Source organism: Pseudomonas sp. A-RE-19, assembly GCF_019956555.1.
Lineage (GTDB): Bacteria > Pseudomonadota > Gammaproteobacteria > Pseudomonadales > Pseudomonadaceae > Aquipseudomonas.
Map to the genome: position 1 here is coordinate 1 of NZ_JAHBDQ010000066.1, position 57,456 is coordinate 57,456.

General features: G+C 60.1%; 50 protein-coding genes and 1 pseudogene (1 of these 51 only partly in view). 27 read left to right on the forward strand and 24 right to left on the reverse strand.

What is annotated here, in order from left to right:
- The first annotated feature begins 136 nt into the window (after positions 1-136).
- From KGB14_RS24390 to KGB14_RS24400, 3 genes are all read left to right on the forward strand, one after another.
- Positions 137-1,129: an AraC family transcriptional regulator gene (locus tag KGB14_RS24390; RefSeq protein ID WP_223489210.1), complete on the forward strand. Its 993-nt coding sequence runs from the start codon at positions 137-139 to the stop codon at positions 1,127-1,129.
- Positions 1,130-1,382: 253 nt separating this feature from the next.
- On the forward strand, positions 1,383-2,414 hold the full coding sequence (locus KGB14_RS24395; RefSeq protein WP_223489212.1) for a histone deacetylase family protein: 1,032 nt from the start codon (positions 1,383-1,385) through the stop codon (positions 2,412-2,414).
- Positions 2,415-2,426: 12 nt separating this feature from the next.
- Complete coding sequence (locus KGB14_RS24400) at positions 2,427-3,527, forward strand: polyamine ABC transporter substrate-binding protein (RefSeq protein WP_223489214.1); 1,101 nt, start codon at positions 2,427-2,429, stop codon at positions 3,525-3,527.
- 15 nt (positions 3,528-3,542) lie between these two features.
- Here the strand turns inward: KGB14_RS24400 and KGB14_RS24405 are convergent, their stop codons facing one another.
- On the reverse strand, positions 3,543-5,096 hold the full coding sequence (locus KGB14_RS24405) for a PLP-dependent aminotransferase family protein (protein ID WP_223489216.1): 1,554 nt from the start codon (positions 5,094-5,096) through the stop codon (positions 3,543-3,545).
- 90 nt (positions 5,097-5,186) lie between these two features.
- Between KGB14_RS24405 and KGB14_RS24410 the strand changes: the two genes are divergently transcribed.
- From KGB14_RS24410 to KGB14_RS24420, 3 genes are read left to right on the forward strand one after another with little or no spacing between them, the layout of a single operon-like run.
- On the forward strand, positions 5,187-5,810 hold the full coding sequence (locus KGB14_RS24410; RefSeq protein ID WP_223489218.1) for an FMN-binding negative transcriptional regulator: 624 nt from the start codon (positions 5,187-5,189) through the stop codon (positions 5,808-5,810).
- 9 nt (positions 5,811-5,819) lie between these two features.
- Positions 5,820-6,266 carry a GNAT family N-acetyltransferase gene (locus KGB14_RS24415; protein ID WP_223489220.1) on the forward strand — a complete coding sequence of 149 codons (447 nt, stop codon included), beginning with the start codon at positions 5,820-5,822 and terminating at the stop codon, positions 6,264-6,266.
- 17 nt (positions 6,267-6,283) lie between these two features.
- Complete coding sequence (locus tag KGB14_RS24420) at positions 6,284-6,955, forward strand: GNAT family N-acetyltransferase (protein ID WP_223489222.1); 672 nt, start codon at positions 6,284-6,286, stop codon at positions 6,953-6,955.
- A gap of 121 nt (positions 6,956-7,076) precedes the next feature.
- Here KGB14_RS24420 and KGB14_RS24425 read toward each other — a convergent pair whose 3' ends face one another.
- Entirely contained in the window at positions 7,077-7,973 is an 897-nt protein-coding gene (locus KGB14_RS24425) for a homocysteine S-methyltransferase family protein (protein ID WP_223489224.1), read from the reverse strand.
- Between the two features lie 112 nt (positions 7,974-8,085).
- Between KGB14_RS24425 and KGB14_RS24430 the strand changes: the two genes are divergently transcribed.
- From KGB14_RS24430 to KGB14_RS24440, 3 genes are all read left to right on the forward strand, one after another.
- Positions 8,086-8,907 (forward strand): ABC transporter substrate-binding protein, encoded by an 822-nt coding sequence (locus KGB14_RS24430; RefSeq protein WP_223489226.1) that lies wholly within the window; start codon positions 8,086-8,088, stop codon positions 8,905-8,907.
- Positions 8,904-9,746, forward strand: coding sequence for an amino acid ABC transporter permease (locus KGB14_RS24435; RefSeq protein ID WP_223489228.1), 843 nt, complete (start codon positions 8,904-8,906; stop codon positions 9,744-9,746). The genes KGB14_RS24430 and KGB14_RS24435 overlap by 4 nt, the downstream gene beginning before the upstream one ends.
- A 312-nt stretch (positions 9,747-10,058) precedes the next feature.
- Positions 10,059-12,242 carry an autotransporter domain-containing protein gene (locus KGB14_RS24440; RefSeq protein ID WP_223489235.1) on the forward strand — a complete coding sequence of 728 codons (2,184 nt, stop codon included), beginning with the start codon at positions 10,059-10,061 and terminating at the stop codon, positions 12,240-12,242.
- A 195-nt stretch (positions 12,243-12,437) separates the two neighbouring features.
- On the opposite strand, the gene oadA is transcribed toward KGB14_RS24440, so the two are convergent.
- Both oadA and KGB14_RS24450 read right to left on the reverse strand, forming a co-directional pair.
- Entirely contained in the window at positions 12,438-14,246 is a 1,809-nt protein-coding gene (oadA, locus tag KGB14_RS24445) for a sodium-extruding oxaloacetate decarboxylase subunit alpha (RefSeq protein ID WP_223489237.1), read from the reverse strand.
- A gap of 11 nt (positions 14,247-14,257) precedes the next feature.
- Positions 14,258-15,673, reverse strand: coding sequence for an acetyl-CoA carboxylase biotin carboxylase subunit (locus KGB14_RS24450; RefSeq protein WP_007896523.1), 1,416 nt, complete (start codon positions 15,671-15,673; stop codon positions 14,258-14,260).
- 189 nt (positions 15,674-15,862) lie between these two features.
- Here KGB14_RS24450 and KGB14_RS24455 point away from each other — a divergent pair, with 189 nt between their 5' ends.
- Complete coding sequence (locus tag KGB14_RS24455) at positions 15,863-16,825, forward strand: LysR family transcriptional regulator (protein ID WP_223489239.1); 963 nt, start codon at positions 15,863-15,865, stop codon at positions 16,823-16,825.
- Here KGB14_RS24455 and KGB14_RS24460 read toward each other — a convergent pair.
- From KGB14_RS24460 to KGB14_RS24470, 3 genes are all read right to left on the reverse strand, one after another.
- A complete protein-coding gene (locus KGB14_RS24460; protein ID WP_223489242.1) occupies positions 16,767-16,979 on the reverse strand; it encodes a PA3496 family putative envelope integrity protein in 213 nt (70 codons plus the stop codon). The genes KGB14_RS24455 and KGB14_RS24460 overlap by 59 nt on opposite strands.
- A gap of 256 nt (positions 16,980-17,235) precedes the next feature.
- Positions 17,236-18,102 (reverse strand): transcriptional regulator HexR, encoded by an 867-nt coding sequence (hexR, locus tag KGB14_RS24465; protein ID WP_003187110.1) that lies wholly within the window; start codon positions 18,100-18,102, stop codon positions 17,236-17,238.
- Between the two features lie 135 nt (positions 18,103-18,237).
- Positions 18,238-21,111, reverse strand: coding sequence for an EAL domain-containing protein (locus KGB14_RS24470; RefSeq protein ID WP_223489244.1), 2,874 nt, complete (start codon positions 21,109-21,111; stop codon positions 18,238-18,240).
- 257 nt (positions 21,112-21,368) lie between these two features.
- On the opposite strand from KGB14_RS24470, the gene uvrD reads away from it, so the two are divergent.
- The 3 genes from uvrD (at position 21,369) to KGB14_RS24485 (ending at position 25,259) form a co-directional block, all read left to right on the forward strand.
- Positions 21,369-23,552 (forward strand): DNA helicase II, encoded by a 2,184-nt coding sequence (uvrD, locus tag KGB14_RS24475; RefSeq protein WP_223489247.1) that lies wholly within the window; start codon positions 21,369-21,371, stop codon positions 23,550-23,552.
- A gap of 293 nt (positions 23,553-23,845) precedes the next feature.
- Positions 23,846-24,715 (forward strand): Tim44 domain-containing protein, encoded by an 870-nt coding sequence (locus tag KGB14_RS24480; protein WP_223489249.1) that lies wholly within the window; start codon positions 23,846-23,848, stop codon positions 24,713-24,715.
- A gap of 136 nt (positions 24,716-24,851) precedes the next feature.
- The gene (locus KGB14_RS24485) at positions 24,852-25,259 is read left to right on the forward strand and encodes an SMI1/KNR4 family protein (protein ID WP_008073570.1); all 408 of its coding nucleotides are present in this window, start codon (positions 24,852-24,854) and stop codon (positions 25,257-25,259) included.
- 22 nt (positions 25,260-25,281) lie between these two features.
- On the opposite strand, the gene KGB14_RS24490 is transcribed toward KGB14_RS24485, so the two are convergent.
- Positions 25,282-27,045: a cation:proton antiporter gene (locus KGB14_RS24490; RefSeq protein WP_223489251.1), complete on the reverse strand. Its 1,764-nt coding sequence runs from the start codon at positions 27,043-27,045 to the stop codon at positions 25,282-25,284.
- Between the two features lie 202 nt (positions 27,046-27,247).
- On the opposite strand from KGB14_RS24490, the gene KGB14_RS24495 reads away from it, so the two are divergent.
- A complete protein-coding gene (locus KGB14_RS24495; protein WP_007934430.1) occupies positions 27,248-27,730 on the forward strand; it encodes an acyl-CoA thioesterase in 483 nt (160 codons plus the stop codon).
- A 115-nt stretch (positions 27,731-27,845) separates the two neighbouring features.
- Here KGB14_RS24495 and pdxY read toward each other — a convergent pair whose 3' ends face one another.
- Positions 27,846-28,718: a pyridoxal kinase PdxY gene (gene pdxY, locus KGB14_RS24500; protein ID WP_223489253.1), complete on the reverse strand. Its 873-nt coding sequence runs from the start codon at positions 28,716-28,718 to the stop codon at positions 27,846-27,848.
- Positions 28,719-28,838: 120 nt separating this feature from the next.
- Between pdxY and KGB14_RS24505 the strand changes: the two genes are divergently transcribed.
- Entirely contained in the window at positions 28,839-29,252 is a 414-nt protein-coding gene (locus KGB14_RS24505) for a DUF3301 domain-containing protein (RefSeq protein ID WP_223489255.1), read from the forward strand.
- Positions 29,253-29,303: 51 nt separating this feature from the next.
- Here the strand turns inward: KGB14_RS24505 and KGB14_RS24510 are convergent, their stop codons facing one another.
- Positions 29,304-30,269: a CobW family GTP-binding protein gene (locus KGB14_RS24510; RefSeq protein ID WP_223489257.1), complete on the reverse strand. Its 966-nt coding sequence runs from the start codon at positions 30,267-30,269 to the stop codon at positions 29,304-29,306.
- A 27-nt stretch (positions 30,270-30,296) separates the two neighbouring features.
- Here KGB14_RS24510 and KGB14_RS24515 point away from each other — a divergent pair, with 27 nt between their 5' ends.
- Positions 30,297-30,653, forward strand: coding sequence for an NADH:ubiquinone oxidoreductase (locus tag KGB14_RS24515; protein ID WP_223489259.1), 357 nt, complete (start codon positions 30,297-30,299; stop codon positions 30,651-30,653).
- 31 nt (positions 30,654-30,684) lie between these two features.
- Here KGB14_RS24515 and zigA read toward each other — a convergent pair whose 3' ends face one another.
- Positions 30,685-31,893: a zinc metallochaperone GTPase ZigA gene (gene zigA, locus KGB14_RS24520; RefSeq protein ID WP_223489270.1), complete on the reverse strand. Its 1,209-nt coding sequence runs from the start codon at positions 31,891-31,893 to the stop codon at positions 30,685-30,687.
- A gap of 28 nt (positions 31,894-31,921) precedes the next feature.
- Positions 31,922-32,326 carry an RNA polymerase-binding protein DksA gene (dksA, locus tag KGB14_RS24525; RefSeq protein WP_223489280.1) on the reverse strand — a complete coding sequence of 135 codons (405 nt, stop codon included), beginning with the start codon at positions 32,324-32,326 and terminating at the stop codon, positions 31,922-31,924.
- 129 nt (positions 32,327-32,455) lie between these two features.
- On the opposite strand from dksA, the gene KGB14_RS24530 reads away from it, so the two are divergent.
- Positions 32,456-32,833, forward strand: a complete 378-nt coding sequence (locus KGB14_RS24530) for a glutamine synthetase (protein WP_223489282.1) — start codon at positions 32,456-32,458, stop codon at positions 32,831-32,833.
- Here the strand turns inward: KGB14_RS24530 and KGB14_RS24535 are convergent.
- Complete coding sequence (locus KGB14_RS24535; protein WP_223489284.1) at positions 32,830-34,038, reverse strand: N-acetylmuramoyl-L-alanine amidase; 1,209 nt, start codon at positions 34,036-34,038, stop codon at positions 32,830-32,832. The genes KGB14_RS24530 and KGB14_RS24535 overlap by 4 nt on opposite strands.
- Before the next feature lie 85 nt (positions 34,039-34,123).
- Between KGB14_RS24535 and folE2 the strand changes: the two genes are divergently transcribed.
- The 7 genes from folE2 to KGB14_RS24570 are packed head-to-tail and all read left to right on the forward strand — an operon-like array spanning position 34,124 to position 40,271.
- Positions 34,124-35,020, forward strand: coding sequence for a GTP cyclohydrolase FolE2 (gene folE2, locus KGB14_RS24540; protein ID WP_223489727.1), 897 nt, complete (start codon positions 34,124-34,126; stop codon positions 35,018-35,020).
- Complete coding sequence (locus tag KGB14_RS24545) at positions 35,017-35,685, forward strand: metal ABC transporter ATP-binding protein (RefSeq protein WP_223489295.1); 669 nt, start codon at positions 35,017-35,019, stop codon at positions 35,683-35,685. Before folE2 ends, KGB14_RS24545 begins: the two co-directional genes overlap by 4 nt.
- Positions 35,685-36,551, forward strand: a complete 867-nt coding sequence (locus tag KGB14_RS24550; protein WP_223489297.1) for a metal ABC transporter permease — start codon at positions 35,685-35,687, stop codon at positions 36,549-36,551. The genes KGB14_RS24545 and KGB14_RS24550 overlap by 1 nt, the downstream gene beginning before the upstream one ends.
- 11 nt (positions 36,552-36,562) lie before the next feature.
- On the forward strand, positions 36,563-37,438 hold the full coding sequence (locus KGB14_RS24555; RefSeq protein WP_223489299.1) for a metal ABC transporter substrate-binding protein: 876 nt from the start codon (positions 36,563-36,565) through the stop codon (positions 37,436-37,438).
- On the forward strand, positions 37,435-37,995 hold the full coding sequence (locus tag KGB14_RS24560; protein WP_095632813.1) for a DapH/DapD/GlmU-related protein: 561 nt from the start codon (positions 37,435-37,437) through the stop codon (positions 37,993-37,995). The genes KGB14_RS24555 and KGB14_RS24560 overlap by 4 nt, the downstream gene beginning before the upstream one ends.
- Positions 37,996-37,997: 2 nt before the next feature.
- Entirely contained in the window at positions 37,998-39,335 is a 1,338-nt protein-coding gene (locus KGB14_RS24565) for a dihydroorotase (protein ID WP_223489310.1), read from the forward strand.
- A gap of 33 nt (positions 39,336-39,368) precedes the next feature.
- Positions 39,369-40,271: a His/Gly/Thr/Pro-type tRNA ligase C-terminal domain-containing protein gene (locus tag KGB14_RS24570; protein ID WP_223489319.1), complete on the forward strand. Its 903-nt coding sequence runs from the start codon at positions 39,369-39,371 to the stop codon at positions 40,269-40,271.
- Between the two features lie 77 nt (positions 40,272-40,348).
- Here the strand turns inward: KGB14_RS24570 and KGB14_RS24575 are convergent, their stop codons facing one another.
- The gene (locus KGB14_RS24575) at positions 40,349-40,870 is read right to left on the reverse strand and encodes a DUF3617 domain-containing protein (RefSeq protein WP_223489321.1); all 522 of its coding nucleotides are present in this window, start codon (positions 40,868-40,870) and stop codon (positions 40,349-40,351) included.
- A 131-nt stretch (positions 40,871-41,001) separates the two neighbouring features.
- Between KGB14_RS24575 and cls the strand changes: the two genes are divergently transcribed.
- A complete protein-coding gene (cls, locus tag KGB14_RS24580; RefSeq protein WP_223489323.1) occupies positions 41,002-42,441 on the forward strand; it encodes a cardiolipin synthase in 1,440 nt (479 codons plus the stop codon).
- Here the strand turns inward: cls and cfaB are convergent.
- The 5 genes from cfaB to hflK (KGB14_RS24605) form a co-directional block, all read right to left on the reverse strand.
- Positions 42,438-43,622, reverse strand: coding sequence for a C17 cyclopropane fatty acid synthase CfaB (cfaB, locus tag KGB14_RS24585; RefSeq protein ID WP_223489325.1), 1,185 nt, complete (start codon positions 43,620-43,622; stop codon positions 42,438-42,440). The two genes, cls and cfaB, sit on opposite strands and share 4 nt — an antisense overlap.
- 197 nt (positions 43,623-43,819) lie before the next feature.
- Entirely contained in the window at positions 43,820-45,730 is a 1,911-nt protein-coding gene (locus tag KGB14_RS24590) for a heavy metal translocating P-type ATPase (protein WP_223489327.1), read from the reverse strand.
- Positions 45,727-46,785, reverse strand: coding sequence for a protease modulator HflK (gene hflK, locus KGB14_RS24595; RefSeq protein WP_223489329.1), 1,059 nt, complete (start codon positions 46,783-46,785; stop codon positions 45,727-45,729). Before hflK (KGB14_RS24595) ends, KGB14_RS24590 begins: the two co-directional genes overlap by 4 nt.
- Positions 46,782-47,831, reverse strand: coding sequence for a protease modulator HflC (gene hflC / locus KGB14_RS24600; RefSeq protein ID WP_223489331.1), 1,050 nt, complete (start codon positions 47,829-47,831; stop codon positions 46,782-46,784). Before hflC ends, hflK (KGB14_RS24595) begins: the two co-directional genes overlap by 4 nt.
- Entirely contained in the window at positions 47,828-49,792 is a 1,965-nt protein-coding gene (gene hflK / locus KGB14_RS24605; RefSeq protein WP_223489729.1) for a protease modulator HflK, read from the reverse strand. Before hflK (KGB14_RS24605) ends, hflC begins: the two co-directional genes overlap by 4 nt.
- Before the next feature lie 208 nt (positions 49,793-50,000).
- Between hflK (KGB14_RS24605) and lpdA the strand changes: the two genes are divergently transcribed.
- Positions 50,001-51,401, forward strand: coding sequence for a dihydrolipoyl dehydrogenase (gene lpdA / locus KGB14_RS24610; protein WP_223489333.1), 1,401 nt, complete (start codon positions 50,001-50,003; stop codon positions 51,399-51,401).
- 121 nt (positions 51,402-51,522) lie between these two features.
- Here the strand turns inward: lpdA and KGB14_RS24615 are convergent, their stop codons facing one another.
- Positions 51,523-51,996, reverse strand: a complete 474-nt coding sequence (locus KGB14_RS24615; RefSeq protein ID WP_223489335.1) for an Lrp/AsnC family transcriptional regulator — start codon at positions 51,994-51,996, stop codon at positions 51,523-51,525.
- A gap of 145 nt (positions 51,997-52,141) precedes the next feature.
- On the opposite strand from KGB14_RS24615, the gene KGB14_RS24620 reads away from it, so the two are divergent.
- On the forward strand, positions 52,142-52,771 hold the full coding sequence (locus KGB14_RS24620) for a LysE family translocator (protein WP_223489337.1): 630 nt from the start codon (positions 52,142-52,144) through the stop codon (positions 52,769-52,771).
- A 3-nt stretch (positions 52,772-52,774) separates the two neighbouring features.
- On the opposite strand, the gene KGB14_RS24625 is transcribed toward KGB14_RS24620, so the two are convergent.
- The 4 genes and pseudogenes from KGB14_RS24625 to KGB14_RS24640 all read right to left on the reverse strand — a co-directional run.
- Positions 52,775-54,907 (reverse strand): hypothetical protein, encoded by a 2,133-nt coding sequence (locus KGB14_RS24625; RefSeq protein WP_223489339.1) that lies wholly within the window; start codon positions 54,905-54,907, stop codon positions 52,775-52,777.
- Complete coding sequence (locus KGB14_RS24630; RefSeq protein ID WP_223489341.1) at positions 54,894-56,087, reverse strand: DUF3142 domain-containing protein; 1,194 nt, start codon at positions 56,085-56,087, stop codon at positions 54,894-54,896. Before KGB14_RS24630 ends, KGB14_RS24625 begins: the two co-directional genes overlap by 14 nt.
- Before the next feature lie 152 nt (positions 56,088-56,239).
- Positions 56,240-56,617, reverse strand: coding sequence for a DUF6124 family protein (locus KGB14_RS24635; protein ID WP_223489343.1), 378 nt, complete (start codon positions 56,615-56,617; stop codon positions 56,240-56,242).
- A gap of 440 nt (positions 56,618-57,057) precedes the next feature.
- Positions 57,058-57,456, reverse strand: a pseudogene (locus KGB14_RS24640) (pyridoxamine 5'-phosphate oxidase family protein); its annotated part runs 561 nt beyond the window's last position; the annotation flags it as partial.

Genomic DNA, 57,456 nt, shown 5'->3' on the forward strand with positions numbered 1-57,456 from the left:
CTGTAGGAGCGAGGCTTGCCCGCGAAGCTTTTGGCGTACTTGAGGACGCCTTCGCGGGCAAGCCTCGCTCCTACAGGCTGGTCATAACCGGCATATAACTTGCTCCCTTCCGGCACGCCCAACGCTGGAACCACCCATGCTTCACTCCCACCTCACTACCCTCAATGCCGTCTCCCTGGTGCTCAACACCTTCAAGGCCGAAGGCCTGTCGAGCGAAGCATTGCTGGCCGGCAGCGGCATCAGTGCGGCGGATCTAAGCCGGGCGGACACGCGCATTACCACCAATCAGGAGATGCTGGTTTGTGCCAACGCCGTCGCGTTACGCCGCGATATCGGCCTGGAGTTGGGCCGGCGGATGCACGTCTCTTCCTACGGCATGCTCGGGTATGCCTTACTCACCAGCGCCACTTTAGGTGACGCCTTGCGCTTGGCGCTGCACTATCCGGCGCTATTGGGAACACTGTTCGAGTTGAGCCTGGAAGAAGAGGACGAGTGCATCTGGCTCACCGCGGGCGACTATCGGGAAAATCCGGCGCTGGCGCCGTTCAATGTCGAGTTTTGCCTGGTCTCGATGAAAGTCACCTGCGAAGACCTGCTCGGCCATCCTCTGCCGCTCCTCGGCGCCCGCTTCGATTACCCGGCACCGGATTATCAGGCGCGCTACAGCGAACGTTTCGACTGCCCCTTGCAGTTCGATGCGGCGTCCAACGCCTTTGCCTTCGACAAACGCTGGCTCGAACAACCCCTGCCTTTGGCCGATGCCATCACCCATCAGGCCATGGCCGAGCGTTGTCGCAAGCAAAACACCGAGTTCACCGGGCGTCAGGCCTGGCTCGGGCGCATTCGCCAACTGCTCGCTGCGCAACTGAGCGCAGCACCGGGCCTGGATGGTCTGGCCGAACAGCTGAACTGCTCGGCGCGCACTCTGCGTCGACATCTGAAGGACCTGGGCTGCAGCTATCAGGAACTGCTCGATGAATTGCGCTTCGAGCAGGCCAAACGAATGCTCTGTGAAGACCACATGCCGATCTACCGGATTGCCGAGGCGTTGGGCTTCAGCGAAACCGCGAGTTTTCGCCATGCGTTTGTGCGCTGGAGTGGCGTGGCGCCCAGCCAGTTCCGGCCCTGACAACCCAACCCTGTAGGAGCGAGGCTTGCCCGCGAAGGCGTCTTCAAGAACGCCAAAAGCTTCGCGGGCAAGCCTCGCTCCTACAGGGCTCAGCATTCACGCCCTGAACCGGAGCACTAATCGCGCCAATAAGGGGCGAATTTCGGTCAAATCTTTTGGCCATATCGATCCCCTTTTGGCCTTTCCTGCCGTTCTCCCAAACGCTGCCCGCCGCAAGACTGTGTGCAACCGAATCAGCCTGCGGAGAACAAGAATGCTGACGATCTACTCGGACGATCATCACCTGCACCACGGCCGTTGTGAATTGATGGACGGGCAATTGATGCCCTGCTTCGAAATGCCTTCACGGGCCGACCATGTGCTGGCACGCGTACAGTACCGCCGCCTGGGCCCGGTCGAGGCGCCGCAGGATTTCGGTCTCGGGCCAATCGAGCGCATCCACAGCCGCGACTACCTCGACTTCTTCAAAGGGGCCTGGGCGCGCTGGACCCAATTCAATACCGACGGCGACTTGCTGCCCTACACCTGGCCGGCCCGCACCTTGCGCCGAATCATGCCCACCAGCCTGCACGGCCAGCTCGGCTATTACAGCTTCGACGGCGGTGCACCGATTACCGCCGGCACCTGGCAAGCGGCGTATAGCGCGGCGCAAGTGGCGTTGACCGCTCAAGCCGTGATCCAGCGCGGTGCGCGCAGTGCCTTTGCCCTGTGCCGCCCACCCGGACACCATGCCGCCAGCGACTTGATGGGCGGTTATTGCTACCTCAACAACGCCGCCATCGCCGCTCAGGCATTCCTCGATCAAGGCCACAAAAAGGTTGCGATCCTCGACGTCGATTACCACCACGGTAACGGCACCCAATCGATTTTCTACGAGCGCAGCGACGTGCTGTTCACCTCGATCCACGGCCATCCGCAAGCTGAATTTCCGTTCTTCCTCGGCTACGAAGACGAACACGGTGAAGGCGCGGGTGTTGGGTTCAACTTCAATTACCCGTTGCCCGCCGGTTCAGGCTGGGACAGTTGGAGCGCGGCGCTCGAGCAGGCCTGCAAAGAGATTGAAAAGTACGGCGCCGACATCATCGTCGTGTCCTTGGGCGTCGATACGTTCAAGGACGATCCCATCTCCCAATTCAAACTCGACAGCCCGGATTACCTGGCGATGGGCGCACGCATCGCAGGCCTCGGCAAGCCGACGCTGTTCGTGATGGAGGGTGGTTACGCGGTAGAAGAAATCGGCATCAATGCCGTGAACGTTCTCGAAGGTTTTGAAAGCACCCGATGAGGAATTAGAACAATGAATCGACTCAAGCATCTGATCGTTCCAACCCTGTGCGCCATGATGCTCAGTGGTGCCGTGCACGCAGAAGAACGCACCTTGCGGGTATACAACTGGTTCGACTACATCACCCCCAAAGCGCTGGAAGATTTCAAGGCCCAGAACACCCAGACCAAACTGGTCTACGACATTTTCGACACCAACGAAGCGCTGGAGGCCAAGCTGCTGACCGGCAACTCCGGCTATGACGTGGTGGTGCCGTCCAACGTGTTCCTCGCCAAGCAGATCGAAGCCGGGGTGTTCCAGCCGCTGGACCGCAGCAAAATGCCGAACTGGAACCACCTCGATCCGAAGCTGATGAAGCTGATCGAAGCCAACGACCCAAACAACAAATTTGCCGTGCCCTATATGTACGGAACCATTTTGATCGGCTTCAACCCGGACAAGGTCAAGGCGGCTTTGGGCGACAACGCACCGGTGGACAGCTGGGATCTGATTTTCAAGGAAGAGAACATCAGCAAGCTCAAACAGTGCGGCGTGGCCCTGCTCGACTCGCCGTCGGAGATCCTGCCGCTAGCCCTGCAACACCTGGGTCTGGACCCCAACAGCAAGAAGCCGGCGGACTACGCCAAGGCTGAAGCGCTGCTGATGAAGGTCCGTCCGTACATCACCTACTTCCATTCCTCCAAGTACATGGCCGACATTGCCAACGGTGACATCTGTGTGGCGGTCGGTTACTCCGGCAGCTTCTCCCAGGCCGCCAACCGCGCCAAGGAAGCCAAGAATGGCGTGATCGTTGACATGCGCCTGCCCAAAGAAGGCGCGCCGATCTGGTTCGACATGCTCGCGATCCCCAAAGGCGCGAAAAATCCGGAAGACGCCTACACCTTCATCAACTACCTGTTACAACCCCAGGTGATCGCACCGGTCAGCGATTTCGTCGGCTACCCGAACCCGAACAAGGACGCCACGGAAATGGTCGACCCGGCGATCCGCAACAACCCGAACCTGTACCCGACCGAAGCGGCGATGAGCACGCTCTACACCCTGCAACCGTTACCTCGCGATGCCGAACGGGCGCGGACCCGGGCCTGGACCAAGATCAAGTCCGGTACTTGACCCGGGCGGCGCAGCTCACACCGGGCTCCAGATTTCTTTGAGCCTCGCCAGTGCCGATTCGATAGCCGCCTCCGGCACTGCGGCGAACCCCAGGACCAGCCCCGATCGCTGGTCCTCGGGGAGCGTCGTGTCTGGCAGCCAATAACGGCTCAAACCATTGATCTCCACCCCGACGCTGGTGGCTTGTTCGATCAATTCGCGCTCACGGGCCACGCTGTCGACACGTACCGTCAGGTGCAAACCGGCCGCCACACTGGGCAGCTTACCGACGCCCGGGATATCCACAGGCCAGCCATTGAGCAAGACGTTACGCCTGCTCAATGCAGCACGGCGCATACGCCGGATGTGTCGCTGGAAGTGCCCGGCCGCCATGAACTCGGCCATGACCGCTTGCGTGCTGACCTCCGAATGCCGCACGTCCACCGCACGACGCTGGGAGAACGCCTCAACCAATCCGGGTGGCAACACCAGATAACCCAGTCTTAATGCCGGGAATGCGACCTTGCCGAAAGTCCCGACATACAGCACTCGCCCCTGCCGATCGAGCGCAGCCAACGGCGCGAGTGGTGCGCCGCTGTAACGGTATTCGCCATCGTAGTCGTCCTCGACAATCCAGCCTTGAGTGCGTTCGGCCCAGGTCAACAATTCAAGACGTCGCGCCAGACTCATGACCACCCCCGTCGGGTACTGATGCGACGGCGTGACGTAAGCCAATCGACAATCGCTGAGCCCCGCCAATTCGGTGCAATCAATGCCCTCACTGTCCACCGCTATCCCGTGCAATCGCGCGCCAGCTACAGCGAACGCATGACCCGCCGCACGATACCCCGGATTTTCGATCCCCACCCCATCACCCGGCTCCACCAGCAACTGTGCACAAAGGCTGATCCCTTGTTGTGCGCCACTGGTGATCACAATTTGCTCAGCCGTGCACTGCATACCTCTTGAGCTGCGCAAGTAGGCGGCAATCAACCCACGCAAGCGTTCATCACCCGCCGGATCGCCATAACACAGTTGCTGTAAATCCGGCTTGCGCCAGAAAGCCGCATTCAGCTTGGCCCAGACCTCGAAAGGAAATAGATCAAAGGCCGGAACGCCAACCCTGAATGCACGAGGTGGGCCGCTGGGAGGTAAGGCTAAATGGTTCTTTTCAACCCGCCCCAACGCGCCACTGTGGATAACTTTGCTGGATGGAATCACAGGTAAATCCAGCCAATTTGTGGATAAGGTTGTGGATAAGCCTGTTGAAAACCCTGTGGATACTTTTGTGGATAATTTTTTCCCCGGCAACACGGCTTGAGGCAATTGGGCGACATACGTCCCATCACCCACACGCCCCTCGATGAAGCCTTCGGCGTAGAGCTGATCGTAGGCACGGACCACGCTGTTACGGGAAATCGAGAGTGCCGCTGCCAGATCGCGACTGGCCGGTAGCCGTGTGCCGCTGGCCAATCGGCCGTCGAGCACACGCATTCGCAACGCCTGATAGAGCTGACGACTCAGGCCCTGACGGCGGTCGAGTTCGATACCCGCCGGGTTGAATGACGAGGGAAGCGGTGTATTCGACATGGTAATGGACCTGTGAAATTGGTCATTAATGGCTCTTACAACAGACCAATAGCCTGCCTAGGATGCAGGCATTCGCCAAGGAAAATTTCCATGTACACGCCCAGCAATTTCGCCATCGATGATTTGAATGAACTGCACCAGCAGATACTCGGTACTCGTCTTGCTGTCTTGGTCACCCACGGTGAGCAGGGCCTGCAAGCCAGTCATCTGCCTTTGCTGCTCAATGTTGACCAAGGCCCGAACGGCACCCTCTACGGCCACTTCGCCCGGGCCAATCCGCAATGGCGGGAATTGCAGAACGGCGCCGAGGCATTGGTGATTTTTGCCGGTGCCGATGCGTATATCAGCCCAGGGTTTTATCCAAGCAAAGCCGAGCATGGCAAAGTCGTGCCGACCTGGAATTACGTCGCAGTGCATGCCTATGGCACCGCCGAAGTTTTCACCGACGTCGATCGCCTGCGTACTCTGGTCAGCGCGCTGACTGACCGTCATGAGTCGGGCCGCGCGAACCCATGGAAGGTCGCCGACGCTCCAGCCGACTACATTGATGGCATGCTCAAGGCCATCGTCGGTTTTGCCTTGCCGATCCAGCGTCTGGAGGGCAAACGCAAGCTCAGCCAGAACCGCAATGCTGCAGATATTGCCGGTGTGCGCGAGGGGCTGGCCGCCAGCCCTGATGCGCATGACCGGGCCCTCGCTCACTTGATGCGTTAAGGAACCCACATGAGTCAGATCGACATCCGCCAGGTCACCGCCGACGATCACGCCGCCTGGTTGCCGCTGTGGCAGGCCTATTTGCGCTTCTACAACACCGAGTTGCCCGATGCGGTGACCCGGAGCACCTGGCAGCGCCTGCTCGACCCAAGCGAACCGACCCACGCGGCACTGGCCTGGGCCGATGGCAAAGCGGTGGGCATGGTGCATTTCATCTATCACCGCTCCAACTGGAGCATCGAAAACGCCTGCTACCTGCAAGACTTGCTGGTGACGCCCGAAACCCGTGGCACCGGTGTCGGGCGGCAATTGATCGAATTCGTCTACACCACAGCCAAGGCCGACGGGTGCTGCGAGGTCCATTGGCTGACCCATGAAACCAACGCCACCGCGATCCAGCTCTATGAGCGCATCGCCGAGCGTCCCGGTTTCATCCAGTTTTGCAAAGCCCTTTAAGGTTCAAGGAGAGCAGCATGTCGACTTCACTCGCGGACTGGAAAGGCGTTCCGCCGCCCTCGGTTCAACTGATCGAAGGGCGTTTCATTCGCCTGGAAAAACTTGACCCGGCGCGTCACGCCGACGGGCTGTGGAAAGCCCTGGAAGGTCCGGGGTCAGATCCGAAGCTCTGGGACTATTTGCCTTACGGCCCTTTCCCGGAACGCAGCGCTTTCAATGATTGGCTGAACAACCACGCAGCCAACAGCGACCCGTATTTCTTCACGGTGATCGACCGCGCCAGCGGCGACGTGCAGGGAATCCTCAGCCTGATGTCGATTGTCCCTGCTCAGGGCCGCATCGAGATCGGCCATGTGACCTTCGGCGCAGCAATGCAGCGCTCGCCAAAAAGCACTGAAGCGGTTTACCTGCTGGCCAGGGAATCCTTTGCCCTGGGTTACCGGCGCCTGGAATGGAAGTGCAACAACGGCAATGCCCGTTCCAAGTATGCGGCAGAACGGTTGGGGTTCAGTTTTGAAGGGGTTTTCCGTCAGCACATGGTGGTCAAGGGCCAGAACCGTGACACGGCGTGGTATTCGATTCTGGATTCGGAATGGCCGGCGATTGGCGCGGGGTTCGAGCGCTGGCTGTCCGATGAGAACCAGTCGGAATCGGGGCAGGTGAAAACATTGGCGGAGTGTCGCGAGTAATCTTCGGCGCCCGGAAGGACGCTATCGCGAGCAGGCTCGCTCCCACATTGGATCGTTGTCGAACACAATATACGTGTTCACTGAAGATCTAATGTGGGAGCGAGCCTGCTCGCGATTGGCGTCACGCTAATTTCTGGGCGAGCACCGCAATATGCTCCGGCCCGATCCCGCAGCACCCGCCCAAATGGCTGGCCCCACGCTTCTGCCAATCGGCTGCCCATTGCAGGTAACCCGGCGGGTCGAGATCATCGCGCAACGGGTCCAGACCATCATTGGCCGTGGCCTCTTTCGGTTGCGGCGGGAAGGCATTGGCGTAGGCGCCGATGTGAATCTTCACCCCCAAGCGTTCGAAGGTTTCCCGCGCGGCATCAATCGCAGCGCCGATCACTTCTGGCTGGCTGCAGTTGAACAGCAAGGTCTCGACGCCCAATTCAGCCGCCACCGCAGCGGCCTCGGCCACGGGCTCACCGGAACGCAAACGCGGCACTTCGTCGGTGTCTTCATCCTTCAAGGTAAACGACAGCCAGAACGGCTTGCCGTCCTTTGGCAAACCGGCATGGATCGCCCGCGCCTCGACGATCGAGCTCTGGGTTTCCGCCAGCCACAGGTCGACATGAGGCGCCAGGCCAGTGACCAGAGGCGCCAACAGTTCAGTCGCCCGCGCGGCATCGAACAAGTCCGGACGATAGGAGCCGAACAACGGTGGCAATGAGCCGGCCACGCGCACCGGTTTGCCCGCCGCATCGACTGCACGCCGGGCCAGCTCACCGGCCAATGCCGCGAGCGCCTGACCCTCAGCGGCAAAACGCGCCTCACCAATATGGAACGGCACCACCGCGTAACTGTTGCTGGTGATCACGTTGGCGCCGCTTTCAATATAAGCCGCGTGCACCGCCTCCACCGCCTGCGGCGCTTCGCTCAAGGCCAGCGCCGACCACTCGGGCTGCCTGAACGGAGCCCCTCGGCGCTGCAGCTCACGACCCATGCCACCATCCAGAATTACCGTCCTTGCGCCCATATGCTTTTCACTCATAAGCTTATGAAAATAACTCACTATCAGAGTCGTTCTTATAACTATTTAATACGCACCACCCGGTTAATAACAACCTCTTTTTTTTCAGGGATCAACTGTGAAATTTCAACCGCTGCTGGCCCTGGGCCTGACGATTCTGGCTGCCTCCACTCAAGCCTTTGCGGGCGCCACCCTGGATCGCATCGAGCAAAAGAAAGAGCTGGTGGGCGTGTTGATGGAAAGCTATCCACCCTTCTCGTTCCTCAACGATCAAAACCAGCTCGATGGTTTCGACGTCGACGTGGCCAAAGCCGTGGCGGACAAACTGGGCGTCAAGCTGCGCCTCGAAACGCCGTCCTGGGATGTGATCGCCGCCGGTCGCTGGAGCGGGCGGTACGACATCTGCATTTGCTCCATGACCCCGAGCAAGGCACGCGCCGAAGTCTTCGATTTCCCGGTCGAGTACTACGCCTCCCCTGCGGTGATCGTGGTCAACGCCAAGGACGATAGCATTCACAGCGCCAAGGACCTGAGCGGCAAGAAAGTCGGCCTCACCAGCGCCTCCAGCTACGAAAGCTACCTGAACAAAAACCTGGTGATCGAAGGCGCCGAAGACACCCAATTGCAGTACCCGTTCGAGAACGTGCAGATCGCCCCGTATGACACTGACAACGTCGCGTTCCAGGATTTGGGCCTGGGCACTGGCGTGCGTCTGGACGCGATTCTCACCAACCTGGTGACCGCGCAACCACGTCTGAATGAAGACAAACGCTTCAAAATCGCCGGCGAACCGCTGTACGCGGAGCCGAACTCAGTGGCCATCGAAAAAGGCGACGCCCAGTGGGACGCCAAAGTACGTGATGTGTTTGCCCAACTGAAACAGGACGGCACTTTGAGTAAGCTGTCGCAGAAATGGATCGGCGCCGACATCAGCCAATGACTTCTTTCCCCAAACCTCCTCAGCCGCCGCAACCGGTGACTGAGTCGCTGCTGCAACGGATTTTCGGTTTCCGCACGCGGCTGTACCTGACCTGGGCGGCGATGTTCGGCTTGTTCGCGAGTTTCTTCCTGAGCTTCGACCTGAAGTTCTCGATCATCCTCGACAAACTGCCGAACCTGATCGGCCTGCACCTGGCGCCCAACGGCTTCCTGCAAGGCGCGGCGCTGACGCTGTTCTTGTGCCTGTGCTCAATCGTGGCGTCATCGCTACTGGGCTTCATCACCGCCCTGGCCCGACTGTCAAAAAGTGCCGTGGCGTTCGGCATCGCGAGCTTCTATGCCTCGTTCTTTCGTGGCACACCGCTGCTGATCCAGATCCTGCTGATCTACCTCGGCCTGCCACAACTTGGCGTCGTACCGGGCGCCATTACAGCCGGCATCATCGCCCTGTCGCTGAACTACGGCGCCTACCTGAGCGAAATCTTCCGCGCCGGCATCCTCGGTGTCCCCCATGGCCAACGCGAAGCGTCATTGGCACTGGGCATGCGCGAAACCGTGATCTTCTGGCGTGTCACCCTGCCCCAGGCCATGCGCACCATCATCCCGCCCACCACCAACCAGTTCATCTCCATGCTCAAGGACTCGTCACTGATTTCGGTGATGGGGGTTTGGGAAGTGATGTTCCTGGCGCAATCGTATGGACGCTCGAGCTATCGCTATATCGAAATGCTCACGACCGCGGCGATTATTTACTGGTTGATGTCGATCGGGCTGGAACTGATTCAGGCGCGGATGGAGCGGCATTATGGGAAGGCGTATTTGAGCCGTAGTCAGGTTTAAACAAAGGGATCGCAACCTCCTCCCGCTCCTGCCTCGGGTCGGTGCACACCCCGTAGGAGCTGCCGAAGGCTGCGATCTTTTGATCTTCAACGTGGGACAGATGCGTTTTTGGCGCTGCGATAGTCCCCGTATCTTGATTCGTTGTAAGAAAAAGCATCAGCGCGAACAGACAAAATCAACCCGGTATCAAGCGGCTGGCCATTTTCTACTCAACCATCTGACACGCCCCGCACGCATGGCGGAAGCAGCTGACATCAGCACCTATAGCCTCCCTCTTAGAGTTTGGCCTCCATTCAAAAGAGGCCGAATTCGATGCTCGCTCAACACAAATTCCGACCACAACACCTGACATTGGCCATCGCACTTGCGCTGGGCTGTGCTGATTTAGCAATGGCTCAACAAGTGTCTAGCGATACCCCCCCTGAAACACCCGAAGACCTGATAGCCACTCTCGATGCGTTTATCAGTCATTCCGACACCACTAAAACCAGGGTCAACAAGGCTTACATTGATGAGCACGGCCCTACCCTGCAATTCAGCGATGCCAATGATCTGGTCAGCGTGGTTGCCCGCGGCGGTTTAACCGGGATTGTGGACGGGGGTGGCGGTACCAATGTACTGCAACTCGATGCCGCGAACGGCGCGTTAGGCGATAGCCGGAATTTCGAAGGATTGGAGGTCAAACGAGGGACGTGGACACAGACCGGCTCCGGCGATTTCAACATCGGTGCATTGGTGCGTCCCAGAGCAACTCTGATCAATAACGGCCGTATCGACGGCCGTGCCTTGACGCAGGGTACGTTGAACAACTACGGCATGATCAGTGGCGGGGCAACCGTACTCTCCAAGGGCACCCTTAACAATCATGGGACCATCGAGGGAAGCGTCGAGGTCAGACATCTCGGGGTCTTCAGTGGCAAGGGTACGGTCGCTGAACTGAACGTGTCGGGGGAGGTTTCCATCAACACCCTGCAGGGCGCGCCGACAGTCGTGGGCGATTTGAAAATGTCCAAGACTGCCCAGCTGGCCTATGAGGTCAATGCCGATGGCCGTAGCGATACGATCAAAGTTGGCGGAACCGCCAGCCTGGGTGACGCCACGCTGAAAATTGTCGCAGTACCGGGTGAATACCCGTTGAGCAGCCAACACACCATCATCGAAGCCAACAAAGTCGAAGGCCGATTCGGCAAAGTCCTCAATGACCTGGCCTTCATGACCCCTACCCTGCAGTACAACGAACAGAACGTCGGCCTGACCTACTCGCGCAACGATGTCACTCTCGAGAGCGTCGCCACCAGCGAAAACGGGCGTGAGCTCGCTCAAAGTATCGAAGAGCCAATAGACATCGTGCCAACACAGACGCCGTCTGACACCGCACGCGCTGCCATCGTCAGCCCGAGTCTATCCCCCGCCGTAAACACCTCCGTCGCCGCCCGGAATCCTCCCTCCACCACAACAAACGCCGCTGTCACCGCCCTGCTCGGCTCCAACAAAACCACCGCTGCCCAAGCTATTGAACAACTGGCCGGCGGCAGCAATGCCAATCTGGCCAACGCCACCCTGAGCAGCGTCAATCCGGTGAGCGGCAGCATGCTGTCGGCCATGCGCCAACTGGACAGCAGCGACCTCAACGGACAGAGCGGAACCCCGCGTCTGGCGGCGGGTGGTGAAGCCACTGGCAGGGTCTGGTTACAAGGACTGGGCCACGGCGGCACACTGGATCGCAGTCATGGCAGCAGCACCTTGCAACACTCCACCAAAGGTCTGGTGCTGGGCGCGGATTGGACGCTTGATGAGCAATGGCGTGTGGGCGTTATAGGCGGTAAATCGCAGACGCGTCTGGACGGCAGCCAACTGGACGGCGATTTGGACAGTTGGCATCTGGGCGCTTACGCCCTGCGCCAAAATGGTCCGCTGGCATTGCGCCTGGGCGCGACTTACAGCAACCATGATGGCAGCACCAAACGTCGGGTAGCTTTCAACGGTTTCAGCGATCACCCAAAAGGCAGTTACGACGCCAGCACTCAACAAGCCTTTACAGAGATTGGTTACAACCTCGGCAGCGGCACTATCAGCGCCGAGCCCTTTGCCAATCTTGGCTACCAGCGGTATCAGCGCGACAGCTATACAGAAAAAGGCGGTGCGGCGACACTGCAGGTCCATGGGCAAACGCAGAACAATTTCAGCAGCACCTTCGGCCTGCGTCTGGCACAGCTCAATACGCTGGATAATGGCATGCAACTGACGCCGCGATTCAGCGCGGGCTGGAAACACACCTACGGTGATGTCGACAGCAAGACTCAACAGCGACTGGCTACCGGCGGAAGGAATTACATCGTCGAGGGCGCTGCTCTGGAGCGCGACAGCCTGATGCTTGATGCAGGGCTGGAACTGGCGGTTTCGACTCGGCATACGTGGGGTGTCGGTTACAACGGCGAGATCGGCAATGACAGCCGCAGTCATGGCGTGATGGGGCAGTGGCGGATGGCATTCTGATAAAGCCACTGACTTGATGCACAACCTGTGGGAGCGAGCCTGCTCGCGAATGCGGTGTGACATTCAACATCATTGTTATCTGACATTCCGCTATCGCGAGCAGGCTCGCTCCCACATCTGGCAGGTGGAATATCGGAAAAAAAAAGGGGAGCACATGCCCCCCGAGGTTTAAAGCGGTCTATCGAGGCTGTTAACTCAGCCTTCGATCTCGATCAGAATCTCGCCCGGGTTTACCCGGTCGCCCTTGGCGACATGGATGGCGGTGACTTTGCCGGCGATGGCCGATTGAACTTCGGTTTCCATCTTCATCGCTTCGGTGATCAGCACGGCCTGGCCGGCTTTCACGGTGTCGCCTTCCTTGACCAGCACATCGACGATGTTGCCCGGCATGGTGGTGCTGACGTGGCCCGGTGCAGTGGCTTGCTTGCGCTTGCTGCTGCCGCCGCTGACGAATTCGTTGAGCGGTTCGAACACCACTTCTTCGGGCATGCCGTCAATGGACAGGTAGAAGTGGCGCTTGCCTTCGGCCTTGACGCCCACACCGGTGATATCGACGCGGTAGGTTTCGCCGTGAACGTCGATGACGAACTCGGTCGGTACGCCTTCGCCACCCGCCGAAGTCACGCCGCCCGCTTCCGGAATCGGCAGCAGCACTTCAGGCGTGAGAGTGCCGGCTGCGCGTTCTTCGAGGAACTTGCGGCCGATGTCCGGGAACATGGCGTAGGTCAGCACGTCTTCTTCAGACTTGGCCACGGCGCCGATTTCGGCACGCAACTTGGTCATTTCCGGCTTGAGCAGATCGGCCGGACGCACGTCGATCACCTCTTCGCTGCCAATGGCCTGGCGACGCAATTTTTCGTTCACGGTGCCCGGCGCTTTACCGTAGCCGCCTTGCAGGTAGAGCTTCACTTCGTTGGTGATGGTCTTGTAGCGCTCGCCGGCCAGCACGTTGAAGAACGCCTGGGTGCCGACGATTTGCGAGGTCGGGGTTACCAGCGGCGGGAAGCCGAGGTCTTCGCGAACGCGCGGGATTTCCGCCAGCACTTCGCTCATGCGGTTCAGAGCGCCCTGCTCTTTCAACTGGTTGGCCAGGTTGGAAATCATCCCGCCCGGCACCTGGTTGACTTGCACGCGAGTGTCGACGGCAGTGAATTCACTTTCGAACTGGTGGTACTTCTTGCGCACGGCGTAGAAGTACAGGCCGATCTCTTGCAGCAGTTCCAGGTTCAGGCCGGTGTCGAACTCGCTGCCTTTAAGGGCGGCGACCATCGATTCGGTGCCCGGGTGGCTGGTGCCCCAGGCGAAGCTGGAGATCGCGGTATCGATGTGGTCGGCACCGTTTTCGATGGCCTTGAGTTGGCACATCGCAGCCAGGCCAGCGGTGTCGTGCGAGTGGATGAACACCGGCAGCGATTGCTCGGCTTTCAGCGCCTTGACCAATTCGCCAGTGGCATACGGGGTCAACAGGCCGGCCATGTCCTTGATCGCCACCGAGTCGCAACCCATGGCTTCCATTTGCTTGGCTTGCGCCACGAAAGCCTCGATGGTGTGCACCGGGCTGGTGGTGTAAGCGATGGTGCCTTGGGCGTGTTTACCGGCGGCCTTCACTGCTTCGATGGCGACGCGCAGGTTACGCACATCGTTCATCGCGTCGAAGATGCGGAACACGTCGATGCCGTTGACCGCTGCCTTGGCGACGAAGGCTTTGACCACGTCGTCGCTGTAGTGGCGGTAGCCCAACAGGTTCTGGCCACGCAGGAGCATTTGCAGACGAGTGTTAGGCAAGGCCGCGCGCAGTTGGCGCAGACGCTCCCATGGGTCTTCTTTCAAGAAACGTACGCAAGAGTCAAACGTTGCGCCGCCCCAGACTTCCAGCGACCAGTAGCCGACTTTGTCGAGCTTGTCGCAAATCGGCAGCATGTCTTCGGTGCGCATGCGGGTGGCGAGCAGCGATTGGTGGGCGTCGCGCAGGATTGTGTCAGTTACATGGATCTTCTTGGACATTGTCATATTCCTCACAGGCCTGCGTGGGCGGCGATGGCGGCGGCGATGGCCAGGGCCAGCTCTTCGGGTTTGCGCTTGATCGAGTAGTTGGTCAGTTCAGGGTGGCTTTCAACGAAGCTGGTGTTGAACTGGCCGCTACGGAATTCCGGGTTACGCAGGATTTCCTGGTAGTACGCGGCGGTGGTCTTGACCCCTTGCAGACGCATGTCGTCCAGAGCTCGCAAGCCACGGTCCATCGCCTCTTCCCAGGTCAGCGCCCAGACCACCAGTTTCAGGCACATGGAATCGTAGAACGGTGGAATGGTGTAACCGGTATAGATCGCCGTATCGGTGCGCACACCAGGACCACCGGGTGCGTAGTAACGGGTGATCTTGCCGAAGCTCGGCAGGAAGTTGTTTTTCGGGTCTTCGGCGTTGATCCGGAATTGCAGCGCGAAACCGCGGTGCTGGATGTCTTCCTGCTTCACCGAAAGCGGCAGGCCGGACGCGATGCGGATCTGCTCGCGAACGATGTCGATGCCGGTGATTTCTTCGGTGATGGTGTGTTCCACCTGCACCCGGGTGTTCATCTCCATGAAGTACACCTCGCCCTCGGCGAGCAGGAACTCCACGGTGCCGGCGTTCTCGTAGCCCACGGCCTTGGCCGCGCGCACTGACAGGTCGCCGATGTAGGCACGCTGTTCCGGGGTCAGTTGCGGGCTCGGAGCGATCTCGATCAGCTTCTGGTTGCGACGCTGGATCGAGCAGTCACGCTCGAACAGGTGCACCACGTTGCCAAAGCTGTCGCCGAGGATCTGCGCTTCGATGTGTTTCGGATTGACAATGCATTTTTCCAGGAACACTTCAGCCGAACCGAAAGCCTTGGTGGCTTCGGAAATCACTCGCGGAAAGGCTTGTTCGAGTTCTTCGCGGCTGTTGCAGCGACGAATGCCGCGGCCGCCGCCACCGGACGTGGCCTTGAGCATCACCGGGTAACCGATGCGGTCGCCTTCGGTCAGGGCTTCTTCGATGCCCGACACGTTGCCTTCGGTGCCTGGGGTGACCGGTACGCCAGCCTTGATCATGCTGCGGCGCGCTTCAGTCTTGTCGCCCATGCGGCGAATCACTTCAGCCGATGGACCAATGAATTTGATACCGCGTTCAGCGCAAATGTCTGCCAGCTCGGCATTTTCCGAAAGGAAGCCGTAGCCGGGGTGCAACGCATCGCAACCGGTTTCCACCGCCAGGTTCACCAGCTTGCGCGGGTTCAGGTAACCGGCCAGTGGCTCGGCACCGATGCTGTGGGCCTCATCCGCACGCTTCACATGCAAGGCATGGCGGTCGGCGTCGGAATAGATCGCGACCGAGCGAATGCCCATCTCGGCGCAGGCACGCACGATTCGTACGGCAATCTCACCACGGTTGGCGATCAGGATCTTTTTTATCACTTGGAGGTTCCCTTGAGCCGGTGGCACCACGACCTGTCAAACCAGGTCGACGCGTGACCAAATGTTTCAATTCAGTCGCAGCCCCACACTAGCCTTCGCAAGGGATTAACAAAAATGAATAATTATTGGGTCATGCATAAGCAAAGACTTATAGTTGAGTCATCAGCCTTCGCTCAGGATGCATAGAAAATGCGTAAGTCATTGATGCGTATGACATTGCGTCAATTGCAGATCTTCAATGAGGTGTGCGACTTAAGGTCCTACAGCCGTGCAGCTGATGAAATGTCTCTCACACAACCTGCCGTGAGCCTACAGATTCGTCAACTCGAAGAGCTGATCGGCCAACCCTTGTTCGATTATGTCGGCAAAAAACTCTACATGACCGAGGCGGCCGAAGCGCTCCAGCGCGCCAGCCGGGACATTTTCGGGCGCCTGGAAAACCTCGATATGCAGCTGTCGGACATGCAAGGCTCATTGCAGGGCCAACTGAAACTGGCGGTGGAATCCAGCGCCAAGTATTTCGTACCGCACCTGTTTGCTGCCTTCAAGCGCCAGCACCCGGAGGTGAATCTGCAACTGACGGTGGTCAACCGTGGGCAAGTGATCCGGCGCCTCTCCGACAACCGCGACGATCTGGTAATCATGTCCATGGTGCCGCAGGACATGGGGCTGGAGTTCCTGCCATTTCTCAACAACCCGATTGTCGCCGTAGCACCGCCGGATCATCCGCTGTGCCACATGGGCCCACTGCGCTTGCAGGATCTGGAGCCCTACACACTGCTATTGCGCGAATCCGGCTCCGGTACGCGATTGGCCTGTGAAGAGTATTTCAAAGAAAAGCGCGTGCACTTCAACCAGACCCAGGAGGTCTCATCGGCCGAAGCCCAGCGTGAATGTGTGCTCGCGGGTCTGGGCGTGGCGCTGTTGACGCGCCATGCCCTGAACCTTGAGTTGGCAACGGGCGGACTGATCGAGTTGCCGGTTGAAGAGCTGCCGCTGTTCCGTAGCTGGTGCCTGGTGCAGGCCAAAGCCAAACGGCTGTCACCCGTGGCGCACGCATTCCTTGCGTTTATCCGCAGCGAGCGTATGCAAATCAGCGCCCTGGTTGAGCGTTTCGACGGGAAGTTGCGGGAGCTGCCTGCCAGTAATTGAGTTCCAGACCGTCAGGAAATTCGCCGATTTCGGCCAGAAGCTGGCGGCGTTCGCAGCGATCTTCGATCGCGCGGCGAAATTCCATGCGGCGCTGGTCTTCTTGCTGACGACGGGTTTTGACAGCGCTGTTGCGTTCTTCGTAGGGCTGGGCCATTTCGAGTCTCCCAAGGCGAGTACGGGAGTTTCAAGATAGGCACGAGGGATGACGGTTTGGCGGCGGGAGGGTTACAGAGGTGTGAACATTGGCAGATGACAGAGGTGTTTTTGAGGGCGCTTTCGCGGGCAAGCCCGCTCCCACAGGGGCCGGTGGTGTTCACTCATTCTGTGCAACACAGCCGATCCTTGTGGGAGCGGGCTTGCCCGCGAAAAGGTCGGAACGACCTTCCGACTATTTCACGCCAAACGACGAATCAATCGTCGAGGGCTTTTACTGACTTGGGCGACAGTCGCAAGCTGCGAAGGCTGCGCTTGACGCTTTTCAGGTGATTGACCAGGCTCGGACCGCGGGCCATGGCGACGCCCATCGCCAGAACATCGATCACCACCAGGTGGGCGATGCGAGACGTCAACGGCGTGTAGATTTCAGTGTCTTCGTGCACGTCGATTGCCAGGTTGACGGTCGACAGCTCGGCCAACGGTGTCTGGCTCGGGCACAGGGTGATCAGCGAGGCACCGCTTTCGCGCACCAGGTTGGCCGTGATCAACAGATCCTTGGAACGCCCCGACTGAGAAATACAGATCGCCACGTCGGTTGGCTTCAGGGTGACCGCCGACATCGCCTGCATGTGCGGGTCGGAATACGCCGCGGCGGTCAGCAGCAAACGGAAGAACTTGTGCTGGGCATCCGCCGCTACCGCACCGGAGGCACCGAAGCCGTAGAACTCGACACGCTGGGCCTGGGACATCGCCGTCACGGCTTTCTGCAACGCCACCGGATCGAGTTTCTCGCGAACCTCCATCAGCGTATGCAGAGTGGTGTCGAAGATTTTCAGGCTGTAATCGGCAACCGAATCGTCTTCATGGATCGCGAACTGCCCGAAACTCGCGCCGGCCGCCAGGCTCTGCGCCAGTTTCAGTTTCAAATCCTGAAACCCGGAGCAACCGATGGCGCGGCAAAACCGCACGATGGTCGGCTCGCTGATGCCCACACTGTGGGCCAGGTCGGCCATGGAGCTGTGCATCACCGCTGCAGGGTCAAGCAGCACGTGGTCGGCGACCTTGAGCTCCGACTTGCGTAACAGGTGACGTGACTGGGCGATGTGTTGCAGCAGATTCAAAGGGGTGGACTCTTTGTTATGGGCAGGCGCCGGGGATGTAGCACGCTTGTAGTTATACTACATGAATCGGCTTTTTGCCTGCTCAATGCGTAACTCGATGTCCCCATTTCACGCGACATGCACTCTATGTAGCACCTACAAGGGTTTCGCGTCCGCACGCAACAGCTCAGCCAGGTCAGCAGCCTCAACCGGGCGGCTGATCCAATAGCCCTGCACCTCATCGCAACGCTCGGCCCTCAGAAATTCCAGCTGCTCCGGTCGCTCGACGCCTTCAGCCACCACTTTCAGCGACAAACCATGGGCCATGGCAATAATCGCCCGAGTGATCGCCGCATCTTCACTGCTCTCCCCCAGACCACGGATAAACGCCTGATCGATCTTCACGTAGTCCACGGGAATGCGTTTGAGGTAGCTCAGAGACGAATAACCGGTACCAAAGTCGTCGATCGCCAGTTTTACCCCCAGGTCACGCAACTGCTGGAAGGTCGCAATGATGTGCTCGACGCTATCCAGCAACTGGCTTTCAGTGAGTTCCAGCTCGAGGTAGTGCGGCGCCAGACCTGTTTCCTCCAGCACCTGGCGCACCAGACTGACCAGTTTTCCCTGACGCAGCTGATGCACCGACAGGTTGACCGACACCCGAATCGGCTCCAGCCCCTGACGCTGCCACTCGCACGCTTGCCAACAGGCCTGGCGCAAAACGAACTCACCGATGGCGCCGATCAGCCCGGTTTCCTCGGCCAGACCGATGAAATCCCCCGGTGGCACCTGGCCCAGGGTCGGGTGATTCCAGCGTACCAACGCCTCGGCGGCATTCAGCCGGCCGGTGGCGAGGCAGAGTTTGGGTTGATAAAACACCTTAAGCTGCTTTTCTTCGATGGCTTTGCGCAGCTGGTTCTCGAGCTGCAAACGCTCGAGCGTGCTGGCTTGCAAGCTATCGGTATAGAACTGGAAATTATTGCCGCCCAAGTGTTTGGCATGCTGCATGGCCATGTTCGATTGGCTGACCAGCGCGGAAATCTCCCGTGCAGTGTCCGGCAACAGGCTGATGCCCATCGACACGCTCACCACCAATTCATGACCCTCGACGGTGATTGGCAATCGCAGCTTGGTCGACAAACGGGTCGCCACCCGTGCCAGACTCGACAGGTTGCCGTAGGCATCGAACAGCACTGCAAATTCATCGCCGGACAATCGGGCAATGGTGTCTGCTTCTGGCAGCGCATTGACCAGCCGCCGAGCCATTTTCTGTAATAGCTGATCGGCGACTTCGTGGCCGAGGCTGTCATTGAGCAGCTTGAAGCGATCCAGATTGATGTGCAGCAACGCCAGACTGCGGCGACCGCCCTGACGCACCCGCTGATGAGCCTCGTGCAACCGTTCGCGGAACAACGAACGGTTGGCCAGCCCGGTGAGTTCATCGTAATGGGTGAGGTAACGCATACGCTCTTCGGATTCACGTCGAGCGGACAGATCGGCGAAGAAGCCGACAATATGACTTACGTTTCCCCGCGAATCGCGCACGGCATTCAGTTGCAGCCACTGTGGGTACAACTCGCCATTCTTGCGGGTTTCGACCAACTCACCCTGCCAGGTGCCGTGCTGCTCCAGTGCTTGACGAATGGCTGCGTAATGCCGACGGGCATCGCGACTACAGGGCAGCTCGACCACGTTGCGACCGAGCATGTCTTCGATGTCGTAGCCAGTCACCCGGCTGAAGGCCTGATTGACGGCAATCAGTGCGTAATTAGGGTCGAAAATGACAATGCCTTCGCTGGCCGCCTCGAACACCGTCGCCGCGAGTTGTCGCTGCTCTTCCAGGTCCTTGCTGGCGCTGATATCGCGGCGGGTGCCGACCATGCGGATCACCCGGCCGTTCTCACTGCGTTCGACCGCTCGACCACGGTCCTCGATCCACACCCAATGGCCATCGCCATGGCGCACTCGATACTCGATCTGGTAATCCTCGCTGCGCCCCTTCAAGTGCTCGACCAGCGCACGTCTGAGCGACGGCAAGTCTTCGGGGTGCAGACGTGGCTTGAGATGGCTGAGCATCGCCGTGACGAATTCCGGCTCCAGCCCGAACAATTCCTGAAGCAGGGTGTGATGGACTTCATCGGTTTGCAGGTTCCAGTCCCACAACCCGAGTTCGCTCGCCTTCAACGCCAGCGCCAGCCGCGCTTCGCTCTTGCTCAAGGCCTGATTGGCGGCGTCCAGCTCCAGACTGCGTTGGGCGACCCGGTTTTCGAGGTCGACCTGGGTTTCGCGTAATTCGTCTTCGGCGCGTCGGCGCTGGTCGATTTCCTTGGCCAACTCTTGATTGAGCTGGTCGCTACGACTTTGGGCATGCTGCAAGTGCTCGATCAGGGCCTGATTCTGAAAGCGCCGCAGCAATCCCTGGTTGATCAGCCGATTGACCTGCCAGGCAACCACGCTCAACGAACCCAGCAAAATCAGCCCGAACCACCCCCAGCCCTGTCCCTGTTCATCGCCGCCCCAGAACAGATAGCCGATGGCCGGCAACAGACAAGGCAAGGTAAAGGACAGAAACGCGGGCAGGCTGACGGCATACGCGACGCTGGCCGAGAGCGCCGCGGCGCCCATCAGGCCGAATACCCAGGCTTGTTGCATGAAATTGTCAGCGGGCACTAGCGCAATGCCAGCACCGGCCAGGGTCAGGCCTGTCATGGCCGAGCCAAGCATGAACATGCGACGCCAGACCGGATGGGCCTGACGGTCAGGAATCGCCGAATCGAAGGCCGCGACCTGAATCACCCGCAGCGCCACCAGCGACAATAACCAGATCAGCCAGACGCTGACCACGAAGTAACGCTGCGGGCTCCAGAGCAACCCGGCGCAGACCAGACCGTTGATCAGCATGAACAGCGTAGGCAACAGCGAGCCCTGATACAGCAGGCGCGTGCGTTCGACCGCCATTTCCATGGCGTATTGTTTGCGGATAACCCGGGGCTCCACAGAGGGGCCCGACAGGTCGGAGCTGAGGGTCATAGGCAATGTTCTTGTTCTTATAGTGAGCATGCGAGCCCGAATCGTGGACGGAGCATACACAAGCAAATGCCCGGACCAAACAGCCCAAGGTCATAAAATAGACGAAAGTTTGAGCCGCCCGCCCCGGTACAAAAGCAGCCAGACGAGCCCCGCCAACGCTTGCAGCCACTGACCGACCGGTCGTCATCGGTGCTTCTTTCATCGGCTAATGCAAAGCTCGGTTTGCCCGGTGTGACGGCGCACCCTAGAATGCCCCGATGCGCGATGATCTCTCCCTTCTGCTGAACTCCCTCAACGATGCCCAACGCCAGGCCGTAGCTGCCTCCGTGGGTCGTCAGTTGGTCCTGGCCGGTGCTGGCTCCGGTAAAACCCGAGTGCTGGTGCACCGTATCGCCTGGTTGATCCAGGTCGAGAACGCCTCGCCCCACTCCATTTTGTCGGTGACCTTCACCAACAAGGCCGCTGCCGAGATGCGTCACCGCATCGAGCAGCTGATGGGTATCAACCCGGCCGGCATGTGGGTCGGCACCTTCCACGGCCTGGCGCACCGCTTGCTGCGGGCGCACTGGCAGGAAGCCGGCCTGAGCCAGACCTTCCAGATTCTCGACAGCGACGACCAGCAACGGCTGGTCAAGCGGGTGATCCGCGAGCTGGGCCTGGACGAGCAACGCTGGCCGGCCCGTCAGGCCCAATGGTTCATCAACGGACAAAAAGACGAAGGTCTGCGGCCGCAACACATTCAAGCCAGCGGCGATCTGTTCCTGGCGACCATGCGCAACATTTATGAAGCCTACGAGGCTGCGTGCCTGCGCGCCGGCGTGATCGACTTCTCCGAACTGCTGCTGCGCGCCCTCGACCTGTGGCGCGATCACCCGGGTCTGCTCGCCCATTATCAGAAGCGCTTCCGACACATTCTGGTGGATGAGTTCCAGGACACCAACGCCGTGCAGTACGCCTGGTTGCGTCTGCTGGCCAAGGGCGGCGACAGCTTGATGGTGGTTGGCGACGACGATCAGTCGATCTATGGCTGGCGTGGCGCGAAAATCGAAAACATTTATCAGTATTCCGACGATTTCCCGGATGCCGAGATCATTCGTCTGGAGCAAAACTACCGCTCCACAGCCGGAATCCTCAAAGCCGCCAACGCCCTGATCGCCAACAATACCGGGCGCATGGGCAAAGAGTTGTGGACCGATGGCGGTGAAGGCGAAGCGATCAATCTGTACGCTGCCTTCAACGAACACGACGAAGCACGCTACGTGGTGGAAACCATCGAAAGCGCGCTGAAAACCGGCCTGGCTCGCAGCGATATCGCGATTTTGTACCGCTCCAACGCCCAATCGCGCGTTTTGGAAGAAGCCTTGCTTCGTGAACGCATTCCGTACCGCATTTATGGCGGCCAGCGCTTCTTCGAACGGGCAGAAATCAAGAATGCCATGGCGTACCTGCGTTTGCTGGAAGGCCGTGGCAACGATGCGGCTCTGGAGCGGGTGATTAACGTTCCGGCCCGCGGCATTGGCGAAAAAACCGTCGAAGCCATCCGCGATCATGCGCGCCACAGCGACGTATCAATGTGGGAAGCCATGCGTCAGCTGGTGGCCAACAAGGGCCTGACCGGTCGCGCTGCCGGTGCCCTTGGGGCATTTATGGAGCTGATCGAGAACCTCGCCGCCAAGTGCATGGAAATGCCGCTGCACCTGATGACCCAAACCGTGATCGAGCAGTCGGGGCTGATTGCCTACCACCAGGCGGAAAAAGGCGAGAAAGGCCAGGCTCGGGTAGAAAACCTTGAGGAACTGGTCAGCGCCGCGCGCAACTTCGAAAACCCGGAAGAGGATGAGGAGCAATCGCCACTGTCGGCGTTCCTCGGTCACGCCTCGCTGGAGGCCGGGGATACCCAGGCCGACGAGCACGAAGACAGCATTCAGTTGATGACGCTGCACAGTGCCAAGGGGCTGGAATTCCCTTACGTGTTCCTGGTGGGCATGGAAGAAGGCCTGTTTCCGCACAAGATGAGCCTGGAAGAACCCGGTCGTCTTGAAGAGGAACGCCGCCTGGCCTACGTCGGTATCACCCGGGCGATGCAGAATCTGGTGCTGACTTATGCAGAAACCCGACGCCTGTATGGCAGCGAGACCTACAACAAGGTGTCGCGTTTCGTACGTGAAGTGCCGAAAGGCCTGATCCAGGAAGTGCGGCTGTCCAACAGCGTCAGCCGTCCGTTCGGCGGCGGCCAGCAGCAGAGTTCCAGCAGCCTGTTCGGCGGCAGCGAGATCCCGGACACCGGGTTCAGCCTTGGCCAGACCGTGCGGCACTCGGTGTTCGGCGATGGAGTGATCCTGAATTTCGAAGGCGCCGGCGCTCAGGCGCGGGTGCAGGTGAACTTCAGCGACGGCAGCAAGTGGTTGATGCTGGGTTACGCCAAGCTGGAAGCGATCTAAAGGCAACCGAGAGTTTTTTGTGGGAGCGGGCTTGCTCGCGAAGAACGATGATGCGGTGCCTCTGATACACCGAGGTGCTGCCTTCGCGAGCAAGCCCGCTCCCACAGGTTGATACCCTGACTCCTACAGAACTCATCCACTCGTCCTACAGACCAAAGTTACCAGGCCTTATTGCGCTGACTGAAGCTGAACATAACCTGTCAGGCAAAAGCCCGAAACACTCTGCCGCTAGCCAGTAACACTTCAGCTGTGCAACATGGCGCGCGTGCCATCCACAAATGGGAATTCCCTTTATGAAACGTTTTCTTAGCATCGCCATGGCGTTGTGCATCGGCCTGACGATGAGCCTGGACGCCAACGCCAAGCGCTTTGGTGGCGGCAAGAGCTCCGGCGCTGCGCCGACTCACCAGACCAGCCAAATGGCTCCTTCTTCTACTGCAGGCGGCGCTGCTGCCACTGCGGGCGCGGCCGGTGCCGCTGGCACTGCCGCCAAAGCCGGCGGTGCTTCGCGCTGGCTCGGCCCTCTGGCCGGTATCGCGGCCGGTGGCCTGCTGGCCTCCATGTTCATGGGCGGCGGCTTCCAGGGCATGCAGATCTTCGACATCCTGATCATGGCGGTCATTGCCTTCCTGATCTTCCGCTTCATCGCCGCTCGTCGTCGCAAGCAGCAGGAGCACATGGCTCCGGCTGGCGCGCCGATGCAACGTGAAGTGTTCGAGCAGAAACCAGCCATGGGTTCGATCTTTGGCGGTTCGGCTGCACCTGCTGCCGCGCGCCCAGTGATCAATGCGCCAGCCTGGTTCAACGAAGAGCGCTTCATCGAAGCAGCCCGCAACCACTTCCAGTCCCTGCAGCAGCACTGGGACGCCAACGAAATGGACAAGATTGCCGAGTTCGTGACCCCGCAGCTGCTGGAGTTCCTCAAGCGCGAACGTGCCGATCTGGGCGACGGCTTCCAGTCGACCTACATCGATAACCTCCAGGTCCAACTGGACGGCGTTGATGACCGTGCGGACAAGACCATCGCCACCCTGACCTTCAGCGGCGTGTCGAAGACCTCGCGTTTCGACCAGGGCGAAGTGTTCAGCGAAAGCTGGAACATGGAACGTCCACAGGGCGAAAACCAGCCTTGGCTGGTGGCCGGTATCCGCCAGAACGGCTGATCACTTCCCGCGTTTCAACTGTTGTAATAAAACCCCGGCCTCAGCCGGGGTTTTCTATTTCGCGGTTGCATCTATAGCGAGCTACTGTATAAACCGCCCCAACTAAACCGCGCCATCAAGCAAGAGGATCCCGGACGTGGAAGAAATCATCGAACAACTGCGTGAAGCCAACGAACCGGTACCGGTCCCCTTGGAATTGCCAGACGAAGATCAGATTGTGGAAATCGAAGAGCAACTGTTCATCGACATCCCGTTCGTCTTCAGAGAATTTTTGCTGACCGTCAGCGACGTGGTCTACGGCAGCCTGGAGCCGGTGACCGTCACCGATCCGCAGTCCCACACCTACCTGCCGGACGTCGCCGCCAACGCCTGGGATGCTGGCGTCGATCGCAGCATGATTCCGATCTGCCAAGACGGTGACAATTACTACCTGGTCGAAGAAGACGGCACCGTGGTGCTGTGGCTGGCCGAAGAAGAGCTGCTCGCCGAAGAAACCTGGGAATCGGTATGGCACTGGGCGCGGGACGTCTGGCTGGAAAGCTGATCCGCCCTGAAGCACCACGCGGTCAATGCCCGGACGAATCGTTATGGTTGTCCAGCGTTTCCAGCAACGCCACCTGCATCCGCGTATGCACGCGGATGAACCAGCGCCAGAGCAGCGCCACTACGGCGGCCGCGACGATGACGATCAGCCCCAGCAACTTGTTGGTCGGCAGAATACTGGCCGACAAGGCCGCCAGCAGCAGGAAAATCACCAACAACGAGAGGATCGGGATCACTTCGGCGATCACCCGACGTACTCGCTGTGTGTGCCGGCCGGCCATTTCCGGCTTCACGCCCATCTCTGCCAGCAGCATCGACAGCGCCTTGAGCTTGCGATAGGCGGCGATCAGGAACGGCAGTGACAACAGCAACGCCCCGCCCCAGATCAACGCTTTCTGCCAGCTCGGGTCGCTGATCCAGTCCTGCAGGTAAACGGACATACGCTCGGCGAAGAACGCGCCTGAGAAAAAGATCGCAATCACCAACGCCAGATTGACCCCTACCTGCAACAGAATCCGCCGAATCATCGACGCCAACAGTGCGCCCTCGCCCTGCGGCTGGATGCTGCGCAGCCATTCGCCATCCATCCCCAATACACGGCCCAGACGCTGCGGCATCACCGCGGCAAGCTTGATCGACAAAGGATCGGCCGCGCGGATCAGATACGGCGTCAGCAGCGTGGTGATCACCGAGACGGCCACCGCCACCGGATAGAGAAAATGGCTGGTGACCTGCAGCGTCATGCCCAGCGCCGCGATGATGAAAGAGAATTCGCCGATCTGTGAAAGCCCCATCCCCACTCGCAGTGAGGTGCGTCCGTCATTGCCGGCGATAAAGGCGCCGAGGCCGCAGGACAGCATCTTGCCCAGCACCACGGCCACGGTGATCACTGCGATTGGCCAGGCGTATTGCAACAGGATCATCGGGTCGAGCATCAGGCCGATGGCGACGAAGAAGATGGCACTGAACAAGTCGCGAACCGGCTCGATCAACTGCTCGATCTTCAGCAGTTGTCGCGATTCGGCCATGATCGCGCCGATCAGGAACGCGCCGAGTACCATGCTGTATTCAAGCTTGACCACCAGCAGGCAGAAGCCGAAACACAGGCCCAGCACAGTGATCAGCAACATCTCGTTGCTTTCAAATTTGGCCACATAGGCAAGCAGTCGCGGCACCAGTAGGATGCCGATGACCAGCGCGACAATCATGAACAGCGAGAGCTTGCCGACCGTGGAAAACACTTCGCCAGAGCTGACCGTGCCGCTGACCGCGATGCTCGACAGCAATGCGATGATGCCGATGCCGAGGATGTCTTCGACGATCAGCACGCCGAAGATCAGCTGCGCAAAACGCTCGTTTTTCATCTTCAGGTCGTTGAGCGCCTTGACGATGATGGTGGTCGAGGAAATCGCCAGGATCGCGCCGAGGAACAGCGAGTCCATGGTATTCCAGTCGAACCGGCGGCCGATTTCGTAGCCGATCCAGATCATCAGGACTATTTCCAGGAACGCTGCGATGAATGCCGTGGCGCCGACCTTGAACAGCTTGCGCAGGCTGAACTCCAGGCCCAGGCAGAACATCAGGAAAATCACCCCGAGCTCGGCGAGGGTCTTGATGGTTGCTTCGTCGTGGATCAGGCCGAACGGCGGCGTGTGCGGGCCGATGATAAAGCCGGCGACGATGTAACCGAGCACCACCGGTTGTTTGAGACGATGAAAGAGCACGGTCACCACACCCGCGATCAACATGATCACTGCCAGATCCTGAATGAAGCTGATGGCATGCATGGCGTGTGGCTCCTTCGGGTGGGCTTTTGAAGGGTAACATCGCGACTTCCGACGGGAAGACGGTGCAATATATGGAAACAGATCGATTCGGGCGTGACGGAGGCCCCCCGCCCGGCGTCCCGATAACGGTTGGTTGAAAAAATCGATCAGGCACCCGCAGAGGTGCAACCCCGAAATCCTGCCTTGAACCCGTGAGTACGTTATGGAACCCGGAAACGCCCAGCTGTCGATGACGGTATTGATGACCCCCGACATGGCCAACTTCTCTGGCAATGTTCACGGCGGCACCCTGCTCAAATACCTCGATGAAGTGGCCTACGCTTGCGCCAGCCGCTATGCCGGCCGCTATGTGGTGACCCTGTCGGTGGATCAGGTGATTTTCCGCGAGCCGATTCACGTCGGCGAACTGGTCACCTTTTTGGCCTCGGTCAACTACACCGGCAACACCTCGATGGAAGTGGGCATCAAAGTCGTGACCGAGAACATCCGCGAACGCTCGGTGCGTCACACCAACAGCTGCTTCTTCACCATGGTCGCGGTAGATGACCAGCGCAAACCGGCCTCGGTCCCGCCGCTGCAACCGCAGAACAGTGAAGACAAGCGTCGGTATATGCAGGCCCAGCAGCGTCGGCAGATTCGTCAGGAACTGGAAAAGCGCTATCAGGAAATCAAGGGCGACGCCTGAGGTGTTCGGGCTTTAGATCGCTTTCGCGGGCAAGCCTCGCGCCTACGGGTTCGGATCGTACACATGTGGTGTGATCAACCCGAACCTGTAGGAGCGAGGCTTGCCCGCGAAGTTTTTAAAGGCTGATCGCTGTCGCCTCGAACCGCACCCGGGGATGGGCGATCCGGTCCTGCGCCCGCACCAATTCCAGCTCATAGCTGGCGCAGGCCTGGGTTTCCAGCAGCACCTCATGCACCGCCGCCGCGGTGAACTCCAATGCAGCCACCAGGCTATCACCCAGCAACACGCGCGCCAGAAACAGCCCGGATGTCAGATCGCCAACGCCCACCGGCTGACGCGGGAACGCCAGTAGCGGCCGGCGCAGGTGCCAACTGCCTTCAGCGGTCACCAGCAACATTTCGAAGCCGTCCGCCGGTTTGCCGGGATAGTCCAGATGCTTGACCAGCACCGCCTTCGGACCGCGCGCCAACAGCGCGCGAGCCATCGCCAGGCAATCGAACAAAGACAGCGCCCTGCGCCCCGAGAAGCTGTTCAGCTCCAACTGGTTCGGGCACATGAAGTCGGCCACCGCTGCGGCCTCTTCCAGCAGAAAATCGCTAACCTCCGCCGGTACGCTGCAACCCTTCTCCGGATGGCCCATCACCGGGTCGCAGAGGTATAAAGCTGCAGGGTTGATCGATTTGATTCGTTCCACGCCTGCGAGAATCGCCCGGCCCTGCGCCGCGCTGCCGAGGTAGCCGGACAACACGGCATCGCAATTGCCCAGCTCGCCAATCGCCGCGATTCCTTCCACCAATTCTGGTATCTGATGCGGGGGCAGCACTTCCCCGGCCCACTGGCCATATTGCGTGTGGTTGGAGAACTGCACGGTATTGAGCGGCCAGACGTTCACCCCGACCCGCTGCATCGGGAAAACCGCGGCGCTGTTGCCAGCGTGGCCGAACACCACGTGGGACTGAATGGCGAGCAGATGGGGCGTACGTTTCATGCGGTGGGTTTTCCGTAAAACGATTGAAATTCGAGCCGCGCAGTATGCGACGAAACGCAGTCTGTACGACAGACCAGAGACGCAGTTAAGCTGACGCTATCTAGTTGGAGCACCCTGTTGATGCTGACCCTCGGAAATATCTTTGTGCTGATGCTGCTCGCCACCGGTGGCGCGTGGCTGTGGCACAACCACGGCTTGCGCGAACGCGCCCTGGAGCGGGTCAAACAGCATTGCGCCAAACTCCAGATCGAACTGCTGGACGGCAACGTGGCCTTGAAGAAGATGGCGCTCATTAAAGATGCTACCGGTCGTCGGCGCCTGGCCCGTGTGTATAACTTCGAATTCACCGTGACCGGCGAAACCCGCCACACCGGCACCATTACCCAGTTCGGCGCCCATAGCGCACAGATCGAGCTCGCGCCCTACCCGATGCCGTTCGACGACACACCGCCGGTGGTCGATGTCGCGAAGCCCAGAGCCGAGGTGATTGAACTGAGCCAGTGGCGGCAAGAACACACCAAGTGGCGTCCATAAATCAAAAGATCGCACCTGTAGGAGCTGCCGCAGGCTGCGATCTTTTGATCTTCAACCCAACCGGCAGGCGACCAGATCTCTTTGCAGCACTTCAACAACCTGCGGCTCACTGAAAATCAGCTCAATGCGCGAATCCTGTCGCCACTCGCTGGGCTGCCAGTCCAGTAACGAGTTATCCAGCGCATTCGCCAACACCCAACCCTCGACGCTGTGGATAACCAACTTCGCCCGCCGCCATTCAAGGCGCTCAAGCCACTTTCCGATCAGTACGGCATCGAATGTCTGACTCGGATGCCAACGCCAACCAACACTCCAGCCCCCCTCCTGCGCCTGGCTCAAACAAATCGGTAGCGTAGGGTCAGTCCAGATGGCCGGCATCTGCGCCAATCCCTTGGGCACAATAAAGTTATCCACACCCGCAACCGCCTGAGCCCCCAGCCCCGGTAACTCGCTCAATGGCAAGACAGCTTGCTGCGTCCAGTACAAAGGACGCGCCGGCAACTGCTCGGAGATTCGCTGGCGATCACCCTCATTGAGGTGTTCTGCCTTGTTCAACAACAGCAACCCGGCACTGTCCAAGGCTTGCTGTTGCGCCGCAGGCAGCGGTTTGCCAGTCGCGAGCGCCTGGGCGTCCAGCACCAGCACGCAAGGCTGAACAGCCAGGACGCCTTGCCACGGCACCTCACTCAATTGCCGCAGCAACTGCGCCGGATGTCCCAGCCCGGAGGGCTCGATGAACAGTCGATCCGGTCCTGCCTTGCGCAGCAACCGCCCGAGGCCGATCTGAAACGGTGCACCATTGACGCAACACAAACAGCCCCCGGCCACTTCCCCCAGTGCGATACCATCGGCGTCCTGGGTCAACAGTGCGGCGTCCAGACCGATCTGGCCGAACTCGTTGATCAGCACCGCCCAGCGCTCACCGGCCGGCCGTTGCGCTAGCAGGTGCTTGATCAGGCTGGTCTTGCCGGCACCCAGCGGGCCGGCAATGACGTGGGTGGGAATGTTCTGCAACATGGTCGAGGTTTTCTGAGGAGGTAAAGGATGCGGTTGATGGGATGGTCGTTGCTTCTGGCGCTCATATCGGGCGAAGCGTTGGCCCAGGCCTGCGTGGTGCACAGTACGGCTGAGCGGCTCGACGTGAAGGTTTGCCAGCAAAACCGCAACATCCCGGAAAAACTGTTTGCCGACGGATTCTGCCAACCGAATCTGCCCGGGCAGAAAGTCGAGGTGCAATACGTCGACCAATGCCCCACCGGCGCGTTCGGGGTGTGCAGCAACGCTCAAGTCGCCAATATGCCTTACCGGCAGGATATTCACTATTACGGCGTGGCCACCGATGCGGCGTATTTGAAGCCGTTTTGCGAAGCCCAGAGCCAGGGAACCTGGCTCAAACCTTGAGCGCTTGGCTCAACCTTCAAGGACGCCATCATCAGGCGGTCGCCTCTTCATGCCAAGGACCAAACGGATCGGGCAGTAACTGCCAGCCCTCGACACCCAAGGCCATTTCAGCATCCGTCAGCAGGCAGTTATCGAGTTCGACAGTGAGTTGCGCGAAGTCGATGTTCTGGCCGATGAACACCAGCTCCTGGCGGCAATCACCGGTGGCCGTCGTCCAGTTTTCCATGATCCCGGCGGTACTTTCTTCGTCTTGCGGCCACTGGTCTTTCGGCACGAAACGCCACCAGCGCCCGGCAAAACCATGGCGCATCAAGCCGCCGGCCTGGGACCAACTGCCTGCGTCCCTGTGTTTGCTGGCCAACCAGAAATACCCCTTGGAACGCAGCAATTTGCCGTTCACCCACGGACGGTCGATAAAGCTGAAGAAGCGCTGCGGATGAAACGGTCTCCGCGCCCGATAAGCGGTGGAGGCGATACCGTATTCCTCGGTTTCCGGCACGTGTTCACCGCGCAACTCCTGCAACCATCCCGGCGCCTGAGCGGCCTTTTCGAAGTCGAAGCGCCCGGTGTTGAGGATCTTCATGAGCGGTACTTCGCCCATGACCATCGGAATGATTTCAGCCTGGGAATTGAGCCGTTCGAGGATCGCGATCAACTCCTGACGCTCGCGACTGCTGATCAAATCGATCTTGCTGATCAGAATTACATCGGCGAATTCGATCTGCTCGATCAACAGGTCGGTGATTGAGCGTTCGTCCTCCTCCCCCAGCGTTTCGCCCCGGGAAGCAAGGCTTTCGGCGGCCTGATAGTCGAGCAGAAAGTTCATGCCGTCGACCACGGTGACCATGGTGTCGAGCCGCGCGATGTCCGCCAGGCTCTGCCCTTCTTCATCGCGAAATGTGAAGGTTTCCGCCACGGGTAGCGGCTCGGAAATGCCCGTGGACTCGATCAACAAATAATCGAAACGACCGTCCTTGGCGAGTTTGCTGACTTCTTCGAGCAGGTCTTCGCGCAAGGTGCAGCAAATGCAGCCGTTACTCATTTCCACGAGTTTTTCTTCGGCACGGTTCAGGCTGACATCGCGTTGAACTTCGCTGCCATCAATGTTGATCTCACTCATGTCATTGACGATCACCGCGACCCGCAAATTATCGCGATTACGTAGTACGTAATTAAGAAGTGTACTTTTTCCGGCGCCGAGAAAGCCCGACAGGACGGTCACGGGGAGACGATTGGGCATCAGGTATTCCTCATCAGGATGTGGCCGGTCAAATCGCCCGTTGATGGCGTTCGCGTAGCTCTTCACGTTCTTTGGCTTCAATACACAGAGTGGCGGTGGGCCGCAGCAGCAGGCGCTTGAGACCGATCGGCTCACCGGTTTCGTGACACCAGCCGTACTCGCCGCGGGCCAGGTGTTCGAGGGCTTCGTCGATCTTGTCCAGAAGCTTCTTTTCCCGTTCCAGCAGGCGCAATTGCCACTGGCGCTGTTCTTCGGCGCTGCCGATATCGGCGGGATCGCTGTGGGGTTCCTGCTCGCGCAACGCGTCGAACTCGCCGCTGATACGCTCCTGCAGCTCGCTGCGCTGAGCCAGCAACAGCTCGCGAAAGAAGCCTTGCTGGGCGTCGTTCATGTAGTCGGCGGCAGGTTGAGCGAGGAGTTCTTGTTCAGTCATGGTGGTGGATCATCAGAGCGGGTGTATTTTAATGTTATAGTATAACAACACAGATAAGCCACTCCCCTCTTGCTCGCTGCGAAAAAGGGCACGATGCTTTAGCCCGTCCGCCCCCCCTTGAGAAATGCCATGGGAAACGCCCTGAAACTCTCACTGCTGAGCCTTTCGTTGCTGATCGCGGTCGATGCCCGGGGACAAGTCCCGAACCTGGCCAACTGCACTCGCAGCGCCAATCTGCTGGCCTGCGTGGATGCCGACGGCAATGCCTACGGCGTTAACACCGTCGGTAGCACGATCTATCTGCGCGGCTTCGAAGTGACCGGTAAACGCTATTGGGCGCAAACCAACAGCCGCTACGGGCAGCTGACGTTCTTCACTGGCATCGCGTCCGATGGCGAAGCCTGGGTCGGCTACAACCGCCGGGTTGGCTGGACAACCATCAATCGGTTTTCCAGTTCCGGCGGCAGCAGCGGCAAGTTCACGTGTAGCCGAATGACCGGCTGCTAGGCCTGCGCTTTTTTCTGTTCCTGCTGCCAGGCGATGTAGCTGTTCATGGGTGGGTTCTTCTGAAAATAGCGCTGCAAACCTTCGAACAAACCATCCGCCACGGCTTGCTGATGGCGGGCGGTCACCAGTCGCTGGCTGTCGCGGGCGTTCGAGATGAAGCCGGTTTCGACCAATATCGACGGCACATCCGGCGACTTCAACACGGCGAATCCTGCCTGCTCGACACGCTTCTGATGCAGCGTGGTGATGCCCGCCAGGCTGCCGAGCACCGTGCTGCCCAGTTGCAAACTGGCGGCGATGGTGGCGTTCATCGACATGTCGAGAATCACCCCGGCAAGCATCGGGTCCTTGTCCTTGAGATTGAGCAGGCTGGTGGCGCCCAACAGGTCCGCACCGTTCTCCCGTTGCGCCATGAAGCGCGCCGTGGCCGAGGTCGCGCCGCCTTCGGACAGGCAGTACACCGACGCGCCTGAAGCGGTAAGACGCGGCGCCGCGTCCGCATGGACCGAGATGAACATGTCGGCCTTGTGCTTGCGGGCAATCTCCACGCGCTTGCGCAGCGGGACGAAGAAATCGTCGTTGCGCACCAGTTTCACGTCGAAGCCCTTCTCGCGCTTCAGTCGCTTGGCCAGTAATTGGGCGATCGATAGCACCACGTCTTTTTCCCGCTCACCTTTGGCGCCGACCGCGCCCGGATCTTTACCGCCGTGACCAGGGTCGACCACCACCACGATGTCGCGCTTGGGGTGAGCCTTGTCGGTGACGGGTTCAGGTTTTTCCGACGGCGCCGCCGCGATCTGTAGCGGTGCAGCGGTCTTCAGATCGAGCACCAATCGGTGCCCCTGTCCATCCTGTGGCGGCAGCAGGAAGCTGTTGAGCTGCACCGGGCCGCGGAGGTCGAGGACGATCCGCGTATCGCCCTGACCGAAATGCCCGGAACGGATTGAGCGAATCACCGTGTTGCCGAGTGCCAACTGACTGAAGTCGCCACTGAGATTGGCGCCACTCAGATCGATGATCAACCGCTCTGGAGCACTCAGGGAAAACGTCTTGTACTGCACCGGCCCGCTCAGGTCGAACACCAGTCGCAACTTGTCATCGGAACGCCACAGCCGTGCATTGCGAATTTGCGTGGCCGACGCACCAAAGGGTAAAGCCAAGGCCGCGCTGGCCAGAATCAGGTTGAGCAAGTGACGTCTGTGCATGTGAAAGCCCGTTCATGAAAAAGGCATCGTCGATTTGATTGTTATAATATAACATGCCAAATCAACTCCCACGATGGACCTGCTCATGAATGCGCTGACTCTGCCGGATATCGCCGTGCAGGCCTCACGCCAAGCCCTGCCACTCGATTGGGTGGGCATGTGCGGCATTGCTCTTCCTGTTTTATTCGATGGCCAGCGACTGAGCGCTAAGGCCGACGCCGGCGTTAGCCTTGACGATGGAGAGGCGCGCGGCATCCATATGTCGCGGCTGTATCTGGCGCTGGAAATGCTTGAGCAGGAACACCTTTCACCCGCTTTGTTGCGGCGAGTCTTGCAGAATTTTCTCGAGAGCCATGAAGGACTTTCCCGCAACGCTTACCTGAAAATTCACACCGAACTATTGCTCAAAAGACCCGCGCTCATCAGTCCGCTAGCGGGTTGGAAAACTTATCCGGTGAGCATCGAAGCCAGTTTGAAAAACGCGATGTTCCACGTGGAACTAAAAATCGACGTTCCTTATTCCTCAACCTGCCCGTGCTCAGCGGCACTTTCGCGGCAGTTGATTCAGCAACAATTCGTTGATGACTTCGCCAATCGGTCATTGCAACACGCCGACGTTCTGGCTTGGCTCGGCTCCACGAAAGGCATCGTTGCCACGCCGCATAGCCAACGCAGTAATGCGAAATTGCAGCTGCGTCTGGACGACTATCTGGATGATCTGCCGCTGATCGCCGCGATCAACGACGCGGAAGCAGCCCTCGGCACTGCCGTGCAAACCGCCGTGAAACGCGCCGACGAACAAGCTTTCGCCCTCGCCAATGGTCAGAACCTGATGTTCTGTGAAGACGCCGCCCGCCGCTTGCACCTGGCCCTGAAACGCTCCCCAGGCATCAACGCCTTTCACGTGCGAGTCGTCCACGCCGAAAGTCTTCACGCCCACGATGCTGTCGCCGAAAGCCGTTGGAACTGGGAGGCCGTATGATCCGATGCCAAGGCTTGCGCTGGGGTGCACCCGGACAACCGCTCACTCCACCGGTGGATTTCGAATTACCCAAAGGCAGCCTGACCGCCGTCATCGGTGCCAACGGCTCGGGTAAAAGCAGCCTGCTGAAAGTCATCGCCGGGCTGCAAAAGCCACTCACCGGAAAAGTCATCATTGATGTGCCACGCCAAGGCGGCCTTTCGTTTCTGCCTCAGCAACAACACCTGGACCGGCAATTCCCCATCAGTCTGCAAGAGTTGGTGGCTGCCGGTTTCTGGGGCTGCAAACAAGTGCCGGAGATTCGCAGCCAGCGCCTCAAGTCCGCGCTGGAAGACTGGTGTCTGACAGGCCTGGAACATCGCCCATTGATGGCCCTCTCCGGTGGCGAATTGCAGCGTGCCCTGCTCGCCCGGCTGAGTCTCGCCGAAGCCCCCTTGTTGCTGCTCGACGAACCCCACGCCGCGCTCGACGAGCTCGGCCAGGCGTTGCTCTGGAAACACATCCACGGCTGGCATGCCGAAGGCCGAACGCTTGTAGTCGTGTGTCATGACCTGGCCGCCGTGCGCCAACACATCCCACAAGCGCTACTGATCAAAAGCAGCGGCTGCGTCCTCGGCCCCAGTACCGATCTGATTCGCCAACAACCCCAGACGCAGGTGGCTTGATGATCGCTGCCGCTCAGCTTTGGCAACCCTTCCACGAATTCGTGTTCATGCGCCGGGCGTTGCTCGGTGGTCTTGTTCTGGCGTGCAGCACCGCTCCACTTGGGGTGTTTCTGATCCTGCGGCGCATGAGCCTGATTGGTGACGCGGTGGCTCACGGCATCTTGCCCGGTGCCGCATTGGGTTTCTGGCTCGCCGGTTTGAGCTTGCCAGCGCTGACCATCGGCGGCCTCGGTGCCGGCCTGAGCATGGCCGGACTGGCCGCCTGGATCACCCGTCGCACCGGCCTGCGGGAAGACGCGAGCCTGGCCGCGATCTACCCGATATCGCTGGCCAGCGGCGTGCTGATCCTCGGCATCGCCGGTAAGCGTCTGGACCTGTTGCACCTGTTGTTTGGCTCGGCGCTGGCGGTCGATGGTCCGACGTTGACCGGCATGCTTTGGGTCTCGGGCTTCAGCCTGATCGCCATGGCCCTCATCTACAAACCCCTGTTGCTGGACACCCTCGACCCGCTCTTTCTGCAAACCGTCAGCCGCCTCGGGCCACTGGCTCACGGAGTGTTTCTGACGCTGGTGGTGCTGAACCTGGTGATCGGTTTCCAGGCCATCGGCGCCCTGATGGTGGTCGGCTTGATGATGTTGCCGGCCGCCGCTTCTCGCTTCTGGAGTCGCCGCTTGCCCGTACTGATCGCCATCGCCGCACTGCTCGGCTGCCTCTCGGTCTGGTTCGGCTTGTTGCTGTCGTTCTACTACTCGCTGCCCAGCGGTCCGGCGATCGTGCTGGTGGCTGGCGGTTTGTATCTGCTGTCCGTGGTGTTCGGTCCGGTGCACGGTTTGCTGCGCCGCCCGCCTTTGCTCACATCCCAATGAGGTGTTGCCCGATGCGCGCTTTACTCGTGCTGTTCAGTTTGATGCTGTCGATGTCGTTGTCTGCCGCGGAAAAACTCCAGGTAGTCACCAGCTTCAGCATCCTCGCCGACATGACCCATCAGGTCGGCGGCGATCACATTCAGATCACCAACATGGTTGGGCCGGATGCCGACGCCCATACCTACGAGCCCACTCCAGACGATGCAAAGGCACTGCTCAAAGCCAGACTGATTATCAAGAACGGGCTAGGTTTCGAGCCGTGGCTGGACCGTCTGGTGACCAGCACCGAGACCAAAGCACCGGTCATCAGCGCCAGCCACGGTGTCATTCCACGCTCGCTGGATGAAGACGGCGAAACCATCCCGGACCCGCACGCCTGGCACAATCTGGCGAACACCGAGCTGTACATCAGCAACATCACCAAAGCGCTGATCGCCGCCGACCCTGCGAACAAAGCCGACTACGAACACAACAGCCAGGCCTACCTGAAAAAGATCTACGCCTTGCTCGCCGAGGCCAAAGCCAAGCTCGGTTCGCTGCCGCCGGGTAATCGCAAAATCGTGACCTCTCATGACGCCTTCGGTTATCTCGGTCAGGCTTACGGCATCGACTTCATGGCACCTCAAGGACTGTCCACCGATCGCGAACCGTCGGCCGCCGAAGTCGCTGCGCTGATCACTCAGATCCGCCAGGCCAAGGTCAAAGCGGTGTTCATGGAAAACATCAAGGACGCACGCCTGCTCAAGCAAATCGCCGATGAAAGCGGCGCGCATATCGGCGGCACACTGTACTCCGATGCCCTCGCGGAGACCGGCCCGGCCAGCACGTTCGCCGGGTTGTTCGAATACAACCTCAACACTTTGTACGACGCGTTGAGCAAGCCATGATCCGCAAGAATCCTTCGGGCGATCTGCCGTCGATTGCAGAGTCGGCGTACGTGGATAAAACCGCCATCATCTGCGGCAAAGTGGTGATTGGCGAGAACGTGTTCGTCGGTCCGTACGCGGTGATTCGCGCCGATGAAGTGGATGATTCCGGTGAGATGGAAGCGATCACCATCGGAGCCAATTCGAACATTCAGGACGGCGTGGTGATTCACTCCAAGTCCGGTGCGGCGGTGACCATCGGCGAGTTCAGCTCCATCGCCCACCGCTCCATCGTGCATGGCCCCTGCACCGTTGGTAACCGTGTGTTCATCGGGTTCAACAGCGTGCTGTTCAACTGCGCCGTGGGCGACGGTTGCGTGGTGCGGCACAACTCGGTGGTCGACGGTCGTGACCTGCCTGAGGACTTCTATGTGCCCTCCACCACGCGCATCGGTCCCAATACCGACCTGTCGCAGTTCCCACCGGTAAGTGTCAGCGCCTCGGAGTTTTCCGAAGACGTGGCGCGCACCAACGTCGATTTGGTGCGGGGCTATAAAGCCCTGCAAAACGAGTTCTGACCATGAGCAGCGTGCTGATTCGCAACGCCCGGTTGGTCAATGAAGGTCGTGAATTCGACGGCGATCTGCTGGTGAGCCACGGTCGCATCGTCAAGATCGCCAGCAGCATCGAAGGCGAAACGGCCACCGTGGAAATCGACGCCAACGGTCAATGGCTGCTGCCGGGCATGATTGATGACCAGGTACATTTCCGCGATCCAGGAGCACCGGACAAAGGCAGCTTTCACACCGAATCCCGTGCGGCAGTGGCCGGCGGTATCACCAGTTTCATGGACATGCCCAACACCTCCCCGGCCACCCTGACCCTCGCCGCGCTGGCCGACAAGAAACGTCGAGCAGCGACCCGTTCAGTGGCCAATTACGGTTTTCATTTCGGCGTGAGCAACGACAATCTCGACACCGTCGCCGCGCTCAATCCTTGCGAGGTGGCCGGCGTCAAAGTGTTCATGGGCGCCTCCACCGGCAACATGCTGGTGGACGATCCACGGATTCTCGAACGGCTATTCGCCGAGGTGCCGACCCTTCTTTTGGCCCACTGTGAACACACACCCAGCATCGAAGCCAATGCCGCGAACCTGCGAGAGCTGTTCGGCGAGCACCTTCCGCCCGCTGCTCACCCGCTGATCCGCAACGCCGAAGCGTGCTTTCGCTCCTCCTCAATGGCCGTTGATCTGGCCAAGCGACACGGCACCCGACTGCACGTTTTACACTTGACCACTGCCCGTGAGCTGGCACTGTTTGAAGACCAGCCGCTGGCACAGAAGCGCATCACCGCCGAGGTCTGTCTGCATCACTTGCTGTTCGACGATCGCGACTACCCGAGCCTTGGCAACCTGATCAAGTGCAACCCGGCGATCAAGACCCAGGCCGACCGCGACGCCTTGCGCAAAGCGCTGTTGAGCAATCGACTGGATGTGATCGGCAGTGATCACGCGCCTCATACCTGGGCCGAAAAGCAGCGGCCCTACCATCAGGCGCCGTCCGGTTTGCCGTTGGTGCAACACGCCCTGCCCGCGTTGCTGGAGCTGGTGTGCGATGAGATATTGCCGATCACCACCCTCGTGGCCAAGACCAGTCACCGGGTCGCCGATCTGTTTGCCATCCCCGACCGCGGCTACCTGCGCGAAGGCTATTGGGCCGACCTGGCATTGATCAAAGCCGAGCCCGCTGGGGTTGCCGTTTCCCGGCAACCGATCCTCTCGCGATGCGGCTGGACGCCCTTCGCCCGGCACCGCTTTCGCCACAGTGTCAGCACCACGGTCGTGTCGGGGCAAATTGCCTGGCATGACAAACGTCTAAATGAGAACTGCCAGGGTTTACCCCTGCGGTTCATGCGCTAACGCACGTTTAGAAAGCCTTTGAGAATACCGATCATGATCCATATAACCCTGCCCGATGGTTCATTGCGTGAGTACGATCAGCCGCTGTCTGTGTATGAAGTGGCTGCAAGTATCAGTCTCGGGTTGGCTAACGCGGCGGTGGCCGGTCGGGTCGACGGCGTGTTGGTGGACTGTGGGTTCCTGATCAAGGGCGATGCCCGGGTGAGCATCGTCACACCCCAGGAACCCGACGGGCTGGAGATCCTTCGTCGTTCCTGCGCGCTGATGCTGGCGATGGCCGTCAAGCAACTCCATCCGAATGTGCAGTTGGGGGCAGGATCGTCGCTGGGTGATGGCTTCTTTTATGAGTTTGCTTTCCAGCGCTCTTTAACCCTGGCCGAGCTGCCCCTGATTGAAGCGCGCATGCGTGCACTGGCGGCGACCAACCACTCGATCCGCCGGGAAACAGCTCCCCAGATGACGTCAACCGAACGGTTATCGCTGTATCGCCTGGGGGATTTTGAAAGCTTTGCTGCAGGCCCGCATGTTCCCACTACCAAGCTGTTGCAGGCCTTCGCTCTGGATCACATCAGCGGCGCATTGCAGCAACGGATCTACGGCACATGCTGGTCCAGCCAACAGGAGCTGGACACTTGGCGAGCGCCGCCACAGGTGATGGTCGTGAACATCGATGAACGTCAGACCGGTTATGCGCACTCGGTGACCGAAGCGCTACGCCGCCGCGGACTGCGCGCCAACTCGGACCTGCGTCACGAGAAAATCAGCCACAAAATTCGCCAGCACAGCCAGAAAGTGCCGTATCTGTTGGTGGTGGGAGAGAAGGAAAAGCACGGCGGATTTGTCAGCATGCGCAGCGGCAGTGGAGAGGATTTCGGGGAGAAAGGGATTGAGGCGGTGTGTGAATTGTTGGGTCCACCGAAGACTGGAGGCGTCTGAGCGAATGCCTTCGCGAGCAGGCTCGCTCCCACAGGGATCGCGTATGACCTTGTGGGAGCGAGCCTGCTCGCGATGCTTTAGGCCCGTGGCTTAACGGTCCCGCAATCCTGTCCCAGCCACACAGCGCGGGTATCCAGGCTACCCTTCTGCTGAATCCCGGTGGCGTTGAAGGTGCCGTTGACCTTGGTGGTGAACTCACGATCACTCATAAAAGTGGCGACTCCGGTGCCCTGGGCTTTCGGACAGCTGAAACGGAATTTCCACTGGTTGCCGGTACGTTCGGTGATTTGCTGCTTGCAGCCCGATTGCGGATCCGTCAGTGGAATGTTGTCGCTCTTCACCTGCTCAGGCGTCAGGCACGCCCGAATCCCTTTGCCACCCATGGTGATGCCCTGCTTCTCCAGCTGCGCGCGCTGTTCAGGGGTCATCTGACTCTGTATCTGGCCGAGAATCAGCTGCAGATCGGGCAGGTTCTGTTCATCGACCTTCATGTTGCTTGAGGTCAATTCCCACAAACCCGGTTGCAGCATCTGTGCCTGAGCGGCCCCAGGAAGTGCCAAACCAAACGCCATGGCCAAACCCAGCAGACGAACGTTCATCGAGTAACTCCTGATCATTAGTGGCCGTTAGACGTCAGCCAGGGGCTTCGGTTCATGGGCCAATTAAATAGCGACATTCTGCACGGAACATGGTCTTTTAAGCATTGAATCTTCAGGAGCAAGGCTGCCCCATGGATTATTTTGGACCGCATGTTTTCGGTTATCTGATCGCTCTGCTGCACACGCTGGGCTTGTTCGCCGCCATTCATGCCGTATTGACCGTTCGGACCGCTCAGGGCTCGATCGCCTGGGCGCTGTCTCTGCTGTTCATTCCTTATCTCACGCTCGTCCCCTATCTGGTCTTCGGTCGCAGCACCTTCGATGGCTACATCAAGGCCCGGCGGCAAGCCAACGAGGAAATGCGCAAGGCAATCTCCGAGTTGAACTGGCGCCCTTGGGTAGAAGAGGCGCTGGCCGCTCGCGCTTCCAGCGCTTACGCGTCCCTGAGGGCCATGCCGAAGTTAGGGCGCATGCCGTGTCTGGCGAATAACGAAGTGCGCTTGTTGATCGATGGCCAGGCCACCTTCGAGGCGATTTTCGAAGCCATCAGCCAGGCCCGCGAAGCGGTGCTGATCCAGTTTTTCATTATCCACGACGATCGTCTCGGCCAACGCCTGCAAACCCTGCTGATGAAGAAAGCGGCCGAGGGCGTGGCCATTTACCTGCTCTACGACCGCATCGGCAGCCACTCCCTGCCCCACGGCTATGTGCAACCGTTGCGTGATGCCGGCATCGAGGTCAAAGCCTTCGCCACCCGCAGCGGCTGGCTCAACCGCTTTCAGGTCAATTTCCGCAACCACCGAAAAATCGTGGTGGTCGACGGGATTGTCGGATTTGTCGGCGGGCTCAACGTCGGCGACGAATACATGGGCGAGAAACCGCCCCTGGCGCCATGGCGCGACACTCACGTGCAAGTACGTGGACCGGTGGTGGCCAGCATGCAGGAGTCCTTCGCCGAAGACTGGTTCTGGGCAGCCCGTTCGCTACCGCCGTTGATCCTGCCGGATGCATATCCGGACGACGGCGTGCTCTGCCAATTGCTGGCTAGCGGCCCGGCAGACGCCTATGAAACCTGTTCGCTGTTCTTCGTTGAAGCCATCCATGCGGCGGCGGAACGGGTGTGGATCACCAGCCCTTACTTCATCCCCGACGAAGCGGTATTCGCCGCGTTGCGACTGGCGGTGCTGCGCGGTGTGGATGTGCGGATTCTGCTGCCGTCGCGACCGGATCACCGGATCGTCTATGCCGCTTCCAGCCTTTATGCCTTTGAAGCGGTACGCGCCGGAGTGCGCTTGTTCCGTTATCAACCCGGGTTCATGCATCAGAAAGTAGTGCTGATCGACAGCGAAATCAGCGCCATTGGCAGCGCCAATATGGACAACCGTTCGTTCCGGCTGAATTTCGAAGTGATGTTGCTGACGGTCGACAGCGCGTTTGCCGCGCAAGTGGAACAGATGCTTAACGATGACTTTGCCCAGGCTCATGAAATCGCCAAAGAAGAAGGCCGGGAGACCCGCCGCCTGCAACAGGTCGGCATGCGGATCGCCCGGCTGATTTCACCGATTCTCTAATTGTAAATATCGTCGCGGGTCCAGGGCAGTTCATGGCTGCCATCGGGATGGGTCTTCACCGCAAGGATTTGATGCAGGTTGATCCAGCCTCTGGCGAAGGCATAGGCGCACCCCGCCAGGTACAGCCGCCAGATCCGTAGAGCCTGATCCGGCACCAGTTTGCCGGCGGCTTCCAGATTGTCTTCCAGGCGTTCGCTCCAGTGGTCCAGGGTTCGCGCGTAATGCAGGCGCAGACTCTCGACATCGACGATCTCCAGCCCCGCGTCGCTGATCTCGGCCGAGATCATCGACAGATGCGGCAGCTCGCCGTTGGGGAACACGTACTTCTCGATGAACTCACCGGCACCGCGCCCGACCGGACGACCGTCGATGTGTTTGGCGGTGATCCCGTGGTTCATCACCAGGCCACCCTCTTTCACCGCGCCGAACAAGGTTTTGCAGTACTCGGCCAGATTGGCGTGGCCAACGTGTTCGAACATGCCGACGCTGACCACCTTGTCGAAACGCCCATCCTGAGGCAGATCGCGGTAATCGAGCAGTTGCAGCTCGACCTGATCCTCCAGGCCTTCGGCTTTCACCCGTTCGCGGGCCAGTGCCAATTGCTCCTTACTGAGCGTGATCCCGAACACCTTCACGCCGAACTCCCGAGCCGCATACCGCGCCAATCCGCCCCAGCCGCAACCGACATCCAGCAGATATTCGCCTGGCTGTAACCGTAGCTTGCGACACAAGTGGCGAAACTTGGCCTGTTGGGCTTGCTCGAGGGTTTCACTGCCGGTCTCGAAGTAGGCACAGGAATACGCCATGTCGCTGTCGAGCCACAGTTGGTAAAACGCGTTGGAGAGGTCGTAGTGGTAGGAGATGGCCTTGGCGTCGGTTTCCTTGTCGTGAACCGAGCGCACCGGTTGTTCATCTTCGTCCTCGTTGATCAGCGCCTGACTCCATTCATCGCAGACACGAATCACGTCGCTGATGGAGCCTTCCAGCTCCAGCCTGCCTTCGACAAACGCCGCCCCCAGCGCGTCGAGGCTTGGATGGGTGAATTGGGTAACCATGTGTGGGTCCTTGACCACAATGGTGACGCTGGGCGTCGGCCCCAGATTGAACTCATGGCCGTCCCACAGTCGCAAGCGAAGCGGTAATTGCAGATTCTGTAAGGCCGGTGGAAGTTGCGCGAGCATGAAAAGTCCCCCTTGTTCAGACGTCAAATCTGAGGGTAGACCATCCTTGAAAAATAGCAGGCTACCGATTTAATAGCCTTTTTCTATTCCTGATGTTGCCACCAACGGTGAAGCCAAGTAGCGGGCGACCGTTGAAAATGATCGCCTTACCCTAGATGACTACAAACCCGACACACAGTTCTGAAAGTTGTAGGCGCTCATACCTCATCCTTAAGCTTGAGTAGGGGTTCCTGAAAGCGTAGCAAACGCCCGGCATTACCGAGCACCAATAACGTGCTCAAGTTGTGCAACAGGGCGGCAATCATCGCCCCGGCCGCCCCAAGCCAGCCGAATGCGGCGAACGCGACAATGGCCAGGGTCCAGCCCAATCCGATAATCACGTTGACCTGCAGGGTTTGCCGACACTGGCGACTCAAGCGCACGCAGGTTCCGAGTCGGCGCAGGTCGCTGCCGATCAGGACGATATCGGCGGAGGCTAGCGCGATGTCAGCACCGCCGGCGCCCATGGCCACGCCAACCACACCCGCCTTGAGCGCCAGGGAATCGTTGATACCGTCTCCCACCACCATCGGCCGGAAACCGCTGCCGATTTCTTTGAGCACGCGATTGAGTTTGTCCTCGGGCAAGGCCTGGGCTTCGACATCGCTGATGCCTACATCCCGGGCTAGCGTGTGCGCCACACTTTGCCTGTCACCGGTGAGCAACAACTGGCGGCCGAGGCCAAGCTCACGCAATTCACTCAAGGCAAACCGTGCCTCGGGTTTGACGCTGTCAGCGAGCAACAACCAAGCGAGAAATTCACCGTCGAGTGCCAGCCCGGCAATCGGGCCGTCGTGTTCGGGAACCGCTGAAGTAACGATGCCCAATTGCGCGAACAGCTCGGGGCGACCGAGGGCTGCCTCGCCCTGCTCTGTCATCGCCACCACGCCGAGCCCCTGACGCTCGCGAATGTCTGAGAGCAGTAGAAAGTGCTCCTGCGTGACCAACCCGGCCAATGCGCGGCTGACCGGATGGCTGCTCGCGGAACCGAGGCTGGCGGCGAGTTTTACAACGTGACTGCGATCCTCCAGCGGACTGTCGATCGATTGCAGGCGCAAGGTGCCGAAAGTCAGGGTTCCGGTCTTGTCGACCACCAGCGAAGTCAGGTCAGCCAACTCCTCAAGGAACGCTGAGCTGCGAATCAGAATCCCGTGCCGGGCTGCCACCGCCACCCCGGCAATGGCCGTGGCCGGAGCCGACAACACCAGCGCGCAAGGACAAGCGGCCACTAGCACCGCGAGCATCGCTTGGGCATCGTTAGTGACAAACCAGGTCACGGCGGCCAGCAGCAACACCAGCACCATGTAGCTGCCGGCATAGCGTTCGAGTAAACGGGTGATCGGCGGCTTGGAGCGTTCGGCGCTTTGCATCAGTGCGATGACTTTACCCAGGGTCGATTCTTTACCTGTGCGAGTCACTTCAAGGCGCAGCAGGCCATCGAGGTTGATCGCCCCGCCGAACACCGGCATGCCCACGCCAGCTTCTATTGGCACCGACTCACCGGTGATTGAGGCGGTGTCCAGACTTGCCTGTCCGGACAGCACTCGGCCATCCGCCGGCACACGATCACCGGCACGCACCTCCACGAGGTCGCCGGCCCTGAGTGTGCCGTTATCGACTTCGACGATGGAGCCGTCTGCCTGAATCTTGCGTGCATGGCTGCGCGTCAGTTTGCCGAGTGCATGAATCGCTTCCTGGGAACCGATCACGCTGCGCTCCTCCAGCACATGGCCGAAGATCATGATGATCGGCAACAGTGCGGCGGTCAGCAGATCGCCCGTGGCCCAGGCGCCGAGCATGGCCAGGGCGATCAATTGATCGGTGATCCCGTGCAGGCTCGGATAACGCAGGCTGTACCACGCCGAGCGCATGACCGGCACGGCCACCAGCAAGGAGGCAAAACCCAGCAGCAATTGACTGACGCCGGTCTGCTCCGGCGACAACCAGCGCCAGATCAGGCCAAGCGCTAGCAAGCCCAGTGCAAGCATGGCCAGGGTCAACTGGCGCGCGGCGCTACGTTGTTCAGCCGAGGACAACATGCTCGGCGCGGCGGCGGTTTGGGCAGTCATTGCGCAGCTCCCTGAATGATCAGGCGGGAATCGTCTTTCGGATCGACCGTGGTTACCGAACCGGCCTGCCCGAGAATCTTCGGCATCCGCTCACGGTAAATACGCAGCAGCATTTGCGGGTCAGTGCCCTGCTGTTGCGCCTTGGCCAAACTCAGCACCGTGGCGGTGTCGGCGGAGGCTTTGGCCAGTCGTTCGCTCGCTTGGGCGTGAGCCACTTGCAGCGTGCGGTCGGCTTGTTCGTTGGCGGACTGGGTCAGTTTCTCGGCCTCGGTGCGCGCGTTGGCCACCGCTTTGTCGGCTTGCTGGCTGGCGGTTAACACCGCGTTGAACGCATTCACCGCCGGGCCGGGCAAACTCGATTGCACATCGACCCGCGCCACTTCGATGCCCAAGCCCTGCCCGGTCGCCGTCAGTTCGGCCAGGCGTTGATTGATGCCCCGCACCAGATCGCCACGTAGGCGTTCGCGACGTTCGGCGGCCTGATTGTCGGTGCCGATCAGTTCTGGTCGAGCCACCAGAATGGTGTCCAGATCTCGCGCAGCGGTGAGCGCCACGGCACTGCGCGTCACCAGCCGATCCAGCGCCGGCAGCACATGTTCGCCCTGAAGAACAAAGGCATAAGGCTCGGTGACTTTGTAGAACACCCGCACATCCAGTTGCACCACGCCCGCATCCCCGGTCAGCAGATAACCGGAACCGGCAAGCGCATCGCTGATAGGCGTGGCGAAACTCGCCACTCGATCAGCCTGCAACGCGGCATCGGTGCGCAGAAGATTTTCCACCCGACGCTCGATTACTCGATCCGCTGCCGGCAACAAGATCACCTGCTCAAACGGGCGCGGCCATGCCAACAGCAACCCGGCATTCTGAATGCGATCCAGCGCGCCGAAGTGCAACACCACGGCACGATTTTGCGGGTCGATTTGCCGCACATTGGAGAATGCCCACGCCAACGCAGCCAGCACGGTCACGGCGTAAAGCGCCAAAAAAGCCAGGCGCCCGGCCTGAATCCAGGGGCTACTCAACTCATGTGTTCCACGTGGAACCAAACTCATGGCTGCGACCCGGACTTGTTATCGAGGGTCGGCGGGCCGTCAACCAATACCCGGAACGGCGCGGCATCGGTACGTAAAATCAGTTTGGTGCCCGGCGTGACGATGGTGCCCAAGGTGTCGAGAGAACGCAGCAAGTTGTAGAGCTGCGGCGAACCGGCGTAGGCGCGACCGTAAATCTGCGCGGCTTCGACGCGGGATTGAGCTTCAATGTCTGCGGCTTTCACCGTCGCATCGGCTTGCACGATTCGCGCATCACGCTCGGCCGCGGAGCGAATTTGCGCGGCTTCACGCTTACCGATGGCCGTGCGTTCAGTGGCGATTGTTTCACGCTCGGCACGCATACGATCGACGGTGGCCGTCAACGTCACCGACGGCAACGTCAGACGTTCGATGCCGACTTGCAACACTCGCACGCCATAGGTGGTGAGCAACTGCTGATCAATCTGCTGACGCAGCTGTGCTTCGAAGTCAGCGATGTGCACTTGGTTGGCGTCGGTGTTCACCAGATTGGCCAGATCGAAACTGCTGGCGGTGGTTTCCAGCGCCGAGCCGACAAAGGTGCGAATCTGCCGCGCTGCTTCGTCCGGCTGGTTCTGTACCGCGCGCATGAAGCGTTGCACGTTGTCTGGATCACCCTGCACCTGCCAGGCCACATAGGCTTGCACGATGATGCGCAGACCATCGCGCGTGCCCACATCCTGCAAACCGCTGGAGGTGGTACGCAGTCTCAGATCCACCGGGATCGCCGCCTCGAACGGTGCGGGCCAGCGCCAGCCAAGACCCGGCTCCAGCAACACCCGCGATGGATTGCCGAAGCGCGTAATCACCGTGGCCTCGCCTGAGCGCACTTGCACCAGGCTCGCTGCCGCAATGGCAAACGCCACCAGTAGCGCCGCCCAGCCCATTCGCCGCCACGGGAACGGGCCAGCTTCGTGTGGATCACCGTGGTGATGATGGTGATGGCCGTGGTGATGCCCGCCATGGCCATGATCGTGCCCGGTGTGGTCATCGTGATCGTGATTGTGAGTCGGCGTCGACTGGCTCAATGGGCGGCTCCTGGCTGAGCAGTGTTACGCGGCGGCGCAAGGTCAGCCGGCAGCGTGAAGGTGCGTAGGTCGATGGTCGGCGCATTGCTGCTGCCGCCCAGACGATGATCGAGAATCAGCAGCTTGGCGTTGGCCAAACCCTGGCTCAGTTGGCTGAGGTATTGCTCCAGTACAAAAGCCTGGCCGGCGCTGGAGTAAGCCTTTCGCTCGGCAGCAAATTTCAGATCGGCGGCCTGGGCGCTCGAGTTGATTTCATGCGCACTGGCCGTGGCTTGATCACGAGCGATGCTGGCCTGCAACTGCGCCTGGTTGGTCGCCTCCGCCGCTGCCCCGCGCTCGCGGGAAATCAATGCCTGAGCGCCAATCTGCGCCGCCTGCACGCCGTGATAAGCGTTGGCAGCCCCCGCCGGCGGGTGAATGGCTTCGACCACCGTGGCGAGAATTTCCACGCCGCTGTCGAGTTTTTGCAGGTCAGCCTGCACTGCGTGGCCGATCTGGTCGGCAAGCCCTACCCGGTCTTCACCGAGCAAACCGTCGAGGGTTCGTGAGGCGAAATCGTGAACCAGAATCCGGCTGGCGGTGCTACGGATCAGTGTCGGCAAATCGGCGCTGTTGTAGGTCGCGGCCAGCGCCGCCTGATCGCTCAGCCCAATGCGATAGACGAAGCGCACGTCCATGTTGACGATCTGGAAGCTCTGTTTGTCGGCACGGCTGCTGGCAATGACCTGGGATTTGTCATTCACATGGCTGGCGTCCCACAAGCGATTGGCAATCGCCGGTGCCGAGCCTTCGGCGGGTTCGACCTCGACCGGTGCCGATGTTTCGCCCACGCTGGTGGCCAACTCGTGGACCACACCGTTCTCGACGCTCAGCACGCGGCCCAGCGGCCATGGCAAACCCGTGTGCAAACCAGGACCGAACACCTCCACCGGTTTGCCGAAACGCTCGTAGATACCCCGCCCTTGCAGCGGTATTTCGTGAATGCCGGTGAGCGACCAACCGACGATTGCCACCACCGCCAGCACCGGCAAAAAAGCGCGGCGCATGTAAGTAAAGGCCCAGATCTGCCGCAGATCGATACCGAAGCGATTGTGTATTTCGTGCTGCAATGCGAGCAGGGGTTGCGGCGGCCAGCGCAGCATGTCGGCAACAAAGCTTCGCGCCAGCAAGGCCGGTTCCAGTTGTTCACGACGGGGGCTGAACAGCGACAACACCGCGCGCAGCAACAGCTCGACGGCGACCAGCCCCGGCAACAAGCCGATCAGCACCGCCAGACGCACTGGCCAGACTGACGTTTCACTGCCGAACAACAAACACAATGCGCTGAGCACCAGGCCAATAATTGCAACCCGCGTCAGCTGCGCCAACGACCCGGCTTCGGGCCATTGGGCGACGTTTTCCTGGGCCAGTTGCCGCTCCAGCACCAACAAACCGAACGCCAGCAGCAACGACAGCGCGGCGCCGACACTGGCCGCCCCTCCCAACGTAGCGGGCGGCAGAGCCAGGTTCCAGACTTGCTCGATGCTGAACAACGTCAACAGCGCCCAGCCACCCAGCCAAAGTGTTGGAGCACCGATTTGCCCCAGCAAGCGCCACCAACCCTGACTGATCCGGTCCAGCAACCGCTCGTACCAGCCCTCGGCGGCAACGGCTTCTTCAACGATGGCCACCGGCACCAGCACGGCCGGATTCATCGCCCGTACCCGCCACTGCGTCACCCACCAGGCCGATTGCAAGCCGGCGACCAGCACCAGCAAACCGGCGCTCTGATTGACCAGCAACGCCGCCCACAACGACTGCGGCGCAAACAGCCCGACAAAAAACGCCAGCACCCACCCTGCTGCTGCCAAGGCACCCAGACCGATTGCGATCTGTCGCAATCGACGCCCTTGAACGACCGCCTGCTGAAAGCGCGGCAGCGCTGCTATTTGTGCCCCATCGTCATCGAGATCGACTTGCATACCACCCCAGCCATCGCTCACATCACAATTCGTTACGATATAACGAAAGTGGTGAAATATTCGTCGTAAATCGCTCTATCTAAAAGCGCTGAACCTGTCGCCAAGCTGAAGCCTTGACCGAAATGGCTCGAAACGCACATATTACGTTCGTAATTTTTATCGAAGGTTACTTTTATCGATCCTGCCCCCTTTCACCAGGAGTACCACTATGAGCACCTATGACGTCGTGATTCTGGGCGCAGGCCCCGGCGGATATAACGCAGCGATCCGCGCCGGGCAGCTGGGTCTGAAAGCGGCATGCGTGGAAGGCCGCGCCACTCTGGGCGGGACCTGCCTGAATGTCGGCTGCATGCCGTCCAAGGCCCTGCTGCATGCTTCCGAACTCTACGATGCGGCCATGGGGGCGGAATTCGCCAACCTGGGGATTGAGGTCAAACCTGTCCTCAACCTTGCTCAAATGATGAAACAGAAGGATGAAAGCGTTACCGGGCTGACCAAAGGCATCGAGTTTCTGTTTCGCAAAAACAAAGTCGACTGGATCAAGGGCTGGGGCCACATCGACGGGCCGGGCAAAGTCACGGTGACCGACAGCCAGGGCACCAGGAGCGAGCTGAGCGCCAAGGACATCGTGATCGCCACCGGTTCCGAACCCACTCCCCTGCCCGGCGTGGACATCGACAACAAACGCATCCTCGACTCCACGGGCGCGCTGTCGCTGGGCGAAGTGCCGAAGCACCTGGTGGTGATCGGTGCCGGAGTGATCGGCCTGGAGCTGGGCTCGGTATGGCGGCGCCTGGGCGCTCAGGTGACGGTGGTCGAATTTCTCGATCGGATCTGCCCCGGTGTGGATGGCGAAGCGGGCAAGACCCTTCAGCGCTCATTGAGCAAGCAAGGCATCCGCTTCAAGTTGAGTTCGAAAGTCACCAGCGCCACGACGTCGGCGAGCGGTGTTCAGCTCCGCGTCGAACCGGCCGCGGGTGGCACAGCCGAGTTGCTTGAAGCCGATTACGTGTTGGTGGCCATTGGTCGGCGCCCTTATACCCAAGGCCTGGGGCTGGAAAACGTCGGTCTCGCCACGGACAAACGCGGCATGCTCGCCAACAAGGGCCACCGCACCGAAGCCGCTGGCGTCTGGGTGATCGGTGATGTCACGTCTGGGCCGATGCTCGCCCACAAGGCCGAAGACGAAGCCATGGCCTGCATCGAGCAGATCGTCGGCAAGGCCGGCGAGGTCAATTACGACTTGATTCCCAGCGTGATCTACACCAAACCGGAGTTGGCCAGCGTCGGCAAGACCGAAGAACAGCTGAAGGCCGAAGGTCGCGCCTATAAGGTCGGCAAATTCCCCTTCACCGCCAACAGCCGGGCGAAGATCAACCATGAAACCGAAGGCTTCGCCAAAGTATTGGCCGATGAGCGCACCGACGAAGTCCTCGGCGTGCACCTTGTGGGCCCCAGCGTCAGTGAAATGATTGGCGAATATTGCGTGGCCATGGAGTTCAGCGCCTCGGCCGAAGACATCGCCCTGACCTGTCATCCCCACCCGACCCGCTCCGAAGCCCTGCGCCAGGCGGCAATGGATGTGGAGGGGATGGCGACACAGATGTAAGCCTGGAGGTCGATGGAGACTAAACTACCGCTATCGCGAGCAGGCTCGCTCCCACATTGGTTTTGTGAACGCCACAGATCAAATGTGGGAGCGAGCCTGCTCGCGATGCAGTCGACTCGGTCTAAAGCGGCAAATGCTCCAACGGCAGCGCCCCTGGCGTCTTCACCGTGTGAATCGCAAAATTGCTGCGAATGTCGCTCACACCCGGCAGTTTCAGCAGTCGCCCGGTGAGAAACCGGTCATAGGCGCGCAAATCCGGCACCACCACTTGCAGCAGAAAATCCGATTCCCCTGACACCAGAAAAGCCGAAATCACCTCAGGCAATGCCGTCACGGCCTCGCGAAACGCTTCGGCCTGTTCATCGTTATGCCGTTCGACTTTGACCCCGACAAACACCGTCAGCCCAAGCCCCACTTCATCTCGATCCAGATTGGCCTGATAGCCGCGAATCACTCCCGCTTCTTCCAGCATCCGTACCCGACGCAAACAGGGTGAGGCGGACAAACCGATTTCGTCAGCCAACTGCACGTTGCTCAGGCGACCGTCTCGTTGCAGCGCCGCGAGAATTTTGCGGTCATAAGCGTCAAGTTTCATGGTTTGGCAGATCCCGATGGTTCGATCATCACAAAATGGCAGGTTATGCCAAATATCGAAGCATTAGAAGCTGACTACGCAACCACCTGCCCTGCCCCTCGGCCGTAGACTGACCTCACCAAATCGACAACGAATGGGGTGCGACATGGCAGGACTCTGGCTGTTTTTCATGGCACTGACAGTGGTGTACCTGCTGCCCGGCCCGGACATGATTTTGCTGTTGCAGACCGGCGCGCGTCAGGGCAAAGGCGCGGCGCTCGCCACGGCGCTGGGGCTGGGCGTGGCGCGTGGTTGTCATGTGGCCTTGGCGGCATTGGGATTGGCGGCGCTGTTCAAGACGGCACCCTGGACTTTTGATGTGGTGCGCCTGGTCGGGGCCGCTTACCTGCTGTGGATCGGCATTCAGTGCCTGCGCACCACAATGCTGCCGAGCTTGAACGGTGCAGGCGCAACGACCGAAAAACCGCATTGGCGCGAGGCGATCCAACGCGGCTTGCTGACCAACCTGCTCAACCCCAAGGCGCTGCTGTTCTGCTCGGTGCTGTTGCCGCAGTTCATCGAACCTCACGCCGGGCCAGTGCTCGCGCAATTTGCAACGCTGGGCATGATGCTGGTCGGTGTCGGGTTGTTGTTCGACAGCGCCTACGCGCTGGTCGGCGCTGCGCTGGGCCGTTGGCTGCAACGCAGCCCATCGGCCCAGCGGGTGCAGCAGTGGTTGTTCGGCAGCCTGCTGATCGGCTTCGCGGTGCGGCTGACCTTTGTACAGCAGGCCTGAGGGTTATCGCACTCTACGACGGCGGCGACTGATCAGTAACAGCGCCGCTGCCGTGAACGCCACAATTGCGCCTACTTGCACCGGCTTCTTGTAGGGCCGCAGCATCGAACGTGCAGCGTCGGTGGCCTGGGTTACATAACGTTTGCTGGCGTTCTGAAAATCGGGATAAGGGCATTGGTGACCGAAGTTCACCGCCCAATCCACGTACGGCCCTTCTTTTACATAGCGTTGATAGAAGGCACTTTCCTCTTCAAGGCTGGTGTTCCATCCCGCCGCCGCACACAACACCGCCGCAAAAGCCTGGCTGGTATGAGGCAGATTATCGGCAGCACGACTGGCCAAAGCCGTTGCGACATAACGGTAGTGATAGCGCTCATCGGGTTGAGCGGCGCTGGCTTGCTGACGCAGGACTTCATCCTCAGCCACTAATGGACCGACCTTCAGCTCACGGCTCTCAAGGCTGTAATTACCACCCAATGTGGCGTAATCCGGCGCCATTTCGTAGCCGAGAATCTCCATCCCCCACTCACGCGCCATCCAACCCGCGTTAAACAGGGCAGCAGCACGCTTGGTCGGCCACCAGGCAGCGTCCGCCTCCTGACGCAACTGCCCATACGCCTTGGCCTTGTTCTGCAGATCGACGTTGTCGAAGTAAGCCGGTGCTTCGTCATAACGCCCTTCACGCAACAGGCGCCGCCCCAGCAGATTGCGCAGGCTCGCGGCCACCGGCAATGGCACATAATTGTCACGATCCTGCTGACTGAGCGGCGGCGGTGCCGGTACCTGGGTGTCGACGTACTGCTTGAGTTCATCGAGGGTCAGCACCCGTTCGGCAACGGTGGCCGCGTCGTACCAGTAAATGTTTTGGCTGCGATAGAGCTGATCGAAGGCTTGCAGATAATCCCCGCGTTGCAGGGCCAGAATCGCGCTTTCGCCGTCGACCCGGCACTTGGGCTGCACCGTTTCGTAATCCCAGTCCGGCGTCCGTCGTTCGCCCCAGGACTCGTTCTGCGGGAAGGCCTGGGCTGCCTTGGCGTAGGCCGCGGCGGCAGCGCTTTTGTCGCCCTCACGCAACGCCAGTTTGGCCCGCAGCCACCACGCGAGGCCGCCGTCACCGGCCTGCTCGAGGAAGGCTTTGGCGCTGGCGTAATCGCCCTGTTGATAATTCATCGCCGCCAGGCGATCAGCGTTATCCAGACTGCCACGGGTACTGTTTTGCAGCAGTTTGATCAATTTTTGTTCGTTCGGCGGTTGATCACCGAATGACCAGCCCAGTCGACTGATCAACGACGCCGTCACCAGTTGCTGCACCGCTTTGCCCTTGAGCACCTCGGCCAGTTGATCGTCAGGCATCGCCGCCAGATCGGCCATCAACAGCTTCAGCGAGGTGTAACCCACCGCCGAACCGTGAAGGTTTTGCGTGGCGTAGAGTTCGATGGCGTTGTTCCAGTCGCCAGCGGTGCGGGCCACTCGCGCTTCTTCGCCGAGGCTGGCGACACCCAGTTCCAACGGGTCGCTGAAGCCGTCGATGCTCAACTGACGAGTCTGCTCGAAGGCCTTTCGAGATTGAGCCAGCAGGTCCGGGCCGGCACCCGCTTCTGAACTCATGGCGAACAGTGCCCGCCCCAACGAATAAGCCGCCCAGGTGCTGCGCAACGGGCGTTGATCCGCCGGCAGCGCCAGCACTTTCTGAAAGTATTCGGCGGCCAAACCATGGTCACCGGCGTTGAATGCCACCGCGCCAGCCAGATAGAACGTGAACTCGGTCGGCAGATTCGCGCCTTGCTCTTCTACCTGACGGGCATCGGTCAGGCTGCGCAGCTGTTTCACCCGCGCTTGTTGCTCGGGCGTCAAACCGGCCTGTTCGGCAGTGTCCCGCTGACCGGTGTAATCGGGCGCATCGCCATAACCGTCCCCGGGAATGTTGGTGGCGGCGGTGACATTTTTCAGTCCCGCGATGGCATGCCCGAGGCGGTTGATCTCAAGGTTGAAGTTGCCTTCCGGCAGTTCCGCCAGCGACTGGTCACGGTTGTCCAGCAGGCGCATGGGGAAGTCCGGCCCGCAGGCCAGCGCCGAACCCAACGGCAGGCTGAGGCTCAGGCAAAGCACATGGCGGGGCCAGTTACGGGTGAACATTCGAACCTCCTTGATCAATATTTGCGCAGCGTGCCCAACCGATGGCGCGCTGCCCGCCGGCCGGTATTCGACCCTCGCGCAGGCGGGTGAAGGTAAGCAGATCCGGGCGCTGTTGCAATGCATAACCGGCCAATGCATCGGCGCCATCGCAGCCCTGCACCGCCAGTGTCAGGCGTTCGGGCCAGGCGCTGTCGAGGTTGCCTTGGTTGCTGACGCTGATGTCGTAGAGACCGTCCTGCGCCGAGAGCTTCAGCCCCACACGACTGTCGAGGGTATCGCCGCGCGCCACAGCGATAAGCGTCGTCAGGCTCCAGGCCCTGCGATCATTGGCCAGCGGCAGACGAAACCAGATCAGTCCGGCCAGATGAGCCGGTGGATCGGCGCGCAACTCGGCGCCGAGTTTGCTCAGTTGCTGCGGGTCTGCCAGCAATTCCCGGCGTTTGCCGCCCCGCTCGATGGGCACTTCGCTTTCCACAACCGGCGCACCACTGGCCCCTGGCAACAGCGCCACGCCATAAGCCGGCAGCGCCAGATAAAATGGTTTCGAAGTAATACGGCTCCAGGCCTTGGCCCACTGCCGGGCCTGATCCGGGTCGAACAGCCCACGTCGTGGATCGCTCACCGCATGCACCTGCAAGACGCTGCTGTCGACCGTCGCCAGCAGCGCCGGCAACTCAGGGCTGTCGAGCCAGGCCGGCAACGCGGTGATGCTCAGCGGCAAGGAAGCCGGCAGGTCGGCGCGCAAATGCGTGAGAAATTCGCGGTAGGCCGGTAGCCGGACGTTACCCGCATCGTGGTCGATTTCCACACCGGAGAGGACCAGCCCCTGCCCTTGCCAATCACTGAGCACTTGCTGGATTTGCGCCGTGACCTCGCCCTGATCCAGCCCCTTTAGCTGGCCATCCAGACGAACCACTGCAATCAGCGGTCGACCATCCCGCTTGAGCAGCGCCGGATCGATCCGCGCCCGGCTCCAACCGGCCTGCGGAAATGCCTGCAAGGCCAGCACGCGCAAGGTCGAGAAATCGGCGCGGCTGTCGCGCAGCGCGGCGTCATGGGCCGGCGTCCATTGGCGTTGCCAGACATAGAGTTGCCGATCGAGCGGCGGCGTGTCCGGTCGCTCGCAACCGTTGAGCAACACCGCTGTCAGCAAAACGAGCAAGCGTGTGAAAAAAACCATGAAAAACCTTATCCCTGAATTACAAAAAGGGCCTCTGAAGGCCCTTTGTCGCTCTGCTCGTTACCCTACTCAGCCATTGGCTTGCGGGCAATGATCACCTGACTTTTCGGTACCAGGCGCTACTGGAAGAGAATTCCCGGTCCCACATTGGGTTAGCTGTGTGGCGCAGGTTTTGGTACGCCCACGTTATCCAGCATCCGGTTCGCCGCCAGTTCTGCCAGCATGACGATCTGTTGAATCGCCATCGCCGTGTGCCGGTGCGGCCCTTCCAGATACCCCGCAAAATCACTCGCCATCACACTGGCCTGGGCCAACGATTCACAGGTGTGGGCCAACAGGTCTTCGTCTTTGATATCCGGCGCAACCCTATACATCGTGCTCGGCTTGCGGGCCACGGGGGATTTGAGGGCGGCTGGGTTGAGGTAGTGATCGAGCGCGCGTTCGGCGGCTTCGTTGAGTTTTTTTGAATTGAGGGATTCGTAAGGGGAAGTGCTGTCCGCTTCGGGCGGATTTGGTGTCGGCTTAAACATGGCAAAGATCCTTAAAGAGATGGAGCTGCCATTTTTCGTTTTCCAGACGAAAGGGGTGGCAGCTGTACGCGGACTGGAAAAACCGGTAAAGGATCAAACCCGGCAGACCCGAAGGTCTCCCACGCACAGCCGCCATAACTGCAGAGCTGAAAAAGCGCCGCATTATGTCATCTGCTGTGATCCTGTACTTCGGGTTTTCCAGGCCCGATCGCTGAATTGCCAGCGACCCCCAAAGCCTATCCACCCCATTTCCGACCGACAACCGTCAAAACCTGTCGGAAACATCCCCCCAAAATCATCGTCTGTAGGACTGCCTGAAGATCAAAAGATCGAGCACCAAAGGCTCCGAACCCTGCGCCGGCACCGCGCAACAAATCAGCACCTGTCCGTCATCCGGCACTCCTGTCGGGGGCTGTGGATAATTCACCTGGCCGCAGCCCCCCTAGAGCCTTGGCTTGCAGGCGTGCGTTCGCCTGCGCCCAGGTGCCGGTCAGCAAACTGGTGGGTGACGCGCCGTCAAAGCGCCAACGCAAGGCCAGCGCCGCGGGCCGCCGTACCACGCGCTCCACCTCGAATGTCCACAGCCGCTCGGCCCCTTGAAAAGCTTCGACCTGCGAGCCTTCGAGAATCACTTGGGTGCGACCGCTGAGGTGCAGCAGGTCGCCCGAATCGAAATCGATGAACAGCAAACCGGCTCGAGGATTGATCAGCAGGTTGCCCAAGGTATTGAAGAACAGGTTGCCAGCGAAGTCCGGGATGGTCAGGCGATTGCCCTCTACCTGGACGAAACCGGCCTGGCCACCCCGATGAGAAACGTCCACCGAGCGTTGGCCATCGAC

Bases quoted from the DNA above. Each gene is read 5' to 3' on its own strand.
- KGB14_RS24505 (WP_223489255.1), top strand. From the start codon at position 28,839: ATGCTGACCCTCGGAAATATCTTTGTGCTGATGCTGCTCGCCACCGGT.
- KGB14_RS24620 (WP_223489337.1), top strand. From the start codon at position 52,142: ATGGCAGGACTCTGGCTGTTTTTCATGGCACTGACAGTGGTGTACCTG.
- KGB14_RS24545 (WP_223489295.1), top strand. From the start codon at position 35,017: ATGATCCGATGCCAAGGCTTGCGCTGGGGTGCACCCGGACAACCGCTC.
- KGB14_RS24550 (WP_223489297.1), top strand. From the start codon at position 35,685: ATGATCGCTGCCGCTCAGCTTTGGCAACCCTTCCACGAATTCGTGTTC.
- KGB14_RS24460 (WP_223489242.1), bottom strand. From the start codon at position 16,979: ATGGCCCAGCCCTACGAAGAACGCAACAGCGCTGTCAAAACCCGTCGT.
- KGB14_RS24515 (WP_223489259.1), top strand. From the start codon at position 30,297: ATGCGGTTGATGGGATGGTCGTTGCTTCTGGCGCTCATATCGGGCGAA.
- KGB14_RS24400 (WP_223489214.1), top strand. From the start codon at position 2,427: ATGAATCGACTCAAGCATCTGATCGTTCCAACCCTGTGCGCCATGATG.
- KGB14_RS24635 (WP_223489343.1), bottom strand. From the start codon at position 56,617: ATGTTTAAGCCGACACCAAATCCGCCCGAAGCGGACAGCACTTCCCCT.
- KGB14_RS24560 (WP_095632813.1), top strand. From the start codon at position 37,435: ATGATCCGCAAGAATCCTTCGGGCGATCTGCCGTCGATTGCAGAGTCG.
- KGB14_RS24480 (WP_223489249.1), top strand. From the start codon at position 23,846: ATGAAACGTTTTCTTAGCATCGCCATGGCGTTGTGCATCGGCCTGACG.
- KGB14_RS24490 (WP_223489251.1), bottom strand. From the start codon at position 27,045: ATGCATGCCATCAGCTTCATTCAGGATCTGGCAGTGATCATGTTGATC.
- KGB14_RS24440 (WP_223489235.1), top strand. From the start codon at position 10,059: ATGCTCGCTCAACACAAATTCCGACCACAACACCTGACATTGGCCATC.
- uvrD (WP_223489247.1), top strand. From the start codon at position 21,369: ATGCGCGATGATCTCTCCCTTCTGCTGAACTCCCTCAACGATGCCCAA.
- KGB14_RS24570 (WP_223489319.1), top strand. From the start codon at position 39,369: ATGATCCATATAACCCTGCCCGATGGTTCATTGCGTGAGTACGATCAG.
- KGB14_RS24470 (WP_223489244.1), bottom strand. From the start codon at position 21,111: ATGACCCTCAGCTCCGACCTGTCGGGCCCCTCTGTGGAGCCCCGGGTT.
- KGB14_RS24455 (WP_223489239.1), top strand. From the start codon at position 15,863: ATGCGTAAGTCATTGATGCGTATGACATTGCGTCAATTGCAGATCTTC.
- zigA (WP_223489270.1), bottom strand. From the start codon at position 31,893: ATGCCCAATCGTCTCCCCGTGACCGTCCTGTCGGGCTTTCTCGGCGCC.
- KGB14_RS24495 (WP_007934430.1), top strand. From the start codon at position 27,248: ATGGAACCCGGAAACGCCCAGCTGTCGATGACGGTATTGATGACCCCC.
- KGB14_RS24395 (WP_223489212.1), top strand. From the start codon at position 1,383: ATGCTGACGATCTACTCGGACGATCATCACCTGCACCACGGCCGTTGT.
- KGB14_RS24630 (WP_223489341.1), bottom strand. From the start codon at position 56,087: ATGGTTTTTTTCACACGCTTGCTCGTTTTGCTGACAGCGGTGTTGCTC.
- lpdA (WP_223489333.1), top strand. From the start codon at position 50,001: ATGAGCACCTATGACGTCGTGATTCTGGGCGCAGGCCCCGGCGGATAT.
- KGB14_RS24615 (WP_223489335.1), bottom strand. From the start codon at position 51,996: ATGAAACTTGACGCTTATGACCGCAAAATTCTCGCGGCGCTGCAACGA.
- folE2 (WP_223489727.1), top strand. From the start codon at position 34,124: ATGAATGCGCTGACTCTGCCGGATATCGCCGTGCAGGCCTCACGCCAA.
- KGB14_RS24510 (WP_223489257.1), bottom strand. From the start codon at position 30,269: ATGTTGCAGAACATTCCCACCCACGTCATTGCCGGCCCGCTGGGTGCC.
- dksA (WP_223489280.1), bottom strand. From the start codon at position 32,326: ATGACTGAACAAGAACTCCTCGCTCAACCTGCCGCCGACTACATGAAC.
- KGB14_RS24405 (WP_223489216.1), bottom strand. From the start codon at position 5,096: ATGTCGAATACACCGCTTCCCTCGTCATTCAACCCGGCGGGTATCGAA.
- KGB14_RS24530 (WP_223489282.1), top strand. From the start codon at position 32,456: ATGGGAAACGCCCTGAAACTCTCACTGCTGAGCCTTTCGTTGCTGATC.
- KGB14_RS24410 (WP_223489218.1), top strand. From the start codon at position 5,187: ATGTACACGCCCAGCAATTTCGCCATCGATGATTTGAATGAACTGCAC.
- pdxY (WP_223489253.1), bottom strand. From the start codon at position 28,718: ATGAAACGTACGCCCCATCTGCTCGCCATTCAGTCCCACGTGGTGTTC.
- KGB14_RS24535 (WP_223489284.1), bottom strand. From the start codon at position 34,038: ATGCACAGACGTCACTTGCTCAACCTGATTCTGGCCAGCGCGGCCTTG.
- KGB14_RS24420 (WP_223489222.1), top strand. From the start codon at position 6,284: ATGTCGACTTCACTCGCGGACTGGAAAGGCGTTCCGCCGCCCTCGGTT.
- KGB14_RS24590 (WP_223489327.1), bottom strand. From the start codon at position 45,730: ATGACTGCCCAAACCGCCGCCGCGCCGAGCATGTTGTCCTCGGCTGAA.
- KGB14_RS24390 (WP_223489210.1), top strand. From the start codon at position 137: ATGCTTCACTCCCACCTCACTACCCTCAATGCCGTCTCCCTGGTGCTC.
- hflK (WP_223489729.1), bottom strand. From the start codon at position 49,792: ATGCAAGTCGATCTCGATGACGATGGGGCACAAATAGCAGCGCTGCCG.
- KGB14_RS24435 (WP_223489228.1), top strand. From the start codon at position 8,904: ATGACTTCTTTCCCCAAACCTCCTCAGCCGCCGCAACCGGTGACTGAG.
- cfaB (WP_223489325.1), bottom strand. From the start codon at position 43,622: ATGCTCGCGCAACTTCCACCGGCCTTACAGAATCTGCAATTACCGCTT.
- KGB14_RS24425 (WP_223489224.1), bottom strand. From the start codon at position 7,973: ATGGGCGCAAGGACGGTAATTCTGGATGGTGGCATGGGTCGTGAGCTG.
- KGB14_RS24625 (WP_223489339.1), bottom strand. From the start codon at position 54,907: ATGTTCACCCGTAACTGGCCCCGCCATGTGCTTTGCCTGAGCCTCAGC.
- KGB14_RS24415 (WP_223489220.1), top strand. From the start codon at position 5,820: ATGAGTCAGATCGACATCCGCCAGGTCACCGCCGACGATCACGCCGCC.
- KGB14_RS24555 (WP_223489299.1), top strand. From the start codon at position 36,563: ATGCGCGCTTTACTCGTGCTGTTCAGTTTGATGCTGTCGATGTCGTTG.
- KGB14_RS24575 (WP_223489321.1), bottom strand. From the start codon at position 40,870: ATGAACGTTCGTCTGCTGGGTTTGGCCATGGCGTTTGGTTTGGCACTT.
- hflK (WP_223489329.1), bottom strand. From the start codon at position 46,785: ATGAGTTTGGTTCCACGTGGAACACATGAGTTGAGTAGCCCCTGGATT.
- KGB14_RS24565 (WP_223489310.1), top strand. From the start codon at position 37,998: ATGAGCAGCGTGCTGATTCGCAACGCCCGGTTGGTCAATGAAGGTCGT.
- oadA (WP_223489237.1), bottom strand. From the start codon at position 14,246: ATGTCCAAGAAGATCCATGTAACTGACACAATCCTGCGCGACGCCCAC.
- cls (WP_223489323.1), top strand. From the start codon at position 41,002: ATGGATTATTTTGGACCGCATGTTTTCGGTTATCTGATCGCTCTGCTG.